We start from the raw sequence: 57,671 nt of genomic DNA, 5'->3' as shown, positions 1-57,671 counted from the left end.
CTCGGCACGGTACCAGTCTTCGAAGCAGCGCAGCGCCTTCTCCGCGGGCTCGGTCGCGGGGCTTGCCGTGCGGGACGCCTCTGCCGCGAGGGCTGTGAGAAAAGGCGTCAGCCGGTCGAGGACGTCCTCCTGCCGGGCGCTGGCTTCCTCCCAGCCGAGCATTTGCGCGATGACGAAGCGGGCGAGAAGAACGGCGCTCTCCGGCTCTTCGGCCTCGGCGATGGCTTTTGCGGCGCTGCGCACCAGATTGAGCCGCCGGAAGGCGGTCGACCGCACCTCCGCGAGCGCGGCGATCCGCATGGCCGCTTCCCTGCGGCAGATCTCCTCGGCCTCACGCGCGGCCTCGGCGGCCTCCTCGAAGTCGGCGATCAGAGCGAGGGAGGGCGAGATGCCGTCGGTCATTGCGCCTCAGGAAATTGGCGGAAGAGAATGGGAGTCGAACCCACCAGAGACCGTCTGACGGCCCCTCCCGGATTTGAAGTCCGGACGCCCCACCGGGGACGCTTCTCCTCCATTGGGCATCGCCGGGAGTGGGCCGAATAGCTCGAGCCGCTGCCGATTGACGCGCCGGAGATCGCCGCGGCGCATGGTGACGCCGTGGCGGTCGAAGAATTCGAGAATCTGGATAGCGACCTTTCGGCCATTGTCGAGCTTGTCACGGAATTGCGCCGCATTGAAGCCCGCCGGATGCGCCGCCGCGAGCGCGACTGCAATGCCGACCATCTCGACGAGCGTGGCGCGTCGGAAGAAGTGGTCGAGCGCGACTTCGAGCACCTCGCCGCTGCGCCCCACCAGCCGGAAGAGGCGGCGAATCTCCTCCTCGCGGCGGCCGAGAATCTGGCCGATATCGCGCACGCGCGGTGGCCGGAAGCGTTCGTTGCCATCGATCAGCGGCTGGACTCGCTGCCACAGCGCTTCGTCCTCCGCCGACAGCCGCACCTCGTGCCCCGGCCGCCTGATCCAGGACCCGGAAGCGGCGACCACGCCGTCGGCGCTGAGCTGCGCCAGCGCCTGGCGGAACAATGGGGCCGGCTGGCGCGGCGCGACGGCGAGCCGCAGTCGTTCCAGCCCCATGCCAGGGAGATCGGGATGCGCGGCGTGATAGGCGTCGAGCGTATCGGCCACGGTCCGGCCGAGTGCCTGCCAGCGCTCCGGCAGCATCGCAAGCGAGCCGATGCGGACGATGCCGAGACTGCCGGCCAATATCTCCGCTGCGCCGCTGCCCAGGGCACGGTCACGCGCGAAATCGTCGATCTCGGCATGATAGGGCGGCACGGCGAGCAGCGCGAGCAGAGCTTCGGCCGCATCGGCATGGCCGAGCGCGGAAAGCTGCGCCAGACGCTCCGGGCTGCGCCGCCGCCGCTCCGGCGCGCGCAGATCGAGGAAGCGACCGCCTCCGATCGTGCGTGTGGCCGAAACATCGCGCAGCACGAAGCGGTCGAGCGCTGCGGCGGCGAGCGGGCCGTCGAGGACGAGCTGGACCGGCGCGGTCGTGCCGGGCGCGATCGGCTCTCCGAGCAGCACGATGCGCGCCCCCACTTCCGCCGAGGCGTGATGCAGCCTCGCTGGTTGCCACATGGCGAGCGGCTTGGTTTCCGAGGCGAGCAGCGTGATTTCGGCGTCGATCCGGGTCGTTGGAGTGTGCAGGGCTGGCGCCAGCACCATGTCGCCATGCCGGATCGCTTCCTTCGTGATGCCCGGCCCCGCGAGGTTCAGCGCGCAGCGCTCGCCGGCGCGGCCAGTCTCGGCCGGGCGGTTCTGGGCGTGGATCGAACGGATGCGCGCCGGCAGGCCGGAGGGTGAGACGACGACGTGGTCACCGATGGCCGCGGCGCCGGACAGCACCGTGCCGGTGATCACGGTGCCGGTTCCCTGCAGGGTGAAGCTGCGATCGACCGCCATGCGGAAGGCGCCGTCCGCCCGCCGTCCGAGCGTCTGCCGGGCCTCTGCCGCAAGCACGGCGCCGAGCTCCGCAAGCCCTTGGCCCGTCAGGGTCGAGACCGGCAGCATCGGCGCATCGCCAAAGCGGGTGTCGGCGAGCAGGGCAGCGACCTCGTTCCGCGTTGCTGCGATGCGGTCCGCATCGACAAGATCGAGCTTGGTCAGGGCGACGACCGCCCGTTCGATGCCGAGCAGGCGGGCGATGGCGACATGTTCGCGCGTCTGCGGCATCACCCCGTCATCGGCGGCGACCACAAGCAGCATCAGGTCGATGCCGGAGGCGCCGGCCAGCATCGTGTGGACGAGCTTCTCATGGCCGGGCACGTCGATGAAGCCGATCACCGAGCCGTCGGCCTGCGGCCAATAGGCGAAGCCGAGCGCGATCGAGATGCCGCGCGCCTTCTCCTCCTTCAGCCGGTCGGTATCGACACCGGTCAGCCGCCTCACCAGCGAGGTCTTGCCGTGGTCGATATGGCCTGCCGTGCCGATGATCATGGCTCAGGCCTCCGCGGGCGAGACGGCGGCACGCGCAGCCTTGATGAAGGGGGCGGCGAGCTGGCTGCCCCGGCTCTCGGCGCCGAGCAGCAGCGCCAGCGCGCGTTCCGCGTCCGGCGGAACGCCCTGGCCGAGCAAGGTCGCGGCACCGAGCATCGCTTCCGAATCCGGGTCGCCGGCCGCCATGCCTTGCTGCCACCACCGCGCGGCGGCACCGGCGTCGCGATCCACGCCGAGCGCATCGTGATGCATCATGCCGAGCCGGGTCATGCTGGTGGCGATGCCGGCCTCCGCCGCGGCTTGCGCCCAGCGCAGGGCCTCGGCCCGGTCCGCAGGGTCGCCGCCTTCGAGCAGCATCCAGGACAGCATGTCTTGCGCCGGCGCGTCGCTCTGCTCGGCAGCGAGCCGATAGAGCCGCATCGCTTCGGCGTCGCTCTGCGCGACGCCTTCCCCCTTGAAATGCTGGGCCGCGAGGTTGCGCTGGCCGACAGGATCGCCGCTTTCGGCTGCCAGCGTCAGCCAGCGCAGCGCCAGTGCCGGATCGCGCTCGACGCCGAGCCCCTCGGCGAAGCAGGCGCCGATATTGTTCTGCGCCCGCCCGACGCCGGCATGGGCGAGCGGCCCCCAAAGCGCGAGCGCGGCCGCGTGATCGCCACGTGCGACCGCCGTCGCGGCCCGGGCCATCGTTGCCGCGACATCGCCGTCGGCTGTTTGGCTTCGTCCGAGAAGGCGCTCAAGCCAGCGCATTGGGCGCCTCGGGCTTCAACGCCTGGAGCTGTGCCGCGAACAGCGCCTCGTCCTCCAGGCAGCGCAGGTCGAAGATGAGCGCTCCCTGCGCGATCCGCCCGATCATCGGCACCGGCACGGCGCGGAAGGCCGCCGCCAGCTTCTCGACCGCTGAACCCGCCACTTTGCCGGCCGGTCGCAGCGCAAGCCCGGCGCTCGGCAAGGTCTCCAAGGGCAGCGCGCCCGAGCCGATCTGGCTCGCGCAATCGACGGCTTCCACCGCCCAGGCGGTGCCGACTGCCGCCGCCACCCTGGGCCGAAGACGCCCGGCCATGGCGCGCAGCTCTTCTGCCGTCCGCGTGAACAGCCTGAGAGTCGGCAGGCGCTCAGCCAATCGGTCGGGATCGCGATAGAGCCGGAGCGTCGCCTCCAGCGCCGCGAGCCGGAGCTTGTCGAGACGCAGCGCCCGCTTCAACGGGTTCCGGGCGAGTTTCGCGATCAGGTCCTGGCGCCCGGCGACGATGCCGGCCTGCGGCCCGCCGAGCAGCTTGTCGCCGGAGAAGGTCACGAGATCGGCGCCACCCTTGAGCGCATCCTGAACCGTCTTTTCATGGCGCAGACCCCAGCGGGCGAGGTCGATCAGCGTACCGGAACCGAGGTCGTCGACGAAGGGCAGGCCATGAGCTTGGGCGAGCTTTGCCAATTCTTCTGGCGCGACTTCGGCCGTGAAGCCTTGCACCACATAGTTCGAGGTATGCACCTTCAGCAGCAACCCGGTCTGCGGGCCGATGGCCTCGGCATAGTCCTTCAGATGCGTCCGGTTGGTGGTGCCGATCTCGCGCAGGATCGCACCGGCGCGCGCCATGATGTCGGGCATGCGAAAGGCCCCGCCGATCTCGATCAGCTCTCCGCGTGAGACGACCGCCTCGCGGTCCTTGGCGAAGGTGTTGAGTACCAGTAACACCGCCGAGGCATTGTTGTTGACCAGCAGAGCATCTTCGGCGCCGGTGAGCTCGCGGATCAGGCAGCGGACATGGGCGTCGCGCTCGCCGCGGCTTCCGGCCTCGATCTCGTATTCGAGGTTGGTCGGTGCGCGCATGGCGGTGACGACCGCCTCGATCGCCTCTTCCGCCAGCAGCGCCCGGCCGAGATTGGTGTGCAGCACCGTGCCGGTGAGATTGATGACGGGGCGCTGGGACGGCCGTGCGCGCTCTTCAAGCCGATCCAGCATGGCACGGCCGAGTTCTTCGATCGAGGCCGTGAAAGGCCGTCCGCCGTCGCGCAGCTGTTCGAGCAGATGCCGGATGGCCGCGGTGGTCGCCTGCCGGCCATGACGTTCGATCGCGACCATCGCGCCCGCACTGTGCAGGATTGCATCGACCGATGGCGGGCGGAAGCGTTCGGGTCTGTTCATCAGGCTCCCTCCGGGAGACGCGTGATCGTCAATAGCCGAGCAGGTACGGATTCACCCCGGCCCGCTTCCAGCCAGCCTCCGTCACCAGCAGATCGAGTCCCAGGCTGGCGACGTCGTCCGCCACCGGCTCAAGCTCCGGATCCTTGCGGCGGTTCAGGATCTTCACATAAGTGCGGCACTCGTCGCAGGTCTCGGCCTTGATCGTATCCGCAATGCCCTCGATCGCCTGATAGGCAATGCCCTTGGTCGAGCCGCAGGAGACGCATTTCACCCGCACGTGATTCCACTGCGCCGCGCAGAGCGAGCACTGGACATAGCGCACGCCCTCGACATTGACGTCCGCGACGACCGCGCTCGCCACCGGCGGCCCCCCGCAGCACGGGCAGACGCCATCCGCGACCGGCTGCGGCAGCAGCGGATCGAGACGGGCTGTGCGATGGGCCGCGATCACCTGCACCGCGGCTGCCGCGAATATGTGCTCGGCGATGGACTCGACCGGGATCGCATCGGCCAGAACGGCGCCGAGCATCGCGCGCTGCGTCGCCTCGTCCGCCGCTTTCACGCGCCCGAGCGCGCCGCGGGCGAGATCGGGCATGGCGACGTCGTCCAGCAATGTCGCGAGCCTGGTGATGGCCGCGCGCGAGGCCGGATCTGCCGCGAGTTCTTCGCGTGGCAACAGCGGCATGGCGTTTGCCGCGCGGGTCCTGAGCTCCGTGAGGGCAGGCAGGGCAGGGGGCGGCAATTCACGCGCGATCGCGTCCTGTGCCCGCGACAACGCGGCGAGGAAGCTCAGATACGCCTCGAGCTGGTGGCCGGGCGCCAGCGACGCAAAGCGCATGGCGCGCAGGCCGAACAGCGTCTCCGGCGAGGGCAGGCGCATGAAGGGCGGTTTGTCGCGCTCGGCGATGCCGACATCCTCGAAGGGCGCGAAACCTGGTGCGTCACTCATTCCAATCCTCTCGAACCGCACGGGTCACGGGAGGCGAGGCGTTGCATCCGCCTCGCGAGAGCCATCTATTCCGCCGGTCCTGGGTGGACGCGCCGCGGCGGTGTCTGCCTGTCGTCGATGACGCCCTCGCGGGCCTCGTGACGCAGCCAGAGCCGGTGGTGGCGGAAGGCCCAGCCCCCGGTAACCTTGCCTTCCGTCATCGCGCTGATCGTACCGCGCACGTAGAAGCCGGCATAGATATGGACGATGACCACCAGCAGCATGGCGACGGCGGCGAGCGCGTGGATGATGTGGGCGAAGCGCTGCTGCTCGATAGTGAAGCTCGCGCCGAAATATTCGTACCAGATCATGATGCCCGTCGCGAACAGGACGAGGATCAGCAGCGTCATCAGCCAGAAGACGATCTTCTGCGCGCCGTTGTATTTGCCGATTTCCGGCAGGTTTTCCTCATGGCCGGACATCACGTCGCCGATATGGCGCATCCAGACCGTGTCGACCTTTGCCCAGAAATTGTAGCGGACCATCTGGACGAAGAGAATGGCGAAGCTCGCCAGCAGCACGACGCCGATCCAGGGATGAATGGCACGCGTATTGGCGCCGCCGCCGAACAGCCCGGACAGGAAGAACAGCGCCGGGTGGAACAGCGCCGCCCCGCTCAGCGCGAGCAGGATCAGCGAGATCGCGGTGATCCAGTGGTTGACGCGCACGCGGCCGGGATAGCGGTCGACGGTCGTGCGCTCCTCCTCACGTCTGACGGCCACGAGCAGCCTCCTCGTCGATCAGATGCTCCGCCTCGCGGTCTTCTGCGCGGCTGACATCGTTGCGTCGGGCGATCGTCGCATGGACGAAGGCGAAGGCGGCGGCGAAGCCGACTGCCGCCATGCCGGCATATTTGGTCAATCCCTTCCACAGCTCGACGACCTGGCTGATCCGCGGATTGTTCGGCAGCCCGGCATAGAGCTGCGGCTGGTCCGCATGGTGCAGCACATACATCACATGCGTGCCGCCGACGCCGGGCGGGTCGTAGATGCCGGCATTCTGGAAGCCGCGTGACTTCAGGTCGGTGATGCGCGTCTGCGCATAGGTCAGCATCGCCTGCTTGGTGCCGAACACGATCGCGCCCGTCGGGCAGGCCTTGGCGCAGGCCGGAGCCTGGCCGACCGAGACCCGGTCCGAGCAGAGCGTGCACTTATAAGCCTTGTGGTCGGCCTGGCTGATGCGCGGGATGTTGAAGGGGCAGCCCTTCACGCAATAGCCGCAGCCGATGCAGTTTTCGGAGACGAAATCGACGATCCCGTTGTTGTACTGCACGATGGCGCCGGGGGAGGGGCAGGCCTTCAGGCAGCCCGGATCGGCGCAATGCATGCAGCCGTCCTTGCGGATCAGCCATTCGAGATTGCCGCTCTGCGGATTCTCCCATTCGGTGAACCGCATCAGCGTCCAGCTGTTCGGCGTCAGGTCGTGCGGGTTGGTATAGGACCCGGTATTGAAGCCGATCTCCTCGCGCAGGTTGTTCCATTCCAGGCAGGCCGACTGGCAGGCCTTGCAGCCGATACATTTCGAGACGTCGATGAGCTTCGCCACCTCGAAATCATGGCGGACATCCGGCGGCCGCATATTGGTCGCCGAGATGCGGGCGAAGTCCTGACTCTGCAGTCCCATGGTCGCCCCTCCCTAGCTCGCCGCCGGCCCGTTGGACGGCTCGACATTCACCAGCCACGCCTTGGTCTCGGGCGTCTGGATGTTGGCGTCGCCGACGAAGGGGGTGAGGCTGTTGGGGCCGAAACCCTTCCTTGCCGCACCGGTGAAGCCCCAGTGGAGCGGGATGCCGACGACATGGACGGTCTTGCCGTCACAGATCAGCGGCTTGATGCGCTTGGTCACCATCGCCTTGGCATGGACCGTGCCGCGATTCGACGAGACCTTCACCCAACCACCGTTCTGGATCGCCTTCTCCGCGGCGAGCTGCTCGCTGATCTCGACGAAGAACTCCGGCTGCAGCACCGAGTTCACCCAGACATGCTTTGTCCAGAAGTGGAAATGCTCGGTGAGGCGGTAGGAGGTCGCCGCATAGGGGAACTTGTCCGAGGTCCCGAGCGCGGCGAGGTCGTCCTTGAAGATACGCGCGGCAGGGTTGCCCCGGATCTTCGGGGCGAGCACGTTGGCGACCGGGCTCTCGAACGGCTCGTAATGGGCCGGGAACGGGCCATCGACCATCATGCCCCTCGTGAACAGCCGAGCCGTTCCTTCCGGATTCATGATGTAGGGGCCGACATCGCGCGGTTTCGCCGTCGGTGCGATGTCGGGCACGTCGTAGCCGGTCCACATCGCGCCGTTCCACTCGATCAGCTTGCGCTTCGGATCCCAGGCCTTGCCGTCGATGTCCGCCGAGGCGCGGTTGTAGAGGATGCGCCGGTTGGCCGGCCAGGAGAACGCCCAGCCGAGATAAGCGCCGGTATTGCCCGGGTCGCTGGTGTCGCGCCGGGCCATCATATTGCCCTTCTCGGTCCAGCAGCCGGAATAGATCCAGCAGCCGCAGGCGGTCGAGCCGTCGTCGCGCAACTGCCCGAACCCGTCGAGCTGCTTGCCCTTCTCGAGCACCACCTTGGACGGATCGACCGCGTCGGTGACGGTGGAGACGACATAGCCGTTCATCTCCCGCGCCATCTCGTCGGGCTGCGGGTCGTCCACGTCGCGGTAGGGCCAGTGGAGATTGACGATCGGATCGGGGAAGGTGCCGCCCTCCTTCTCGTAGAGAGCGCGCAGGCGCCGATGGAGCTGCGCCATGATCCAGGCGTCGGACTTCGCTTCGCCGGGAGGTTCGGCGCCCGGCCAGTGCCATTGCAGCCAGCGGCCGGAATTGACCAGCGAGCCCTCGTCCTCCGCGAAGCAGCTGGTCGGAAGCTCGAAGACCTCGGTCTTGATGTCGGCCGGCTTGACGTCATTGTAGACGCCCTCGTCCTTCCAGAACCGCGCCGTCTCCGTCTGGAGCGGGTCCATCACCACGAGGAACTTCAGCTTCGCCAGCGATTCGGCGACCTTGCCGCGATTGGCGAGCGATAGCAGCGGGTTGAAGCCTTGGCAGAAATAGCCGTTGACCTTGCCCTGATGCATCAGGTCGAAGATCTTCAGCATGTCGTAGCTCGGGATGTCGAGCTTCGGCAGCCACTGATAGGCGAAGTCGTTTTCCGCCGTCGCCGCCGGGCCCCACATCGACTTCAGGAAGCTCACCATGAACTTCCTGTAGTTCTGCCAGTAGCTCATCTGGTTCGGCCGGAGCGGCTTGAAGCCGCGCGTCGACATGTAGCTCGCGAAATCGACCTCCTTGTCGTTCGCCAGCGTCAGATAGCCCGGGATCAGGTTCGACATCAGGCCGATATCGGTGAGCCCCTGGATGTTGGAGTGGCCGCGCAACGCGTTCATGCCGCCGCCGCGCAGGCCGATATTGCCGAGCAGCAACTGCAGCATCGCCATCGAGCGGATGTTCTGCGAGCCCTTGGAATGCTGCGTCCAGCCGAGCGCGTACATCGAGGTCATGACCTTGTCGCGCGCCGAGGTCTCCGCGATCATCTTGCAGACCGTCAGATACTTGTCCTTCGGCGTACCGCAGATGCGCTCGACCATCTCCGGCGTGTAGACCGCGATGTGCTTCTTCAGCAGCTGGTAGACGCAGCGCGGATGCTGCAGCGTGTCATCGACCTGGACGTAGCCGTCAGGCCCGAGCTCATATTCCCAGCTCGACTTGTCATAGGCGCGCTTGGCCTCGTCGTAGCCGGTGAACAGGCCGTCCTGATAGCCGAAGCCCTCCTTCACGATATAGGGCGCATTGGTGAAGGCGCGCACATAGTCGTGCTGGATCTTGTCGTTGTCGATGCAGTACTTCATCACGCCGAGCAGGAAGGCGATGTCGGTGCCCTGCCGGATCGGCGCATAGTAGTCGGCGACCGAGGCCGAGCGCGTGAAGCGCGGATCGACGACGATCAGCTTGGCGCCGCGCTGGGCCTTGGCCTCAGTGACCCATTTGAAGCCGCACGGATGCGCCTCGGCGGCGTTGCCGCCCATGATGATGACGAGGTCGGTGTTCTTGATGTCCGTCCAGGAGTTGGTCATCGCACCGCGACCGAATGTTGGGGCCAGACTGGCCACCGTCGGTCCGTGTCAAACACGCGCCTGGTTGTCGAACGCCAATATCCCGGTGCTTCGGACCACCTTGTAGGTCAGAAAGGCGGTCTCGTTCGTCGTCGCCGAGGCGGCCAGGAAGCCCGTCGTCAGCCAGCGGTTGACCGTAACGCCGTCCTGGTTCGTCCTGACGAAGTTCTTGTCGCGATCGTCCTTCATCAGCCGGGCGATCCGGTCGAGCGCCTCGTTCCAGCTGATCTGCCGGAATTCCGTCTCGCCCGGCCCGCGATATTGCGGCACCTTGGTCCGTGTCTCGGAGTGGACGAAGTCGAGCAGGGCGGAACCCTTCGGGCAGAGCGTGCCGCGATTGGTCGGATGGTCCGGGTCGCCCTCGATATGGATGATCGCCGGATGGGCGTTCTTCGACTTGTCGCCGAGGCTGTACATGATCACGCCGCAGGCGACGGAGCAGTACGGACAGGTGTTTCGGGTTTCCGTCGTGCCCGTCAGCTTGAACGGCCGCACGGCCTGGGCGAGGGCTTCCTCCGCCCCACCGAACCCGAGCGCGGCGGCGGCAGATCCGCCTAGCCCCGCTCCTGCGGCTTTCATGAACTGGCGGCGCGAGAGCTCTTGCAGCATCTCAACCTCCCAGGCGAACAATCACGTATCGTTCAATTTGGAATAGTGAAACTCTGCAGGAGGCGCGTCAAGCTGGCTGCCCGCGAGGCAACTCGCCGCATTCCTAGACTTTTGTCGTAGTTCGCGCGGCGGTCGCGGCATTGGTCCAGAGTTCATCCGGTCGCCGCGACGGATTGCGCGGCGGTGCAGAGGGCGACGGCTGGGCTCCATAGGCTTCACGTCGTCGTCGCGAAGCGCGGCGGAGGCGATCAGGCTGTGGCTTCGGCCTGCGGCTTCGGCCCGCGCAGCCGGCGCACGAGGCGCACGACCGCGACATAGAGCAGCGGCACGAAGAACACGCCGACGGCCGTGGCGGCGATCATGCCGCCCATCACGCCGATGCCGATCGAGTTCTGGCTCCCCGATCCAGCGCCCGTGGCAACGGCCAAAGGCAGCACGCCGAGCACGAAGGCGAGCGAGGTCATCAGAATCGGCCGCAGGCGCTGGCGCGCCGCCTCCAGCGTCGCCTCGACGAGACCCTTGCCCTGCGCCTCCTGCTCGATCGCGAACTCCACGATCAGGATCGCGTTCTTGGCCGCGAGCCCGATCGTCGTCAGCAGGCCGACCTTGAAGTAGACGTCGTTGGTCTGGCCGAACAGCGTCGCCGCCAGCAGGGCGCCGAAGATGCCGATCGGCACGCAGAGCATCACCGCGAAGGGGATCGACCAGCTTTCGTAGAGCGCCGCCAGGCAGAGGAACACGACCAGCATCGAGATGGCGTAGAGCGCCACCGCCTGGCTGCCCGAGAGCTTTTCCTGGAAGGACAGCCCGGTCCATTCATGCCCGAAGCCGGCCGGCAGCTGCGACATCAGCCGGTCGACCTCGTCCATCGCCGCGCCGGAGCTGACGCCCTGCGCCGCACCGCCCTGGATCTCCACGGCCGCCGCTCCGTTGAAGCGCTCCAGCCGGGGCGAGCCATACGTCCAGCGCCCCGACGAGAAGGCCGAGAACGGAACCATCGCCCCGCCCTGATTGCGGACGAACCAGCGCCCGACGTCTTCCGGCTGCATGCGAGACGCGGCATCGGCCTGGACATAGACCGATTTCACCCGGCCGCGGTCGATGAAGTCGTTGACATAGGCCGAGCCCCAGGCGGTCGAGAGCGTGGCGTTGACGTCGGCGAGCGAGAGCGTCAGTGCGCTCGCCTTCTCCTGGTCGATCTCGACGGCGTATTGCGGCGTGTCCTCCTGCCCGTTCGGCCGGGTGCCGGCCAGAAGCTTGCTTTGGCCCGCGAGGCCGAGGAACTGGTTCCGGACCTGCATCAACCGCTCATGACCAGCCCCGGTGATGTCCTGCAGGAAGAAATCGAACCCTGCGGTATTGCCGAAGCCCTGGATCGCCGGCGGCGCGAGCGCATAGACCGTGCCGTCCTTGATCGCACGGAAGGCGCCCATGGCGCGGCGCGCTATGGCCTGCGCGGTCGCGTCCTTGCCGACACGCTGGTCGAAGGGCTTCAACCGCACGAAGGCGAGGCCGACATTCTGCCCCTGTCCGCCGAAGCCGAAGCCGGCGACGGTGAGCACGCCCTCGACGAGGTCTTTTTCCTTCTCGAGATAGTGCTTCTGCACCTGGTCGAGCACGCGCAGCGTCCGGTCCTGCGTCGCACCGACGGGCATCTGAACGCTGGTCAGCAGGATGCCCTGGTCCTCGTCGGGCAGGAAGGAGCTCGGCAGCCGGGCAAAGAGCCAGGCCATGCCACAGCCGATCAGCAGGAAGACCAGCATGAAGCGCAGCGGCCGCGCGATCATGCCGGCGACGCCGGAACGATAGCCGTTCGTCGTGCGCTCGAAATTGCGGTTGAACCAGCCGAAGAAGCCCTTGCGCTCGCCATGCTCCCCGACCGGCTTCAGGATGGTCGCGCACAGCGCCGGCGTCAGCACCATCGCGACGACGACCGAGAGGATCATCGCCGTGACGATGGTCACGGAGAACTGCCGGTAGATCACGCCGACGGAGCCGCCGAAGAAGGCCATCGGGACGAACACCGCCGACAGAACGGTCGCGATGCCGACGAGCGCTCCGGTGATCTCGCCCATCGACTTGATGGTCGCTTCCTTGGGGCCGAGCTTCTCCTCCTGCATCACGCGCTCGACGTTCTCGACCACCACGATGGCGTCGTCGACCAGCAGGCCGATGGCGAGGACCATCGCGAACATCGTCAGCGTGTTGATCGAATAGCCGGCGAGCGCCAGCACGCCGAAAGTGCCGAGCAGCACCACGGGCACCGCCAGCATCGGGATAAAGGTCGCACGGATGTTCTGCAGGAACACGAACATCACCACGAAGACGAGCAGGATCGCCTCGAACAGCGTGTGGACCACCTTCTCGATCGAGAGCGTCACGAAGGGAGTGGTGTCGTAGGGATAGGTGACCTCGACGCCTTCCGGCAGCGTCTGCTTGAAGCGATCGATCGTCGCTTGCACCGCCTTGGCGGTGTTGATCGCGTTGGCCCCCGTCGCCAGGCTGATGGCAAGGCCGGTGGTTGGCTTGCCGTTGTAGCGCGAGGAGGTGTCGTAGCTCTTGGCGCCGAGCTCGACGCGCGCGACGTCGTTTAGCCGGACGATCGAGCCGGATGAGCCGCTCTTCAGGATGATGTTCTCGAACTGGGCCGGCGTCTGCAGCCGGGAGGCGGCCGTCACGGTTGCGTTGAGCTGCTGGCCCTTGACCTGCGGCAGGCCGCCGAGCTGGCCCGCCGAGACCTGCGTGTTCTGCGCCTGGATGGCGTTGATCACGTCGCTCGGCATCAGCGCGTATTTGCGCAGGGAATCGGGGTTCAGCCAGATGCGCATGGCGTAGCCGGAGCCGAAGAGCTGGGTCGAGCCGACGCCTTCGACGCGCTTCAGCGTGTCGTTGAGGGTGGAATCGACATAGTCGGCGAGGTCCGTCGTGGTCATCCGCCCGTCGGTCGAGACGAAGGCGACGACCATCAGGAAGCCGGTCGAGGCCTTGGCGACCGTGATGCCGGTGCTCTGCACCACGCTGGGGAGCTGACGCGTGACCAGCTGCAGCTTGTTCTGCACCTGCATCTGGGCGACGTCGGCATTGGCCTGGCTGTTGAAGGTCAGCGTGATCTGGGCGTTGCCGGTCGCCGTCGAGGTCGCCGTCATGTACTGCAGGTTGTCGACGCCGGTCATGCCCTGCTCGATGACCTTGGTCACCGAGTTCTCGACCGTCTGCGCGTCGGCGCCTGGATAATTGGCGCTGATCTGCACGGTCGTCGGCGCGATCTGCGGATATTGCGAGATCGGCAGCGTCCACAGTGCGAGCAGGCCCGCCAGCATGATGACGATGGCGACGACCCAGGCGAAGATGGGCCGTTCGATGAAGAAGCGCGACAGCATGGGTCAGTTCTTCGCGCGGTTGCCGGGCTCGAGCTCGGCCCGCCGGTTGGCGGATTTGAGCTCGCCGGTCGCCTCGTCGACGCTGACCTCGGTCGGCGTCACGACCTGGCCCGGCCGGACGAGCTGGCCGCCCTCGACGATCAGGCGCTCGCCGTCCTTGACGCCGCCGTCCACCAGCCAGTTGTTGCCGATGTTGCGGCGCGTGGTCAGCACGCGCTCCTCGACCTTGCCGTCCGGACCGACGAACTTGGCCGTCGCCTCGCCCTTGGTGTTGCGGCCGACGCCACGCTGCGGCAGCAGGAAGCTGTTCTCGGCGATACCCTCCTGGATCAGGGCGCGCACGAACATCCCGGGCAGCAGGAGCTTGTCCGGATTGGGGAATTCGGCGCGGACGCGGAAGGTGCCGGTCGTCTCGTCGATATTGGCTTCGGCGAATTCGAGCTTGCCCGACTGGTTGTATTGCTGCCCGGTATCGAGCTTCAGCTTGACCGCGACGCCGAGGCCGGTGAAGCGCAGCCGGCCCGAAGCGATGTCGTCGCGGAAGCGGAGCAGGTTGGTGCTGGACTGGGTGACGTCGACATTGATCGGGTCGAGCTTGCGGATCGTCGTCAGCGCGGTGGCCTGGTTGGCGGTGACGAGCGCGCCCGGCGTCAGCGCCGATTTGTCGATGCGTCCGTCGATCGGCGCCGTGACCTTGGTATAGGCCAGGTTGATCCGTGCCGTCTCGACATTGGCCTTGGCGGCGGCGACATCCGCCTGCGCCTGAGCGAGGGTGGCGTTGGCGTCGTCCATGTCCTGCCGGCTGCCGGCATTGCGCTGGAACAGCTCCTGATAGCGGCTGGCCCTGACTTGAGCGTTGGTGACGGCGGCTTCGGCCTTGCGCTGCGCCGCGATCGCGCTGTCGAGCGCCGCCTGGTAGGGCGCCGGGTCGATCTCGTAGAGCACATCGCCGGCCTTGACGTCGCCGCCTTCCTCATAGAGCCGCGACTTGATGATGCCGTTCACCTGCGGCCGGACCTCCGCGACGAGATTGGCCGAGACGCGTCCCGGCAATTCGGCGGTGATCGCGACAGGCTGCGGATGCAGCACGACCACGCTGACCTGCGCCTGCGGCTGGACCGGCGGCTGCGCTGACCTGTCCTCGTTGCAGCCTGTCAGCACGGCCGTGCAGAGCAGCAGGACGGGGAGGGCCGCTCGCGACGACGACAGGGCACGCTCGGCCGACATGGAATGTCCTTCTAGCAGGCGGGCGGAACCCGCGTTCAATCTCTGATCGCGGCTATCGCGTCAATAAGGCGGAAAGCCGGTGATTGGCGCACCATCCCCAATCCGCCCTGAAACGGCAACGGTCGGGAAACCACTTGTCGCTAACGATTCCTTTCGGGGGAAGATCTCCCGCGGAGCCTGCAAGGGCTGCGCCATGCGTGGTGAAGCTTCGAGATGGATCGAAACATGATGAGCCTGACGATACGCCGCCGTATCCTGCTCAGCTTCGCCGTGGTGCTGGCGGTGATGTCCGGCATGGCGGCGCTGTCCTACGCCTGGTTCACCCAGGCGGAGCGTGAGGCGATCCGCGTCGAGACCGACACCGTGCCGGGCCTCTATCTCAGCGCCCAGCTCATGACGACCTGGGGCGAGGGCCGTGGTCTGGCGCGCGAATTCCTGCTGTCGGACACCTCGGCCGAGAAGGGAGACGCCGCAGCGGCGATCGCGGCCAATCGCGACCGCATGCACGAGATCCTGAAGTCCTATGATGCGACGATCATGAGCGAGGAGGACCGGCGCAACTACGCCCAGGCCGTTCGGCTCTTCGACGAGTTCGTTGCCGCTCAGCAGCCCATCTTGGCCGCGGGACGGGCGGGCGCGGAAGGCTGGACCCCGGAGCGGATCGCCGCGGCTCGCACCGAGCTGGCGCAGATCGCGACACGCGTCGACGCCGCGATCGCGACCATGCTGGAACTCAACAAGACCCGTGCCGACCAGTCCACCCGTACCATCGTGTCGATCGTGCGCGCGGCCGAGCTCGGGCTGCTGGTCAGCTTCGGCCTGGCGCTCGGCCTGGCCGTCCTGTTCGGCTACCTGCTGTTCAGGGCGGTGACGGTGCCGCTCGGCAAGCTGCTCGGCATCGTCGAGGTGATGCGCAGGGGCGATTTCAGCGAGCGGCTCTCGCTTGCGCGTCGCGACGAGTTCAGCACAGTCGCGGATGGCATCAACGCCATGGCGGACGATCTCGCCGGGTTGATCGGCCAGATCCAGAAATCGGGCATCCAGGTCAACACCTCGATCACCGAGGTCGCAGCGACCTCCAAGGAGCAGCAGGCGACCGCCAGCGAGATCGCCGCCACGACAACCGAGATCGGCGCGACCGCCAAGGAGATTTCCGCGACGTCCAACGAACTCGTGCGCACCATGGACGAGGTTTCCGAGGTCGCGGAGCAGACGGCGAAGCTCGCCGGCGGCGGCCAGGCCGGGCTTTCGCGGATGGAGAGCACCATGCAGCAGGTCATGGAGGCGGCAGGCGCCATCAATGCCAAGCTGGCAATCCTCAGCGAGAAGGCGGGCAACATCAATCAGGTCGTCACCACCATCACCAAGGTCGCCGACCAGACCAACCTGCTCTCGCTCAATGCTGCCATCGAGGCCGAGAAGGCCGGGCAGTACGGCCGCGGCTTCGCCGTGGTGGCGACCGAGATCCGCCGCCTCGCGGACCAGACGGCAGTCTCGACCTATGACATCGAGCAGATGGTCAAGGATATCCAGTCCGCCGTCGCGGCCGGGGTGATGGGCATGGACAAGTTCTCCGAGGAGGTCCGTCGCGGCATGCAGGACGTCCAGCAGGTCGGCGGCCAGCTCTCCGACATCATTGAGCAGGTCCAGGGGCTGGTGCCGCGCTTCGAGGTCGCGAACGAGGGCATGCAGGCCCAGGCTGCCGGTGCGGGCCAGATCAGCGAGGCTCTGGTCCAGCTCGGCGAGGCCGCTCAGCAGACGGTCGAGTCGCTGCAGCAGTCGACGCTCGCCATTGACGAGCTCAACCAGGTTTCGACCGGGCTGCGCAGCAGTATCGCGCGCTTCAAGCTGCGCGCCTGATCGGGGCGCCCGGAGCCGATGCTGTTCCTGACGTTCAGGCTGGGGCGAGACCGCTACGCCCTCGACGCGGGGCAGATCGAGGAAATTCTGCCGCTGCTCGCCGTCAAGCAATTGCCCGGCGCACCGGCTGGCGTGGCGGGCGCCATCGCCTATCGAGGCCGGCCCGTGCCGCTGATCGACCTCAGCCTGCTCGCGCTTGGCCGCTCGGCCGAGCCCCTGCTCAGCACGCGGATCGTCCTGTTGCGCTATCCCGTGGCTGCGGGGGAGCACCGTCTCCTCGGTCTTATGGCCGAGAAGGCCGTCGAAGCTGTCGAGCGGGATCCCGCCGACTTCGTGGCCTCCGGTGTCGAGGCCGGCAGCCCGCCTTATCTCGGCCCGGTCGCGCCCGATGACGACGGGCTGATCCAGTGGATCCGGGGCGAGGCACTGCTGCCGCCGGCGATTCGCGATATCCTGTTCGCGCGGCTGGCGGGTCTGCCATGACGGGCGGAACCGGATCGGCCCGTGATTTCGAAGGATTGCTGCAGGAGATGATCGGCCTGAGCAGCGCCAGCGTCGGAGCCTCGGTCATCCGTCACGCCCTGGCGAGGCGGATGGCTGCGTGCGCCTTGCCCGATCTCCATGCCTACTGGGCCCATCTGACCGAGCATCGGGACGAGCGGCAGGAGCTGATCGACTGCGTCGTCGTGCCGGAGACCTGGTTCTTCCGTGATCCCGAGGCGTTCGGTGCCGTGACGGAGCATCTGCGGATGCGCGGCCGCAGCCGGCCGTTCCGGCTCCTGAGCCTGCCCTGCTCGACGGGCGAGGAACCCTATTCGGTGGCCATGGCGCTGCTCGATGCCGGCTTCGCGAAGGAGGATTTCATCGTCGAGGCGGTCGACGTCAGCATCCGCAATCTCGCCTATGCGCAGCGGGCGATCTACGGCCGCAACTCGTTCCGAGGCGCGGACCTTGCCTTTCGCGATCGCCATTTCGAGGCATGCGACGGCGGGTTCAGGCCGCATGACCGGGTCCGGCATCAGGTTCGCTTCACCCACGGCAACCTGCTCGAACCGATCGGTTTTGCCGAGCGGCAACCCTTCGACGTCGTCTTCTGCCGCAATCTCCTGATCTATTTCGATCGCGAGACACAGGGGCGGGCCATGGAGCGTCTCGGCGCCTTGCTGGCACCCGACGGTCTTCTGCTGGTCGGCCCCGGCGAGTCCGGCCTGCCCTCGCTGCACGGCTATGCCTCGAGCCGGCGGCCGCGGGCATTTGCCTTCACCCGCGCCGCGGCTCCTGCCGCGGCGGCCGAGGCGAAACCGGGGACCGTGCGGGCCCGGCGCAGGCCGAGCGTTGTTCCGGCGCCAGGGCTGACGGCCACTCGCCCGCCGGCACCGCTCAAGCCCTTCGCGCGGCGCATGCCTCTTGGCGGGATCGCGGCGTCCGTGCCCGACGCTGCGGGTGATGATCTCGCCGCGGCACGGGATGCGGCCGATGCAGGCCGGTTCGGCGAGGCACGCCGGGCCGCCGAGCGGCACGCAACCCGGCATGGGCCTTCGCCGGAATCCTTTTACGTCATCGGGCTGACCCATGATGCCGAGGGCGATGCGACGCAGGCCGCCGGCTTCTACCGCAAGGCCCTTTATCTCGCGCCAGAGCATCGCGAGGCTCTCGCCCATCTGCGGCTGCTGCTCCAGCGGCAGGGCGACCATGGGGGTGCCAGTGCGCTGGCGCGGCGGCTGGCCCGCCTGGGCGGAAAGGGTGACGCCTGATGACCCGGGCCGAAGCGGCAGCGGAGCAGATGCAAACGGGCATCGACGAGTGCTGGCGGCAGATCGGCGTCCGCGGCGACACGTCCTGTCCTGCCTTGGCGGAGCACCTACATTGCCGCAACTGTCCGACCTTCGCGCGGACAGGGCGGCAACTGCTCGATCGCCCGCTGCCGCCCGGCTATCGTGAGGAGTGGACCAGATTCTTCGCCGCCGAAGCCGATGGGAGGGAAGGGCAGGGCGAGCGCGATACAATCCTGGTCTTTCGGATCGGCGACGAATGGCTCTCTCTTCCGGTCGCGGTCTGCGAGGAGATCGTCGAGCCGCGGCCCGTGCGAGCGTTGCCTCACCGCCGCAGCGCCGCGATGCGCGGCGTCGTCAACGTCCGCGGCGAATTGCTGGTCTGCCTGTCATTGGCCGAGTTGCTCGGCGTCGGCGCAGGGGGAGGGCCTGTCCGCAATGAAGGGCGTCTCGCCGCCTTTCGACGTCTCGTGGTGATCGGCGGGCCGAGCGGGCGCGCCGCCTTCGAGGCGGACGAAGTGCACGGGCTGCACAGCTATCTGCGCAGCGAGCTCGGACCCGTGCCCGCCACGGTCGCCAGGTCCGCGACCGCCGCGGTCATGTCCATGCTGCCCTGGGGCGAACGTTCCGTCGGTTGCCTGGATGCCGCGATCCTGCTCGATCTCGTCGACCGGAGCATCGCATGAGCGGCGACGATCTCGGTGAATTCTCGATGCTCGAGCTGTTCCGGGCAGAGCTGGCCTCGCAGTCGCAGGCGCTGACGGCGGGCCTCCTCGCGCTGGAGCGCGATCCGGTCGCGCCGGCGCATCTGGAAGCCTGCATGCGCGCCGCCCATTCCCTGAAGGGGGCCGCGCGGATCATCGAGCTGGCGCCCGCCGTGCGGGTGGCGCACGAGATGGAGGAATGTCTCGTCGCCGCACAGCACGGCAGGCTGCGGCTGACCCGGGCCCACGTCGACACGTTGCTGTCAGGGGTCGATCTCTTGGCCGGGATCGCCTCGGTCGAAGGCGAGGGCGACGAAGCGCTGCGCCTTCGTGTCGATGCCTTCATCGAGGCCGTGCGACAGTCATCGCGGTCGTCGTCCAGCGTTCCCGAAGAGCGGACGGCGCCGGCGCCTGCGACCGAGGGGCAGGGCGCGCCCGTCGAGCCCGGCGCGCCGCAGGCTGCGGATCTTCCTGCCGAAGCTCAGGGCGAGCGGATGGTCCGGGTCAATGCCGAAAGCCTGAACCGCCTGCTCGGTCTCGCCGGTGAATCGCTGATGGCGGCGCGGCGGCTGCGGCCCTTCAATGACGGTCTGCTGCGGCTGCACCGCCTTCAGGGTGAAATATCCAGACATCTCGACAGCCTTCGCGCCGCACTGCCTGCCGATGCCGGGGAGCGGGCGCAACAGGCCGTTTCTGCCCTCCAGATTCGGCTGACGGAGGGGCAGGCGATCCTGGCGGAACGCCTCGACGAGCTCGACATCGTCGATCGTGGGGCGAGCGATCTCGCCCATCGGCTTTATGAAGAGACGCTGGCGAGCCGCATGCGGCCCTTCGAGGATGGCGTGCGGCACTTCGCGCGCACGGTACGCGATCTCGGCCGCGCGCTCGGAAAGCCGGTACGGCTCGACATCGTCGGCGGTTCGACCAGCATCGACCGGGACATCCTGGACCAGCTCGACACCGCTCTCGGCCATCTGCTGCGCAACGCCGTCGATCACGGAATCGAGGCGCCGGAGCAGCGCCGCGCTGCCGGAAAGCCGGAGGAAGGCGTCGTGCGGATCGAGGCGCGGCACAGCGCCGGCCTGCTCCAGATCATCGTTTCCGACGACGGTTGCGGCATCGATCTCGAGGCCTTGCGCAGCGGCACTGTCGCCCGCGGCCTCGTCTCGGCCGAGAATGCCCAGCGCCTCAGCGAAGCCGAGCTGCTCGAATTCCTGTTCCTGCCCGGCTTCTCGATGAAGGCGGCGGTAACCGACATCTCTGGACGCGGGGTCGGGCTCGATGCCGTGCAGAACATGGTGCGGCAGGTGCGCGGGCAGGTCGGCATCGTCTCCGAGCCCGGCCGCGGCACCCGCTTCCAGCTGCAATTGCCGTTGACCTTGTCGGTGATCCGGGCGCTCCTCGTCGACATCGCGGGTGAGCCCTATGCGATTCCGCTCACGGCCATCACGCGTACCCTGCGCCTGCCGCGTGCGGAGATCGCCATGCTGGAGGGCCGTCCGCATTTCCGCTTCGAGGGCCGGCAGGTAGGCCTCGTCGCGGCGCACGAGATTCTCGGGCACGGTCAGCCGGCCCTCGAGCGCGGCGAACTGGCAGCGGTCGTCGTCGGCGCAGGCGACGCCACCTATGCGTTGGTCGTCGATGGCTTCCTCGGCGAGCGCGAGCTGGTCGTGCGTCCGCTCGACGCGCGCCTGTCCAAGGTGAAGGACGTCAGCGCGGCCGCGCTGCTCGAGGATGGCAGCCCCACTCTGATCCTCGACATAGCGGACCTGATCCGCTCGATGGAAAAGCTTGCCGGCGCCGGCAAGCTCAGGTCTCTGGAGCCCGCCGTCGCGCAGGCGGGCCGCGCGCGGCGCAAGCGCGTACTGGTGGTCGACGATTCGTTGACCGTCCGGGAGCTGGAGCGCAAGCTCCTCGACCATCGCGGCTTCGAGGTCGAGGTCGCGGTGGACGGCATGGACGGCTGGAACGCCGTCCGCTCAGGCAGCTTCGATCTCGTCGTCACGGATGTCGACATGCCGCGCATGGACGGGATCGAGCTCGTCACGCTGATCCGTCGCGACGGCAACCTGCGCAATCTGCCGGTGATGATCGTCTCCTACAAGGACCGGGAGGAAGACCGGCGCCGGGGGCTCGATGCCGGAGCAGACTACTATTTGACCAAGAGCAGCTTTCACGACGAGACTTTGCTGAATGCCGTCGAAGATCTCATCGGCGAGCCATGAGAGTAGCCTGCGCGGCCGGGGACGTGTCATGAGGGTCGGGATCGTCAACGATCTGCCGCTCGCTGTCGAGCTGCTGCGGCGGCTCGTCTCCTCCTCCGCCGAGCATAAGGTCGCTTGGATCGCGATGAACGGTCGCGAGGCGGTGGACGCCTGCCGGCGCGATCGACCGGACCTGGTGCTCATGGATCTCAACATGCCGGTGATGGACGGCGTCGAGGCCACGCGCCTGATCATGGCCGAGGCACCCTGTCCCATCCTGCTGGTGACCGCGAGCGTGGATGCCAACGTCTCCGGCGTCTACGATGCGATGGGCTATGGCGCGCTCGACGCAGTCGACATCCCGGCGGCTGGTCTCAACGGCGAGGCTTCCGTCCAGGGCCGGGCGTTGCTGGCGCGGATGGCCGCCATCGAGCGCCTGTCGCGGGACGAGACGCGCGGCGGGCAGCGCCCTGCGCCGCCGCCGGCGAAGTCGTCGGCCAGGCATCCGCTGATCGCGATCGGTGCCTCCGCCGGGGGCCCTGCCGCCGTGGCGGCACTGCTGGGAGCGCTACCGCCGGACTTCGGGGCGGCGATCGTGCTGGTGCAGCATCTCGACGCGCAATTCGTGCCGGGTTTCGCAACCTGGCTCGGGCAGCAATGCAGCCTGCCGGTTCGCCCGGCCGAGGCTGGCGACAGGCCGGTCGCCGGGGCGGTTCTGATCGCGGCGAGCGGTGATCATCTGGTGCTCGGCCCCAACGGCGAGCTCGGCTACAATGCCGATCCGCGAGACTACCCCTACCGTCCCTCCGTCGACGTCTTCTTCGAGAGCGCGGCGACGAACTGGCGCGGCGAGCTTGTCGGCGTCCTGTTGACCGGAATGGGGCGCGACGGCGCCCGCGGCCTGAAGCTCTTGCGCGAGCGCCACCATTTGACCATAGCACAGGACAAGGCGACGAGCGCGGTCTACGGCATGCCGAAGGCTGCCGCCGCCATCGGGGCCGCCGTCGAAATTCTGCCGCTGACCGCGATCGCTCCCCGTTTGGCCGGTGCGTGCGGCCGGCCGTTGCAATAAGGGTATGCCATGGCAGGCGAAGCGACCCGTCCCCTTCCCAACGTGCCCGCCCCGGCGGACAGCTATCTCTCGATGGTGTTGCTCGTCGACGACCAGGTGATGGTGTGCGAGGCGGTTCGTCGCGCGCTCGCGCACCATCCGGATCTCGACTTTCATTATTGCACCGACCCGCACGAGGCGATGGAAGTCGCCTTGCGGGTGAAGCCGACCGTGATCCTGCAGGATCTGGTGATGCCGGGCGTCGACGGGCTCGACCTCGTCCGGGCGTATCGCCGGGACCCCGCCCTGCACGCCGTTCCGGTCATCGTGCTCTCCACCAAGGAGGATCCGGCGACCAAGAGCGATGCCTTCCAGACCGGCGCCAATGACTATCTGGTGAAGCTTCCGGACAAGGTCGAGCTGATCGCGCGCATCCGTTATCACACGCGCGCCTATCTCGATCATCAGCAGCGCGACGAAGCCTATCGCGCCCTGCGCGAGAGCCAGCGCGAGCTCATGCGCGCCAATCTCGAGCTCGAACGCCTGACGCGTATCGATGGGCTGACCGGGCTGGGCAACCGGCGCTACTTCGACGAATATCTCGCGGCGGAGTGGCGGCGAAGCCTGCGCACCGGAGCGCCGCTTTCCGTGCTGATGATCGATGTCGATCACTTCAAGCAATACAACGACGCCTATGGCCACCTCGCTGGGGACGACGTGCTGAAACAGGTCGCCGGCGTCATTCAGGAGGGGGCCGCGCGCGCGACCGACCTCGCGGCACGTTTCGGCGGCGAGGAATTCGTGGTCGTCCTCACCGACGTGTCGCAGGCCGGCGCTGCCCATGTCGCCGAGCGTCTGGTGCAGAGCGTGCGCGAGCTGGACATCGCACATGGCAACGACAAGGTGACGATCAGCGTCGGCGCGGCCACGGCCTTTGCCCAGGCGGAGGGCGAGCCGGGGCTTCTGCTCAACGCTGCCGATACCGCGCTGTTCGAGGCCAAGAACACGGGGCGCAACCGCGCCGTTGCCGCCGCGGTGCCGATCGGCCATCCCGTATCGGGCCGGGCGGGCGGCGCCGGCTGAATCGTAGCGGAGGCCCGGCCCGCCGGCATGCCGGATGCCTGATCCGGCGGCCCTTAACCATAAATCACGAGCCTTCATCACCCTGTCGAATATTTAAAGTCTTGAGGTGTAAGGCTGGAGCACCGGTCGTCGAGGGCCCTGCCTCTCGGCAATCCGAGGTTTTGACGAAGCCCCGAACGGCATGCCCGCTTTCGGGGCGAGACTTGGTTCGTCGCTCGTTTGCGGATGGCTCGAGAGAATGATCGAATTCGTTGGCAAGGTCCTCGACAAGGTTTCGGCGGCGAGCCTGCTGACGACGGGCTTGCTGCTGCTGACGGCGCTGGTCAGCGCTCTCGTCGCCTATTGGCGCACCGCCGAGCAGAAGAGCTTCCGCGAATTCTTCGACTTCGTCTTCCCCAACGAAATCATCACCCACCCCTCGGCCAAGGCCGACCTGCTGTTCTGGGTGACGCGCAAGGCGATCATGCCGTTCCTGATGCTGCCGGCCGGGATCACTTTCGTCGTCGCAGTGGGCTACGCGACCAACAAGCTCCTGGCGACGATCTTCCAGATCGATCCGCCGCTGATTCCTGGTCCCGCCGGCCCGATCACCACCGTGATCTTCACCGTCACGATGCTGCTGGCCTACGACATCTCCTACTATCTCTACCACGTCGCGCAGCATCGCTATCCGATCCTGTGGGAGCTGCATAAGGTCCATCATTCCGCCGAGGTGATGGTGGGCATCACCAAGGATCGCGTGCATCCGCTGGACGAGCTGATGAACCGTGCCTGGGACGGCGTCATTCCCGGGATCTGCTTCGGCGTCTGGTCGCTGGTCTCGCTCAACCTGGTTGAGCTCACCGTCTTCGGCGTCAACGTCTACGTCATGCGCAACATCCTGATGATGGATTTTGTCAGGCATACGCATTTCAAGATCTCGTTCGGGCCGCTCAACAACCTGATCCTGTGCCCGCACTGGCATCAGCTGCACCACAGCGTCGATCCGCGCCACTACGACAAGAATTTCGGCCTGCTGTTCTCGTTCTGGGACCGCTTCTTCGGCACGCTTTGCGTGCCCAAGCCCGACGAGGACTTCAAGTTCGGCCTGATGGAGCGCGGCGTCCGGGACTACCAGTCGCTCTCGGGCCTCTATGTGATGCCGCTGAAGCGCATGTGGCGCCAGATCCGCCGCCGGATTGGCCTCACCCCGGCGCCGGCCAAGCGCGCGGAAGCCGAGGATGTGCCGCGATGAGCGTCGCGGCGCGACTCGCCACGGCTGACGGGCGGAGGCTCGAGATCGTCACCTCCGAGGAGAGGCTGGCCGCGATTGCGCCCGCCTGGAACGCCCTGTGGCGGGAGGCGGATGGCCTGGTCTTCCAGAGTCATGGCTGGATTTCGGCCTGGTGGCGGACCACCTCGGGCCGGGAGCGGCGCAACCTTCTGATCGGCCTGGTCTGGAATGGCGAGGTGCTCGAAACCGTCATGCCGTTTGCGGTCAACCGGCGCCGGGGGGTCCGCATTCTCGAATGGGCCGCCAAGGATCATAGCGACTATGGCGACCTGCTCGCCTTGCCCGGCTGGAAACGCGATGCTGCCGCAGCACTCTGGCGCGAGATCGCTCGCCAGGGCAGCTTCGACATGGCCTATCTGAACCGCCTTCTGCCGGACGCCGCGGCGCGCGAGCTTCTTGCGACGCCGGGCGCGGCGATCGGCTTGCGCCCCAACCATCGCAGCGAAATCAACTATCGCGTCGCCGGCCCCTGGAGCAGCGGTTCGCAATGGTTCGAGCAGCAGTCCAAGAAGACGCGGCAGAACTACCGGCGCGGCCGCAAGTTCATGGAGGAAACCGGGGAGCTTCGGTTTCGCCTGATGGAGCCGGACGAGCCGCTGCAGCCGGTCCTGGCGCGCGTTGCCGCACTCAAGCGCAAATGGCTGGAGCGCCATGGCCACGCCTCCGACCTCTTCGATGAGGGCTCGCATGCGCTGCCGGCGTTGGTGGAGGAGATGGCGCGCCTCGGCATTCTCCACGTCTTCGTGCTCGAATGTGCCGGTGACGTCGTGGCCGTCTCGATCAACCTCGTTCAGCGCGACAGGATGATGGCCTTCGTCACGACCTATGATCCGGAGTTCGAGCGTGGCTCCCCGGGCATGGTGCTGATGATGGACTATATCCAGTGGTCGATCGACCATGGGCTGCGAATGGTCGACTTCCTCTGTGGCGGCGAGGACTTCAAGCGGCGTTTCGCGACGCGCTCAGAGACGCTGGGATCCTTTGTCGGTGCGCGGACGCTGCTGGGTCGCCTGGCGCTGCTGGCTGACGGCGCCGGCCACGCGCTCAGGTCGCGGAACGCGCCTTCGCAGCCTCCGGCCGAGGAACTCGCAGAGGCCGTAGCGCCAGCGCGGAGCCATCGATGAATTCGAGCCCGCCGGCACTGTTGAGGCTATGCAGCCGGCGCCCGGGCCAGAGTTGCCCAGGCCCGAGGATCGTCTCGATCTCCTGAGAGAATCCCTCGTTGTCGAGACGGGTGACCCGCGCGATCCCGAGCGCCTTTCCATAACCGTTGCGACAGTCCTGAACCGGGCGCAGGAGCGAGCCCCCGCGCAGGACCATCCGCCCGGCGGGGCGGGCCGAAGCGATATCGATCAGGACCGGATTGGCGCGATGTGGCGTCCAGGGGCCGCGAAAATCCGGCGCCGACCAGAGATGCAGCGTGTCCGAATAGGAGCCGCCACGGTCCTGCACCGTCGCGAACAGCCACCAGAGACCGTCGTGCTCGATCAGCGTCGCGTCGCTGGCGACGATGTCGTCGACCAGCGTCGCCTCCCGAACCCATCCGCTCGGAAACGCGGTCGCCCGGAACAGGTCGATGCGACCGGCGCTGCAGCTCTCGGGAATCATCCAGACCTCGCCGTCCCGCTCGAAGACGAACGGGTAGGAGAGATGCCCCGGTTGTTCGAGCACGGGTTCGGGCGTCCCCAACGGACCGTCCGGTCCGAATTCCACTGCCGAGATGATGCCCTTGCCGGCGGCATGGACGAAGTCCTCGACGAAGAGGGTGACCCGGCCTCGACGCTCGACCGGGAAGGGATCGGCATAGAAGCGGCTGCCATCGTCGGGGAGGACGCGCCATCCCGAAGCGGGATGGCGCTGAAGTTCGAAAAGATCCGGTCCGTCGAGCCTGCGCCATCCGACCCGCCAGTGCGGAGCGTGGAACCAGCGGCGATAGAATCTGTCGGCCGCCGTCGACACCGCGGCCTTCAGCATCGACCGTGCCAGGCCTGCGGGCGGGGCAGGGGGCGGCGCTGCGGCAGGAGGCAGGGCCGGCACGCGCAGGCTGCTTCCCTGCACCGCCGCGACGATCAGGGTGATCATGCGGCTCAGGAGGTCGTCGAGCATCGCTTGTGGCGCGCGGTTGTTTTCGCTGCCCGGGCGCCCGGCGGCGACGAGGACGTCGCCGGCCATGATCTCGACCAGCGGCATCCTGCCCGCGGCGGCAGCCGCGAGGAGGGCGGCCTCGCCCGGCTGGCCGTCGAAGAGCAGGCGCCAGTTCCGCGAGGCTGTGCCCGATGGCGCGTCGTCGAGAGCCAGAACCAGGTCGGCGGGAGCGGACGACGCCTCGAGTTGCCGAACGCCGTTCGACACGGCGACGGTGGTGAACAAGTGGCTCTGAGCCGGATGGGAGCGCGCTTGGTCCGCGCCCGGCATATCGGAAAGGCGCTGCGGCTGTGTGCCCTGCCGGCCCGCTCCATCGATCGAAGGATCGAGCCCCGGTATCTTCCGGAGTCGGTCGATCAGGTCGAGATGCCATCGCCGAAGCGGGGAGGCACCGATAGTCAGCGTCAATTTCATGCCTGAAGCCCGGTCACGGTTCCAGCGCCGCGCGCAGGAGCTGTCGTTGTGATGTCATGCTCGCATTGCGATTTGGTTAGCCCGTCGGCGGAGCCGAACGCGGTGGGCCGCGAGTGCCTGAGCACTTGTTAAGAACTCCGTGGCATTGTGGCGTCGGTTTTGGCGGCTGACGAGCCCCGTATTTCAGTTGCGTCGTGTCGAGTAGGGGAATGGCGAGCCTGGCTGCGATCGCTCAAGGACCGGAGGAAACGGTACAGCCGCCTCCGCCGGAGACTTATCGCCGCCGCCCCGACGGCGCGGTCGAGATCTCCGAGCTATGGCGGATCCTCTGGCATCGGCGCGCCATGATCCTGGCGGTTGCCGGCCTGCTGACCGGGCTTGCGCTGGCCTACGGGCTGGCGACCTCGCCGCTGTACACTGCGTCCACCCAGATTCTGATCGACCCGCGTGATCGCAACGTCGTCAACAACGACGTCAATCCCAGCACCGTCTCGCCCGATGGCGGGCTGGCGCAGATCGAGAGCCAGACCAGCGTCATCCAGTCCGGCGGCGTCCTGATCCGCGCAATCCGCGCGACGAGGCTGGCGGAGGATTCCGAATTCAACGGCGCGGGACTGTTGTCGCGTCTGCTCGGCAGGGTCGTGGCCGATCCGCCGACGACGGACGGCTCGCTGACGCCGGCCGAGGCGCGGACCCTGGCCAATCTTCGTCGCAGGGTCTCGGTCAAGCGCGCCGACAAGGTCTTCGTGGTCGATGTTGCCGTGACGACGAAGGAGGCCGGAAAATCGGCGAAGCTCGCCAATGCGATCGCCGAGGCCTACCTGGCCGACCAGGCCGATTCGCGCAGCCGTGCCGCGACGGAGGCCTCCGAGGCTCTGACGGCCCGTCTCGACGAGCAGCGCAAGCGCGTCGAAGCGGCAGAGAACGCGGTCGAGCGCTACCGCGCCGAGCACAACCTCGTCGCCGCATCCGGTCGCTTGATCAGCGATCAGCAGCTCAGCGAGATCAGCAACCAGCTGTCCATCGCCCAGGCGCGCACCGCCGCGCTGAAATCGCAGGTCGAGCAGCTCGCGCAGCAGCGGGCTCGCGGCGGCCTCGCCGGCACCTCGTCGGAGGCCGTGCAATCCTCCGTCATCGGCCGGTTGCGCGAGCAGGAGGCGACGCTCATTCAGCGCGAGGCCGACCTGCAGAGCCAGTTCGGCCCGCGGCATCCTGCCATCGGCGCGGTCCAGAACCAGGTCGCCCATCTGCGCCGCATGATTGCGGTCGAGATCGAACGCGTCGCCCAGTCCGTCAGGACCGACTACGAGCGCGCGCTGGGCAACGAGAAGCTGCTCTCCGACAAGCTCGAGGCGCTGACGCGGCAGACGCAGGGTGCCGACAAGGCGTCCGTGCGCCTGCGCGAACTCCAGCGCGATCTCGACGCGGTCAAGGCCGTCTACGCGAACTTCCTGCTCCGCGCCCAGGAAACGCGCGAGCAGGCCAGTCTCGACACCACCAACGCCCGCATCATCAGCCTGGCGCAGCCGCCGCTGCAGCCGAGCTGGCCGCCGACCGGGCTGCTCGCTGCTGCTGCGGCGGCGCTCGGGCTCGGGCTCGGCATGGGGCTGGCGCTGCTGCGGGAATACGCAGTGCCTCGTCTTCTGTCGCCGGCACAAGCCGAGGCGATGATCGGCGCGCCGGTCATCGCCGTGCTGCCGTCGGGCAAGCCGACGCCGGCGCGCAGGCGCTGGAACCTCGGCGGATCCGGGGCCAGCGCCGGCAACGCCGAAGCCGACGCCGGCCTCGCGCTGCTCAGGCTCTTCAACAGCGGCCCGGCCTCGGCGACCGCCGCGCGCAGCCTGCTGGTCACCTCCGCCTCTTCGGGCGACAGCGAGCGCGAGCGCGTCACCGACCTGCTCGCCGCTGCGGCGATCCGGCAGGGCGAGCGCGTGCTGCTGATCGACGCCAATGTCGAACGGGGGCAACAGGACGCCGGGAGGGGACTGATGGACATCCTGCGCGGCGAAAGCAGCCTGGACGAAGCGATCCAGTTCGAGGGCGGGAAGGACGTCGCGCTGATGTCGGGAGGCCGCCGCAAGGCGCCGCCCCAGAAGGCGCTCGGGCGCTCCTTCGCCATGCGGATGCTGGCCGATGCCAGCCGGCATTTCGATGTCGTCATCGCCGATGCCGGAGCCCTGACGACGAACGTCACCATCGCACCGCTGGTCGGCATGGCCGAGGAGATCGTCCTGGTCGCGCAGCTTCACGAGACGCGCCTCGCGGATGTCGCCAAGGCGGTCGAGGCAGCCCGCATCATGGGACGGGCGGTTACGGCCACGATTCTCGTCGAGCCCGGCGGGCGCGGCTGATGCACGCCGCCGGCCTCGGCGACCGGACGCTGCGGCCGCGCCCGGCGCCGGCCTGGGCCCGTCTCGACGGCATCACGCGCTTCGGCCTCTTCGCCTGCATCCTCGTGCTGTTCTGCGTGTCGGGCGGCATGCTTTGGCTGGTCGGCTACAATTACGACGGGCTGGCGGGATCGGCCGCGACCAAGATCCATCCATCGACCTACATGCTGGTCCTGCTCTTCGGCTGGAGCCTGGTCGCCGGCGGTGACCCGGTCAGCCGCGGCATCCATCTCGCCAGCGCAAGGCCGGCGACGCTGCTGATGCTGGTGGTCACCATAGGCGTGATCCTGGTGACGATCCTGCGGGATGGCCCCGGCATCGGTGGCATGGTGGACACCTATGTCGCGGCGGGGCTGCTGATGCTGCTCATGGTCGATGCCGACGACGAGGCCATGGCGACGTTGACCCGCATCCTGCACGCCACCATGACGCTCAACGCCCTGCTGGCGCTTTTCGAATTCGTGACGCAGGTCAGGGTCTTTCCCTACCGCTTCGACGGCGTCGCCTTCGAGACCGATACGCGCTCCACGGCGCTCCACGGGCACCCGCTGGCCAATGCGATGATCACCGCCTGCTATCTGATGGCGCTGATCAGCGGCGCCCGCTCGATGGCGCCCGCGACAAGGGGCTGTCTCATCGCCCTGCAGGGCGCGGCGCTGGTGGTGTTCGGTGGACGCACCGCGCTGCTGACCTCCTTGCTTTTCGGTCTCGTCTATGGCGCCGGGGCCCTCCTCGGGCTGCTGCGCAGGAACCGGATATCGCTCATCGCCGCCGCGATCGGCTGCCTCATGATCGCCGCCGTGCCGGTGGCCATCGGCGGGCTGGCGGAGCTCGGCTTCTTCAACGACGTGATCGGCCGGTTCGTCTCGGACGGCGGCAGCGCCAATGCGCGCAAGGAGATGTTCGATCTTCTGGCGATGTTCTCGCTCGGCGATCTCGTCATTGGCCCCGACACCGAGCTCGTCGATACGCTGCGTCGCATCAACGGCCTGGAATGGGGCATCGAGAATCCCTTCATCCGCATGACCCTGTACCAGGGCGCGATCGTCACGGCGCTTGTCACGCTGGCCTTCGGCCTCTTCATGTATGAACTGGGCCGCGGGCGCCGCGGCGTGTGGTTGCCGATGCTCGTCTGGGTCATCCTCCTCAACGGCTCGGAAAGCATCGCGACCAAGACGACGCTGGTCGCCAAGTTCATCATGGTGGTGCTGTGTCTCTACCCGCTCGGGAGCCGGGCCGGTCGCGTCACGCGGGCATCTTCAACCCCAGCGCGGCGACCATGGCCGGGTCGAGCCGCCGGCTGAGATCGTCCATCAGGCCCATGCTGTCGAACAGGTTCCAGAAGGCCCATGAAAAGCCGAGCGCTTCGGCGCTCTCGCGGACGTCGCGGACATAGCGCGCGCGATCGGCCGCGCCGGCCGCGGCGACGCCCGCACCGGACCGCAAGGCGCCGAACTCGCCCATCAGGATGCGCCCCGGCGCGATGTCTTCCCGCCGCGCCCACTCCGCGACCTGCCGCAGATAGCCTTCGATGAACGGGCGCGCGGGCTGCGCCTCGAAATATTGCTTCAGGACGCGCTCCGCTTCCCGGTAGGTCGCGGCTCCGCTGCCTTGCGGCGGCTGGCCGAGCGCGCTCATCCGGGCGCGGACCGATGCCAGCGTCGTGGCGAGGTCGCCCTGCGCAGCCGGCCAGGGGACCGCGTTCAGCACCGGATAGAACGGCTCGCTCATCCAGCGCGCGCCCTGATGCGAGAAGACGTAGGGTTCGTAGAAGTGGAAGGTGAAGAGCAACGGTTCGAAGGCGGCAAGCGGGCGGGTCCGCAAGGACGGGAGACCGGCGATCATGCTGCCGCAGGCTCCGGTCGCCAGCAGCGTCAGCCCCGGTGCCACGCCGCGGGCCGCCGCCAGCAACTGCCGCTGGACGTCGGCCCATTCGGCGGCGCCGCAGGATTGCGGCGGTTCGTTGACCGGCTCGAAGGCGAGGTCTTGCGGTCCGAGCCGGTTGAGACGGCCGGAGACCTCCTCGACCAGGTCGCGATAGGCGGGAAAACCCGGCGCGCCCGTACCCCGGAACAGGCGTTCCGGGGTCCAGTGATGCGTGGCGGCGTTGGCGTGCAGGTTCACGACGACCGCGAGTCCCTGCCTCCGAGCGAGCGTCACTGCGGCGGTGAGCTGGTCGAGCAGCGCCGCCCGCAGCGACAAGGGCGCTGCCAGGAACGGGCCGGGATCGACCGGAAGCCGCACGAAATCGAAGCCTGCCCGGCGCAGCAGCGCCAGGTCGCGCGCCGAGGGAACCGGCCGGTCGAGCTGAAAGGGGGGCCAGTCGTAGTCAGTCCGCGGAGCCGGATGCTCTCGCGTCAACGAGAACCAGGGCCACAGGTTGATGCCGCGCCGCAGCAGGAGTGGCTGTGCCGCCATCGCCGCCGTCCCATGGCCGAGTGCGGCGCCGGTTGCGGCGATGAAGGCGCGGCGGCTGAGCCTCATCGCGGCTTGTTGCTGACCACCCCGGTGGGCTGCATGGCCGGCCTCGGAACGCGGTCCATCAGGGCGAGTGCCTCGCGCTCATAGGCCTCGAGCACCGTTTGCCAGGTGAAGGCCTTCTGCGCCCGGGCGAGGGCAGCCGCCTTCAGCCTGGCCGCGAGACCGTCGTCGCCGAGCAGGCTTTCGATCGCGGCCTCGCAGCTTGAATCGTCATTGAAGAACAGTCCGGCCGCGCCGGCGGTCCAGCGGTTGTAGGGGTTGTCATGGGCGATGACGGGATTGCCCGCCCAAAGTGCCTCGACGAGCGACGGGTTGGTGCCGCCCACGGTGTGGCCGTGCATGTATCCACGCGCGTGGAAGCGCAGCGCCTGGACGATCTCGGCGTCGTAGATGGCGCCGGGCATGATCACCTCGGGGCCGGCCGCGGACTTGACCTGGCGATGATAGGCGTTCGCCTCCGAGAACGTGCCGAGCACCACCAGCTTGCGGCCGCGAGGCTTGCGCGAAAACGATTCGACGAGGCTCAGGATCGAGTTGTCGGGCTCGATCCTGGCGATCGAGACCAGATAACGGCCGCTGTCCAGGCCGAGTGCCGCCAGCGGTGCCTCCGGCGCAGACTCGACCGGCTCGCCGCCATACGGAATTACAGCCGTAGCGCTGCGTGGGCGGCGCGTCGCCAGATGGTCGCCGATCACAGGATGATCCGCCACGAGGCGGTTCGAGGACCAGGCGGCGATCCACTCATTGGCCCAGAACCAGCCGCGGACCGGCAGCGACCATTTCGGCCTGCGCCACTCGATGCCGTCCATGTTGGTCAGGATCTTGCGGCCGGCCAGCCGGAGATAGGGCAGGAAGACGGCGCCGTTATAGCCGAGGACGAGGCTCACGGCCTGCCTGCGGGCCGCGTCGCGCACGCAGTGCCAGTCGAATTCGAGCGTCGCGCGCGGACCGGACGAGGCGACCTGGGTGTGGATGAGCTCGATTCCGCGCCACGTCTCGCTGCGGAAGCGCCGCGTGACGGCGGGCACCTCCTCCTGGCAATACACGCCGACCCGCCAGCCGCGTCCCGCCAGGAACAGGGCGAGCTTCTCGGCAAAGGTCTCGAATCCGCCATGCGCGGCTGGAATCCCTCGCGTTCCGAGAATCAGCAGCGACGGGGAGGAATGAGGCATGATCTTGTCCGGTCGAGGCGCGAATGCATGCTAGCTAGCGCCGATGCCTTTAATCTTGCCTTGAATTCCAGCGTTTTATTCTTCTTTTAGCGGGAATGGTTAGGGCGCTCTTTCCAGCATTGCAGACTCGGTCCGAGCTGCAGGGCGGCGCTTCCAGACGGGACCGATCGTGACGCCTCGCATCGCCTGCATCCACCAAGGATACGAACTCTACGGTTCGGATCGCAGTTTTGCTGAAAGCGTCGCGGCCCTGCGGCAGGCCTTTCCGGATGCCGAGATCGAGGTCGTTCTGCCGCGGCGAGGTCCGATTCTCAGCCTGCTGCAGGGCACGGCCAGCCGCGTCGTCATCGAGCCTCTCTGGGTGCTGCGCCGCAGGAATCTGCCGAAGCTGCTGGCGGCCGCACCGGTCGCGCTGCCTCTCGCCGTGCTGCGCGCGGCGCGGCGCCTGCGGCGTTCCGACCTCGTCTACATCAACACATCGGTGATCGTGGACCACACGCTGGCCGCCCGGTTCTTCCCCGGCAAGGCGATTCACCACATCCACGAGATCCCGGAAGGAGCGACCCGCGCCCTGCTGCGCCGCCTCGTCCTCTGGGGGCGCACGCGGCTGATCTTCAACTCCCAGGCGACGAAGCAGGCTTTCCCGCTGCCGCCCGGCTACGAATCCTCGGTCATCTACAACGGCGTCGCGGGTCCGTCGGACTGGTCGCCCGCGGATTATGACGGCAGCCGGCCGTTGCGGGTGCTAATGCTCGGCCGCATCAACCGCATCAAGGGGCAGGAGGTCCTGCTTGCGGCCGTCGCCGCGCTCGCCCCCGAGCTGCGCGAGCGCGTCGAGGTGCGGATCGTCGGCAGCGCCTTCGAAGATCCCGATCTCGAGCGCGCCCTGCACGATGCAGTCACCACCGCCGGCCTCGGCGACCGGGTCCGGGTCGAGCCCTTCGTCGACGACCCGTCGCCGCTCTACCGCTGGGCGGACATCGTCGTCGTGCCGTCGCGCCGGCCGGAATCGCTGGGACGTGTCGCGATTGAGGCGATGGCGTTCGGGCGACCGCCGCTGGCCTCGGCCATCGGCGGGTTGCAGGAGGTCGTGGAGGACGGGGTGACCGGCCGGCTTCTGCCACCAGGCGATGCCGAAGCCCTGTCCCGCGCGCTTTCCCGCGCCATCCTCGCGCCGGAGGAACTTCCCGCCATGGCGGCCGCCGGGCGGAAGCGCTTCGCGGCGCTGTTCAGCGGCGACGCCGTGGCGCGCGCCATCGGCAGCCTGGCCGGCGAGCAGCTTGCCCGCAATCGAGCCGCGCGCCGATGAACTTCTACGCCCTGCGGCGGCTGATCCTGCGCCTCACCGTGATGGTCGGTGGCGAGGCGATGCAGAGCGCCTTCCATCTCGCGCTCAACCTCGTCCTGCTTCACTCCGTTTCGGCCCGGGACTACGGCATCTTCGCGCTGGCCATGGTGGCCGGCGGCATCGGCCTGACCTATATCCGTGCGCTGACGGCCCTGCCCGCCAGCATCTGTATCGCGGGCAGCCGCAGGACCGGGGCGGCCAACGCCTACGAAGTGTCCTTCGGGACGGCGGCCGCACTGCTTTCGGCGCTCTTCGGCGTGGTTGTGGCGATCGTGCTCGAAGGCTGGCTCGACGAGGGCGCCGTGAGCGGGGGGGCGTTCGTCGCGCTCTGGGCCCTGCGTGCCCATATCCGGATGGTCTTCTTCGCCCGCAACCGGCAGATGCTGGTCAGCGCCAGCGATCTGCTCTTCACCTTGAGCGGCGCGGCCGGAACCGCCTGGGTCGTCTGGGACGATACCCACATCCTGCAGCACACCTTTCTCATCATGACGCTCGCCAACGCGCTCGGCATCGCGGCGATGCTGGTGCTCGGGCGCCGCCCCGTCCGGCTCGGTGCGGGGGCTCATCTCTGGCGCCGCTACAGGCGGCTCTGGCGCGATCTCAAATGGTCGCTGCTCAGCGTCACCATCACCAATCTGCAGGGCCAGGGCATGGCGCTGCTCGTCGCAGCGATCGCCGGCCCGGCGGCCTATGCCCCGATCGCCGCCGCGCTCGTGAACTTCGTTCCGCTGCGGATCGTTTCGACCGCCTTCGCCAACATGATGCACCCCGAAATGACGGCGCTGATGGCGCGGCGACAATTTGCCAGGATCGGGCGGCTGCTGCGCCACTGGCCGCCGCTTCTGGCGGTTCTCGGCGTCCTCTACGGTCTGGCGGTGATGATCGCACTTCCCTTCATCCGGCCGGACAGCCTCGGCGACACCGGCTTCTTCCATGTCTCGCTGATGGCCTGGGTGGTGGGGGGCCTGCCGATGCTTTACGTCATGCCACGCGTCTGGCTCGAGATCGCCCAGGATTATCGCTCGATCGCGATCCTGTCGGCCATTGCTGCCGTCCTCGGCATGCTGATGGTGCTCGCGCTGCTGCTGACCGTACCATCCTCATGGGCGCTGCTGGGCGGCGCGCTGTCGGAAGTCGTCGTGCTGATCGGCTCGTGGGCGATCGTCAGGCCGCGGCAGAAGGCCGCCGAGCGGGAGGAGCGCGGCGGCTGAACGGCAAGCTCGGCAGGAGCGTGCGATAAGGGAATGCGAACTCGACATCTCCCAACTCGCGACGCCAGGGACGCTGTCGGGCATGTCCTTCCGACAGGGCCAAGTTGAGCGGGGCGAGAAGGCCGCAGTCGCAGACGAAATCAGGCGACGACCTGCCGGTACTCCCTGTCCCCTTCAAGGCCTTGGCCCCGTAGCGCGACGATCGTCAGGCGAAGGCGAACCCAATGCACGCCCGAGATAGGGGCGTGAGCGACCTTGCTTCCCGACTGCGCGGAATGTCTGCTTCTTGGCGATGATCGAGCTTCCGCTCATTGCGCATCGAGGCGATGAGTGCTCCTCCGTCGTCGAGGCGCCTCGGACCGAACAAGCCGATCGTCTATTCGCTACCAGCTGACCCGGAGGCCGGCTCGCCCGGTGATGCTGTGGCTGTCGGCGAAATGGACCAGGCTGGTCTGGGCCTCGACCTCGCCATAGAGCGCATAGCGACCCGTTTCGAATTTCGCCCCGAGGCCGAGCCCGCCCCAGAGCCGCTCGCCGCGGCTGGTCAAAGGCGTGCCGGCGACCGTCGCCGTCGTCCCGTCGAGGAATTCATAGTACAGGTTGGCGATGCCGTAGAGAGAGGCATTGACCTGTCGTCCGGCATTGTCGCGCCAGCTCTGCCGGTAGTCCGCGGAGACGCCGAGCCGCCCGCGCAGGCTGTCGCCGTCGGTCAGCGCAACGCGGGCGCCGAAGGGATCGACGAAGCCCCCGGCGTCGACACGCGAGTAGGTCAGCTGGGCCTGCGGCGTCAGCGACCAGTCGCCGGAAAGCGCGATGCGCTGACCCAATTCGAGCCCCAACGCATAGCCGAAACCGCCCTTTCCCTTGGCGAGCTGGCGCCCGGCTGTCGTGGAGGACAGGTCGCTGTCGAACCAGCTCAGCCTGGTCTGCGCATCGGCGTAGAAGCCTGACGCGCCATACCATGTCAGGGCACCGCCGAACCCGCTGCCGGATGCCTTGATCCTTCCGCGTCCGAAGACTGAAGCGATATCGGCCAGCGCTTCGCCGTGATGCAGCATCAGACCTCCGACGAGGCTGCCGGCCTCGTTGGCGAAAACCTGCCCATCGGCTCCGGCTTGCAGACGCCAGCTATCGATCATGTAGGCCGTGCCTGTCGTCGAGAAGCCCGGTGAGACGCGGCGGTGGACGGCGTCGATGCGCGCCCAGGTCGCGCGGCCTGCCGCGTTGGCCCCCTCGTTGGCTGGGCCCTCGAAGCGTTCGCCGACCCGCTGACGCAGGGTCTGCAGCTCGTTCAGGCTCTGCAGCACCTGGCCATAGGCTTCATAGATGGGCGCTCCTGGCTGGTAGATCGGGCCCAGAACGATCGGCGGCGAGGCAGGGGAGCTTGGCGAGGCAGGGGAGGCCGGTACCATATAGGCAGAGCGCAGGTACCAGTCGCCATCGTTCGGCGTGCCGATACCGTTCTTCTGCAGGGTGTAGGCATAGGCACCGGCGACGACGGCGGGCTGCCCCTGAAAGACGGTTGTGCCCTGGAGCGTGAAGACGCCGTTCGAGGCTCCGCCGACATCGACGACCTTGATGCCCTCGATGGTCTGTGCTCCGGCGCCGCCCTGGTTCAACACCGTGACAAGGGTCGTGCCTGCCGTGCTGCCGGTGATGACGAGCCGGTCGGACGGCGAGGCGTCGCCGCCGAGCACGGTTTCGATCTCGAGTTGGCCGCCATTGCCGAGATAATTGCCATTGATCGTCAGCGTGCCGATCGAATTGCCCGGCGCGATGGTACCGCCCGGCTGGTTGATCGTAGCGCCCACCGCGCCGGTGCCTTGCAGGCGGCCGCCGATGACCTCCATCGTCCCGCCGAGGACGCCGTTCACAGCGAGCGTGCCGGCCAAGACGCTGCCGGCGCCGCTGTAGGTCGCGCCGCTGTTGCCGGTCAACTCCAGCTTGCCCAGACCATCTTTGATCAACGCGCCCGCGCCGGTGAAGGTGGGGGAGATGCCGATATCATGGCCGTCCGTGTCGATGACCAGGCCGTTCGCGCCGATGTTGATGGTGCGGCTGTCGAAATTGTTGAAGAAGGTGGAATTGCTTCGTGTCGCGCGTAGGAGGCCGCCATCGAAGGTGGCGCTTGCGGTGCCCGCGCCGCCCCGAATGCCGCCGGTTTCCAGGACGCCGCGATTGTTCATCGGGCCCTGCACGAGCAGCGTCCCGCTGACTCCCGCGTTAACGCCGAGCAGAACACCGCCTTCGGCGCGAACCAGCCCGCCGTTCTCGACCGTCAGCGAACCGGCTCCGAAATTGCCGATGGTGAGGTTGAATGGCGACATCACCCATTTCGAGCCCGCGCCGGTCACGGTAACGGTGCCGGTGCTGTTGGCGCCGACATAGCCCTGATTGCTGGTGACGGTTGCGCCGGCTTCGATGCGCAAGGTGCCCGTGTCGAAGCTGCCGACGGTGAACTGCCCGGCATTGGTCCAGGTCGTGCCCGCGCCGGTCAGCACGACATCGCCCTCAGCGCTGCTGCCGACGACGCCGTCCGCACTCGAAACCGTCGCGCCGTCCTCGACACGCAGGGTTCCGGCGCCGAACAGGCCGACGGTCAGACGTCCGCTGCTCTGCCAGGACGAGCCCTGTCCGCTGATCAGCGCATTGCCGCCGCCGCTGATGTTGCCGGAGACATTCGAGACCCGGCCGCCGGCGAGAACCTGCAATGTTCCGGCCCCGTCGTATCCGACGTAGAGATCGCCGGCATTGGTCCATGTCGAGGCGCTGCCGTTGCTGTTGACCCCAGAGACCGTGACCGTACCCTGACTGCCCACGTCGGCCGCGATGTAGCCGGTCTGGCTGCTCACCTTGCCGCCATCGAGAACGCTCAGCGAACCGGCACCGGACTGGCCGACAACCAGGTCACCCGCATTGGTCCATGTCGAGGCAATGCCGCCGCCAACGCCCGAAACGGTGACCGTGCCATTGCCGGCTGCACCGTTACCGATCGTGCCGAGATCATTGGTCACCGTTCCACCAGCGGTGATGTTGAGCTGACCAGTACCGACATCGCCGATGCGGAGATCGCTACCAACGGCCCAGTTCGGCGACTGAACCGGGCCTGGGTTCAGGTCACCGCTGCCTGTGACCACCTGGGCATTTGCTTGCGAGCCAGTGGCGCAGACCACCGCGACAAGCGCCGTCGATAGCGACAGGTTTCGGCGATAGCAGCGAGCCGCTGAGCCGCCCTTCACCATTCGTTTCGTCAATTGCCAGCCCCCCGGCCAACTGCGCCGCTGCCTCGAGCGGCACAATATCAACGATAGCGCGCCGATTCGCACCTTCGCCACGGCACGAATCGGCAGTGTCGTCAGATTTATGTCGCCATCAATCAATTAATTGAAAGTTAATCTGGAATATAAGTCAAAATAGTATCGTTTTATACATGTATACAGTCTCGCCAAGGCGAAGGGTATCATAGAGAATGGCACCAGCACTGCAGCACAAGGCGGCCGCGCGCCCCACTCGGCTACCTAACGTCAGCGCCAGTAATTGTTGTGCCGCCAAACATGGCTGTGAAATCGGCCAATCGGTCGCCGAGCCGGCGTGCACGCGGCGATGAGGAGATCGGCGACAGGGTCCGGGCAAGCTTCCTTGGTTCGGATCGGATCTATGGTGCCAGGCGTGTCTGGCGGGACGTGCTGGCGGAAGCCATCGATTGCGGCCTGCATCGCATCGAGCGGTCGATGCGCGCCCAGGCTTTGCGTAGCCTGACCGACCGTCCACGAGACCGGCGGCAGGCCACATCAACCTTTCGAGAGACATTAGGTTTGCGTCGGAAACCGCTTTCCAATTGGCCAACTTATGAAGGCCCGGTGTTGGGGAGCCGCCCCGTTCATCGGTCGACAGGCAATTGGCCGCGGCGACGGCCGACATTCGCCCGCCGCCTACGCAATATGCACAATGAGGCACGCTAGGGTTGCGTCATTAATGTCTCGTTAACCAAGCAGGCGTAGGTTTTCTTATCCAGAGAAAGACCTGAGACGTCACTCTCGGAGAAATATCTGATGGCAAGAAAATGGATCTTGTCTTGGCTTTTGCTCTGCATTTTCGTCTCTGACGAAGCGAAATCTGCGACAGCCGTCGGAAATTTCCAGGTTCAGATCAATATACAGGCCAACTGCCTCGTCGTTAGCGCTTCGGATCTGAACTTCGGCAACGCCGGCGTCCTGTCTGCCAACATTGATTCGACGAGTACTATCAGCGTGCAATGCACGACGTCGACTCCCTATACGATCGGCCTCAACCAGGGCGTGAATGGAGGTTCGGTCACGACCCGTCAGATGGCGGGCTCTGGCGGGCTGATCAATTACTCGCTTTTCCGCGACAGCGGTCGCACGCAGAACTGGGGCTCGACGGCAGGAACCGATACCGTCGCGGGCGTCGGGGACGGGGCGGCCCAGAACTACACCGTCTACGGCCGGGTCCCGGCCCAGACCACTCCGGCTCCGGCGCTGTACACCGACACCATCACGGTGACGGTCACCTACTGACGAACGACGGGCAGCGTCACTAGCCCGCCGATGATCGACTCAGATGCAACGGGGAGGCTCGACGGCGCTGCTTACACGGCGCCGACCGCTCCCGCTTTGTCGACAACGGGAGGAACGTGGCATGAGAAGCGCGGCAATCGGCATGGCCTTCCTGGGCTTGCTCGCGGGAACGGCGAATGCGGCGTCCCTGCAGGTGGCCCCCGTGTTGCTGGACCTTCCGGCGCCGGGAAACACGGCGACGATCACCTTGCGCAACACCGATGTCGAGCCGATCACGGCTCAGGTCCGTGTCTTTCGCTGGAGCCAGCGCGATGGAGCGGAGCGGCTGGAGCCGACGGACGAGGTCGTGGCCAGCCCGCCCGTCGTCCAGTTGCGTTCCCGCCAGGACTACACGGTGCGCGTGGTCCGGGTGGCCGGCGGCCCTGCCGGCGGAGAGACGGCCTACCGGCTGGTCGTCGACGAGTTGCCCAGGCCGAACCGAACGCAGGGAACGGTAGCGCTGGTCATGCGCCATGTCGTTCCCGTCTTTTTCACGGATCGTTCCGCATCGCCGGCAGCGGTGACGTGGTCGGCAAGCCGGCACGGAAAGAGCCTGGCAATCGGCGCGGCGAACAGCGGCGACCGCCGGGCCCGGTTTGCGGCCGTGACGGTTCGCGATGGTGCCGGAAAGGTCGTTGCCACCAACAAGGGCCTGCTCGGCTATTCCCTCGGACGCTCCGCGATGCAGTGGGTTCTCCCTGCACGGTGGGCATCGAAATCGGGAGCTCGCTTCACGATCTCCGGGATGACGGAGGCGGGTCCGTTCAATGCAACGCTGCCAATGTCGGCGGGCCGGTAGGCTCATGGCGCTGGCGCTGGCGCTCGGGTCGCCATGCTGGGCGGCTGCGCCTGCCCGGAGCGAAGATATTCCGGGGCGCAACTTGCATCTGGACGTTCTCCTCGACGGTCAGGCGATTGGCCTGATCGGCGCGTTCCGGCAGAACCAGCGTGGTGAGATCCTGGCGGTTCGCAAGGAGCTCGAGGAACTCGGAGTCAGGGTTCCCGCTCGCTTCGAGGTCGAGGACGAGGTCGCGCTCGGCGCAATCCCGGGCCTGAGCTTCAGCTACGACGAAGCCGCGCAACGGATCGACATCAAGCTGCCGCCGGGTGGCCGCCTGCCCAAGACCTACGATGCGCAGCCAGCCAGCGCACCTGCGCCGAGCCCGGACCGCAGCAGCACTGGCGCCGTGCTCAACTACACGCTCTTCGGGACGTCGGAGGACAAGCACCTGCGCAATTTCTGGCGCTACCCGACGCTTTCTGCAGCTGTCGACGCAAGACTGTTCAGCCCGGTCGGCGTGTTCTCGCAGACCGGCATCCTCAGCGATCAGTCGCTCGTTGGCGGTGGCACGGAGGCGCTGCGCCTCGAAACGACATGGACCTATTCGGACCCCGGCAGTCTGGTGACTTATCGTGCGGGGGATCTGATCTCGAGTGGTCTGGCCTGGACGCGGCCCGTTCGCCTGGGTGGCCTGCAATTCCAGCGCAACTTCGGATTGCGCCCCGACCTGATCACGCTGCCGCTTCCCAGCGTCACCGGCTCGGCAGCCGTTCCCTCGACGGTCGACGTCTTCGTCAATGGAACGAAGACGATCTCGCAGGACGTCGGCAGCGGACCGTTCCGCATCACCAACATCCCGGTCCTCTCCGGCAACGGCAATGCCAGTGTCGTCGTGCGCGACGCGTCGGGCCGCCGGAGCGAGACGAGTCTTCCCTTCGTGGTCTCCAGCAATCTGCTGCGGCCCGGCCTCTTCGACTTTTCGGCGGAGCTCGGCATGCCGCGCCTGCAATACGGACTGCGCTCCAGCATCTATGACGAGGGCCTCGCCGGGTCGGCGAGCGGGCGCTACGGCCTGACCGACACGATGACGGTCGTCGCCCATGCCGAGGGCGCACAACGGCTCGGCATGGGTAGCCTCGGCGGCATTTTCGGGCTCGGCCAATATGGCGTGCTCACCGCGGCCGGGGCGGGGAGCTGGCGGGATGGCCTGCTCGGCGGCCAGTCCTACGTCTCGTTCGAGACCCAGCTCTGGGGCGTCTCGTTCATGGCCGCATCCCAGCGCACGTTCGGATCGTACCGGGACCTCGCCTCCGTCTCGGGAGCCCCCTTCGCCGGCTTGGCCGGCGTCTCCGGCGGTTACGTCGCCTCGGTGGCTTCCGCAGCGCTGACCGGCAACGACTGGGAGCGGCTGCTCCTGCCCCCGCGTGCGCTCGACAGGGTTTCCGTCAGCCTGCCGATCCCCGCGCTCGGCGGGGCCGTCAGCCTCGGCTTCGCGCATGTGAAGCCGGTCCTCGGCCGCACAAACCGGATCGTCAATGCGAGCTATACGCGCCCGCTTTGGGGTGGAGGCTCCTTCTATGCGACCTTCTACACGGATCTGGCCGATCGCGGCTCCGCAGGCGTCTTCGCCGGCCTGTCGTTCCCGTTCGGGAGCAACATCACCTCGTCGGCAGGTGCCAATCGGACCGGATCGAGCTGGTCCCTCGCTGCCGACCTCAACAAGCCCGTCGATCAGGAGGTCGGCAGCGTGGGCTGGCGCATCCGCGATGTGGAGGGGCAGGCCGGGCAGAAGCGGCGCTCGGCTTCGATCGCTTATCGCGGGAGCGCCGGGCTGGTCGAGGCAGGTATCGCGCAAACCGAGTCGGGCTTCTCGGGTACGGTGCAACTCGACGGTTCGGTCGCCGTGGCCGGCGGCAGCGTCTTTGCCGCCAATCGGATCGACGATGCCTTCGCCGTGGCGAAAGTCGGCGCGCCCGACGTGGATGTGCTCTTCGAGAACCGGGTGGTCGCCCGCACGAACGCGTCCGGCAACGCCCTCATCCCGACGCTGCGGTCCTATCAACCGAACAAGATCTCGATCGACCCGCGCGGTCTCCCGGTCGACGCCATCTCGGAAACCACGGTCGAGGTGCGGGCGCCATCCGATCGTGCCGGCGTGGTCGTCGATTTCGGCGTCAGATCGACCGGCAACGCGGCGATCGTCATCCTTCACGACAAGGTTGGCCGGCCAATTCGCGTCGGGGCGACCGGGGCCCTTCAGGCAGGCCTAAGAGGTGCCAACGCGTCGGCACCGGAATTCATCGTCGGCTATGATGGCCGTTCGTTCATCGAGAACCTCGCCGCCGACAATGAGGTCGTCGTCAAGCTGGAGACAGGGAACTGCACGGCGCGTTTCCCATTCGCGCCGCAGGCCAATACGCAAGTCTCGATCGGGCCGGTGACATGCCGGTAGGTTTCCGCATTCTGGCGCTTTGTCTATGGGCCGTCCTGGCCGTCGCGGGAAGCCTGCTGGCAAGCGCACCGGCGACCGCTCAATCCTGCTCGCTGAGCATCACCCCGCTGGTTTTCGGCGATGTCGATGTCACCGCCAACGCCCAGGTGAATGGAGCGGCCACTGCGACAGTCTCCTGCTCGGGCCTGGCGCTCCTGCCGGTCGGAGTCTGCATCGAGCTCGGGCCCGGGGCCGGAGGTGGGACCAGTGCGGCGAACCGGACTTTGACGAACGGCACCAACCAGTTGCGCTATGGCCTGTTCTCCGACGCCGCGGCGAGCGTACCCTGGGGATCGGGAGCCTGGCCTGCGGGCGGGGCCTCGGCGGTCGGTTTCAACCTGACCTTGTCCGCATCCGGCACCGGCAGCCGGAGCGTCACGATCTATGGCCGCGTCTATGGCGGCCAGGCCACCGCCGCGCCCGTTCCCTACGCCAGCAGTTTCTCCGGCGCCGATGCCCGGATCCGCTACGGACTCCTGTCCTTTCTTCTCGGATGCGATCTCCTCACCGTGGTCCAGTCGACGAGCTTCACGGTCAGCGCGAATGTGCCGGCGACCTGCCGGGTCACCACGAGCGATCTCAATTTCGGGTCCGTCGGCGTGCTGAACGCGCCGCAGGATGCCTTCACGACCCTGGCGCCGACCTGCACCAACGGAACCGCCTACCAGATCGGTCTGAACGGCGGTTTGTCCGGCGCGACGAATCCGACGCTGAGGCGCATGACGAAGGGGGCGGAGGCGATCACCTACGGGCTCTACCGGGATAACGCGCGAAGCCAGCCCTTCGGCAGCACGCTGGGGCTCGATACGGTGACGGGCATAGGCTCCGGTCTGGCACAGACGAGCTATGTCTACGGGCGCGTCCCGGCCCAGGCCACGCCGTCGCCGGGGCCATATGCCGACACCATTCAGGCGACGGTTACGTACTGAAGATTGCCCCCTTGCGTTGCTGCCGAGGCTGCCGCAGGAAAACATTTGCAGCAATCCGCAGCGCATATCCATCGAGATGGGCCACCTGCGTCGCGGATTTTCGTTCCAGCCGGTGGGCGAACAATGTTGCTTGTTTCAGCTTGCAACCTCGTACCCTGCTCTTCAACCAGTTCGATTGGCCCCCACTCAATGGCGCCCTTGTCGTCGTCGATCGCAGCCAGCTGCGCTGAAATGACTTATGTCCTCTCGACGAGAGCAAAATAGGAAAATAGGGCGCGCGCGAGCCAAGGTCGCGAATCCGTTGCATGCACAGCGGCGGGAGAGGGGTGTGCGGAGCTACACAAAAACGCTCACGTTTTTGCGACACAGTCGCCTGCAACTTCAAAGTCAAGTTATTGGAGAATAACAGGAAAAATAGTGGCGGAGACGGAGGGATTCGAACCCTCGATACCCTTGTGGGGTATGCTCATTTAGCAAACGAGTGCCTTCAGCCTCTCGGCCACGTCTCCGGCGAAAGGCTCTATGCCCGATCGTGAAGCCGTTTGACAAGCCTCGCCGGACACTTTGCCTGACGATAATTCCGCCGGATGCCGGACTGGGTGGACGCTCGAGTGGCAAGGCGCCGCGACCGGCTTAGCCGAGCCACCCGGTCGTCTTTTCTGCAGGGCCGCGCGCACAAGGGTTCGTTCGGGACGGACGGCAGGCCCCGCTCGCCTTGCCCTGCGGCGCGCGGGCCACTAGATTGGCGGGGTCCGTTGGGGTGCCGTAAGGCTGAGAGGCGAAGTTTGCGCCAACCCATCGTACCTGATCCGGGTAATGCCGGCGAAGGGAACGGTCCTTGGCTCGCAGCTTTCTGCCTGGCGCCTCCGGCCGCAGCCTTCCCGGCGATGTGGGAAACGCATGGCGCAGCCATCGCCTCGGCGACATGAATCCGTCGCGATCGTCGGCGCCGGCGTCGCGGGCCTCGCCTGCGCCGTCGAACTGCTCGATCGCGGCGTCGCGATTGCGCTCTACGAGCGCGGTACGCATGTCGGAGCGGAAGCCTGCTCCTGGTATGCCGGAGGCATGCTGGCGCCGTGGTGCGAAGGCGAGAGCGCCGAGGAGCCGGTCGTGCGGCTCGGGCAGGCGGCTGCCGACTGGTGGGAGCGTCACACCCGCGCGGTCGTGCGGCAGGGCACGCTGGTCGTCGCGCCGAGCCGGGACCGGGCGGAACTGCGCCGTTTCGGCCAACGCACCAGCCAGTACCGGGAGATCGATGGCGAGGCCATCGCACGTCTCGAGCCCGATCTGGCGGGGCGCTTCTCGCGCGGGCTCTTCTTCGACGGCGAAGCGCATATCGACCCGCGCAAGGCCATCGCGGCGCTGGCCGACGAGGTGGCCGCCAAGGGCGGAACGATCCGGTTCGGCAGTGACGTCGAGCCGGCGGATCTCGATGCCGGCCTCGTGCTCGACTGCCGCGGCCTGGCGGCGCGGGACGTTCTGCCCGAGCTGCGCGGCGTCAAGGGCGAGATGCTGATCCTGAGGAGTGACGAGATCGCGCTGGCGCGGCCGGTCCGGCTGCTGCATCCGCGCATCCCGCTCTACATCGTGCCGCGCGCCGACGGGCACTTCATGGTCGGCGCGACGATGATCGAGAGCAGCGCGCGCCGGCGCGTCTCGGCGCGCTCCGTGCTCGAGCTGCTCGGAGCGGCCTATGCGCTGCATCCGGCCTTCGCCGAGGCCGAGATCGTCGAGATCGGCACCGACGCCCGCCCGGCCTTTCCCGACAACCTGCCGCGGCTGGTGCGACGCGGCCGGGTGATGCACGTCAACGGCCTCTACCGGCATGGCTTCCTGCTCGGCCCCGCCCTCGCGCGGATGGCGGCGGATGCCGTGCTCCATCCTGAAACCAGACCGGAGTTGCTGCATGACCTTGCTGCTTAACGGCGCATCCCGGGACGTTGCCGCCAGGACCCTGGCCGAGGCGCTGGACGAACTGGGCTATGCCGGAAAGATCGTCGCGACGGCCGTCAACGGCGCGTTCGTGCCGGCGCGCCGGCGCGCCGAATGCAATCTGAGCGACGGCGACCGCATCGAGGTGGTCGCACCGATGCAGGGAGGCTGAGATGGCATCCTTCTACGGCTTCGAGCCGCAAAATCCGCTTTTCCTCGGCACGGCGCAATATCCCTCGCCGGCGATCCTGGGCGAGGCGGTGAAGCGTTCCGGGGCGGAGGTTGTCACCGTCTCCCTGCGCCGCGAGGCGGCCGCGGGCGGGGCGGGCCAGGCCTTCTGGAGCTTGATTCGTGAACTCGGCGTCAGGGTGCTGCCGAACACCGCCGGTTGCCACACCGTCAAGGAAGCCGTCACCACCGCCCAGATGGCGCGTGAGGTCTTCGGCACCGACTGGGTCAAGCTCGAGGTCATCGGCGAGGACGACACGCTCCAGCCTGACGTGGTCGCCCTGATCGAGGCTGCGCGCCTCCTCTGCGACGACGGGTTCAAGGTCTTTCCGTACACGACCGAGGATATCGTCGTGGGCGGACGCCTTCTCGACGCGGGCTGCGAGGTACTGATGCCCTGGGGAGCGCCGATCGGGTCGGGCAGGGGGCTGAACAATCCTTATGGCCTGCGCACCATGCGCCAGCATTTCCCGGACATCCCGCTCGTGGTCGATGCCGGGATTGGCCTGCCGTCGCATGCCGCGCAGGCGATGGAGCTGGGCTATGACGGCATCCTGCTCAACACCGCTGTCGCCAAGGCCGGCGATCCGGCTGCGATGGCGGAGGCCTTCGCGCTCGCCATCCGCGCCGGCCGTATCGCCTTCGAAGCGCAGCCGATCGAGGCGCGCGACATGGCTGCTCCCTCCACCCCCGTCATGGGCAAGGCGTTCCTGGCATGAAGCTCGATCCATTCTATCCGATCTTCGACAGTGCCGATTGGATCGCGCGCATGCTGCCGCTCGGCATCAAGCTGGTGCAATTGCGGATGAAGGATCAGCCGGAGACCGAGATTGCCGGCGAGATCGTGCGCGCGAAAAGGCTTTGCGCCGAGGCCGGCTGCGTGCTCGTCGTCAACGACTATTGGAAGCTCGCGATCGAAGAGGGCTGCGACTGGCTGCATCTCGGTCAGGAGGATCTGGATACCGCCGATCTCGGCGCGATCCGCAAGGCGGGCCTGAAGCTCGGCGTCAGCAGCCATGACGAGGCCGAGCTGGAGCGCGCTTTGGCGACGCAGCCGGACTATGTCGCGCTCGGGCCTGTCTATCCGACCATCCTGAAACAGATGCGCTTCGGCCCGCAAGGTCTGGAGCGGTTGACGGACTGGAAGCGCCGCATCGGCGCCCTGCCGCTGGTCGGCATCGGCGGGATTTCGCTGGAGCGGGCCGAAGGCGTCTTCGAGTCCGGCGCGGATATCGTCGCCGCGGTCACCGACATCACGCTGAACGCCGACCCCGAGGGCAGGCTGAAGGCCTGGGTCGCGGCGACACGCAAGCACGCTGCCTGACCGGCTTCGTTCTCGGGCGACGCCTTGCGTCGATCCGGGGCCCTCCTGGCGAGAAGCCACGGTGTCCGGGATGTCGGTTCGAGCCCGACGCTGACGGCAGGTCTCTCCCTCAGCTCTCGGCCTCCGCCGACATCGCATGCCCGTCGACATGGCCGAGGCTGCGCTCGGGGTCGAGCCGGTCGCGCACGCGCTGCTTCAGCACCTTGGAATCCGGGAAGCCGCCGTCGGCCTTGCGGTCCCAGATCAGCTCGCCGTCGTAATGGATCTGGAAGATGCCTCCGGTGCGCGGGATCAGGGCGATCTCGCCGAGATCCTGCCCGAAGGTCGAGAGCAGTTCCTGCCCGAGCCAGGCGGAGCGCAGCATCCAGTTGCACATCGCGCAATAGGTGATGGCGATGCGGGGGGCAGGCTTGGTCTCGGTCATGGTCATGGTCGGTCACCTTGGCTGGAATGTCGATCCCGACATCAGGCCATCCGCGCCAGGATGCAAGCTGGAAAGCGACATGGCTGCCCGGCACGAAGCGACAATCTAAGTCTTTGTTTTGAATAAGTTTAAACGTGTCCGGTCAAGCCTCTTCCAGATAGCGGCGGCGCAGATGGGCCTTGAACACCGCGGCGTCGAGCGGGCGGCCGGTCGCCTCCGTCAGCAGGTCGTCTGTCGAGAGCAGCGAGCCCTTGCCGTGGATGTTGGCGCGCAGCCAGCCGACCAGCGGAGCGAAATCGCCCCGGCCGATACCTGGCAGGATGCCGGGTTCGGCCCGGCACGCCGCGTCGAAGATCTGCGCCGCGGTCATCGCGCCCAGCGTGTAGGTCGGAAAATAGCCCCAGCCGCCCGAGGACCAGTGGATGTCCTGCAGGCAGCCGCGCCGGTCGTCGGGAACGGCGACGCCGAGCAGCGCCTTCATGCCGTCGTTCCATGCGGAAGGCAGATCGGCGAGCGTCATCTCCCCTGCGATCAGCGCTTTCTCGAGGCGGTATCGCAGGATGACATGGGCCGGATAGGTGACCTCGTCCGCATCGACGCGAATGAAGCCGGGCTCGACGCGGGTATAGCGCCGCCACATGGCTTCGGCCTCCCAGGCCGGGCCGGAACCGCCGAAGGCCTCGCGCATCAAGGGCGCGGCATAGGCGAGGAACTGCCGCGAGCGGCAGGCCTGCATCTCCATCAGCAGCGACTGGCTTTCATGCACGCTCATGCCGCGCGCCGCGCCCACCGGCTGGTTGAGGTAGCCCTGCGGCCGGCCCTGCTCGTAGAGCGCATGGCCGGTCTCGTGGAGCACGCCCATCAGCGCCTTGGTGAAGTCGGCCTCGTCGTAGCGTGTGGTGATGCGCACGTCGTTGTCGGCGCCGCCACAGAACGGATGCGTCGAGATATCGAGCCGTCCGCGTTCGAAATCATAGCCCAGCGCCGCCATCAGCCTGAGGCCGAGCGCCCGCTGCGCCTCCGTGGCGAAGGGCCCCTCCAAGGGCTCCAGGGCCGGCCGGTGCGCCTGCACCGCCATCGCCTCCTGGGTGAAGCCGGGCAGGAAGGCGGCGAGATCGTCGAACAGCGCGTCGATCCGGGCCGAGTGGCCGCCCGGCTCGTAGTCGTTGAGCAGGGCGTCATAGGGCGAGAGCCCGAGCTTCTCGCCCTTCGCCCGGCCGATCTGGCGCTGCAGGTTCAGAACCTCGGTGAGATAGGGCAGCAGCCCGGCGAAGTCGGCATCCGCGCGCGCTTGCCGCCAACGCATCTCGCAAGCCGAAATGGCCTTGCTCGACGCCTCGACGAGATCGGCAGGGAGCGCCGTCTCGACCGTCCACACACGCCGGATCTCGCGCAGATTGGCCTGTTCCCAGGTGCCCAGCGACGCATCGCCCTCTGCTCCGGCGAGCCAGTCGCCGATGCGCGGGTCGGTCACCAGGCCATGGCGCAGCACATGCAGCAGCGCCATGCTGTCGGCCCGGGTTTCCGCAGCGCCTTTCGGCATCATCACGTCGGAATCCCATTGCAGGATGCCGACGGCATTGGACAGGGCGGCGATGCGGCCGAAATGGCCCGAAAGCTCGGAGTAGGCTGTCATGATGGATCTCGGGGGCGGGACGGCGGGCTCAGGCGAACAGCTTGGAATATTGCCGCGGCTGCGAGCGCAGATATTGGTTCGGGGCCTTGACGCTGGCGCCCAGCGCCGCCGCGGCATGCCACGGCCAGCGCGGGTCGTAGAGGATGCCCCGCGCCAGCCCGACGAGATCGGCCTCGCCGGTACCGATGATCGCTTCTGCTTGCTCGGGCTCGGTGATCAGGCCGACCGCGATGGTGGGGACGCCCGTCGCCTGCTTGATCGCCCGCGCGAGCGGCACCTGGTAGCTCGGCCCCAGCGGGATCTTCTGCGCGGTCGAGAGGCCTCCGCTCGAGACGTGGATGAAGTCGGCCCCGCGTGCCTGCGCCGCCCTGGTGAAAGCGATGCTCTGCTCGACGTCCCAGCCGCCTTCGATCCAGTCCGTTCCGGAAATGCGGAAGCCGACGGGATAGCCGGCCGGCACGACGGTGCGCACGGCGTCGAAGGCTTCGAGCGGAAAGCGCATCCGGTTCTCGAGGGAGCCGCCATAGTCGTCCTCGCGCTTGTTGGAGAGCGGCGAGAGGAACTGGTGCATCAGATAGCCATGGGCGCCGTGGAGCTCGATCATGGCGAGGCCGAGCCGTACGGAGCGTCGCGCTGCGGCGGCGAAAGCCTCGACCAGGCGGGCGATGTCGTCGCGGGTCAGCGCGCGTGGCGGCCGCGGGTAGGTCTCGAAGCCGATCGCGGAGGGGGCATGAACCGTCCAGCCGCCTTCGTCGAGGCCAAGCTGGCCGCCTCCCTTCCACGGCTGGGCGACCGAGGCCTTGCGGCCGGCATGGGCGAGCTGGATGCCGATCGGCATGTCGGACCAGCGCCGAGCGGCTTCCAGGGAGCGCGACAGGGCGGCTTCGTTCTCGTCCGACCAGAGGCCGACATCGAAGGGGCTGATGCGCCCGTCCGGTTCGACCGCCGTCGCCTCGATGATCAGCAACGCCGCCCCCGAGAGGGCCAACTGGCCGAGGTGGATCGTGTGCCAGTCGCTGGCATTGCCGTTCTCGGCTGAATACTGGCACATCGGCGCGATCACGATGCGATTGGCAAGCGTGAGGTTGCCGAGCTGATAGGGGCTGAAAAGCTGGCTCATCGGGAGGGAGGCTCTGGGTGGGGCGGCGTTGCCGGCACTTTAGGGGCGCGGCCACGCCGGGTGCTAGAGCCATTCACGCAAACGCGCTTCCCGGACGGCGCAGGAACGCCCCCTCGCCATCACGCGGCCAGATGATAGCCTGTGATCCGCCCCCCCTTGTCGTCACGGAGCCCATTCATCATGTCGGAGCGCACTGAATCGGTTCTGCTCGAACAGGTCGGAAGCGTCGCCGTTCTGACGCTGAACCGGCCCGCCGTCCTGAACGCATTCGACGCGCCGATGGCGGATCTCTTTCTGTCACGCGTCAAGGCGGTTGCGGAGCGGGACGGTATCCGCGCGATCTTGCTCCGGGGGGCCGGCAAGGGCTTCTGCGCGGGCGGCGACGTTTCGCAGTTTCTTGCCGGCGCAGACATCGCCGCGACGATCACGGCCATCATGGACCCCTTGCACGAGGCCTTGCGCATCCTCGACGGCCTGCCGCAGCCGACGGTCGCCTGCCTTCACGGCGCCGTTGCGGGCGGCGGCTTCAGTCTCGCGCTCGGCTGCGACCTGGCGGTGGCCGCGGAGAACACCCGCTTCTCGATGGCCTATGCGCGCATCGGTGCGACTCCCGACCTTGCCGGCTCCTTTCACCTGCCGCGCCTGGTCGGGCTGCGCAAGGCGAAGGAGATAGCCATGCTCGGCGAGACTTTCGACGCGGCTGAGGCGCTTCGGCTCGGCCTGGTCAACCGCGTCTTGGCCAACGAGCAGGTCGAAATCGAAGCGCTGGCCCTGGCGCAGCGCCTCTCCGAAGGGCCGACGCAGGCATATGGCCGCATCCGCCGGCTCCTGACCGGCGCGATCGATCACGACCTCGCAACCCATCTCGATGAGGAGGGCAGGAGCTTCGGCGAATCCACCCGCTCCGCCGATTTCCGCGAGGGCGTGACGGCCTTTCTGGAAAAGCGGCCGCCTCGCTTTGCCGGGAGGTGAGCCTGAACAAGGAGGCTTCGATGCAGGACAGCCACCGCGCGCTTTTCCTCAGCCCGGCCGAATTCGTCGACAGCGATGACGAGGTCGTCATCGCCCAGGCGCGACGGCTGACGGCGGGCTGCACCGATCCGGCGCATCGGGCTCGCATCCTCTACGAACGTGTGCGCGACGATATTCGCTATGATCCCTATCGTGATTTCCACGACGCCGATACCTATCGGGCCAGCGCGGTGCTCCGGGCCGGGATCGGCTATTGCGTCGGCAAGGCGGCGCTCTACGCGGCGCTGTGCCGGGCCGCGGGCATCCCGGCGCGCATCGGTCTCGCCGATGTCCGCAATCATCTGGCGACGCCGCGCCTGCTCGAGGCCGTGGGAACCGACGTCTTCGCCTATCACGGCTATGCCGAGATCCATCTCGGCGGCGGCTGGCTGAAGGCGTCGCCGACCTTCAATGCCACGCTCTGCGACCGGCTCGGCGTCGCCGTGCTGCCCTTCGACGCGGAAAGCGATGCGCTGCTGCAGCCCTATGACCAGCAGGGGCGCAGCTTCATGAGCTATATCGTCGATCACGGCAGCTTCTTCGATGTCCCGGCGAAATTCCTGATGCGCGAGATGTCGCGGCTCTATCCGCGCCTTTGCGTGCCGGGCGGGCTGCGCGGGAGCAGCATGGAGCAGGAGGCGCGAGCCTAGCGGCGGGAGCGCCTCACGGTTGCGCCTCGTCCCCGCATGCACGCTCGAAAATAGCTTTCGCAGTCGCGAAATGGCCACTGTAAAAGCGCCGCAATCTGACTTACTATAAGCAGGCTTACGATTGGAGATTTGTGGATGAAGCGCCCCCTGCGGCGGGAGCTGATGTTTCAGCTCGTCGAAACCTCGCGCCTGATGCGGACCTATGTCGATCAGCGTGCCCGCGAGCACGGCACCACGCGTGCTCAATGGGGCGTGCTTTCGCGGCTGCGCCGCCAGGAAGGGCTGAACCAGGCGGCGCTGGCCGAGCAGATGGACCTGCAGCCGATTTCGCTCGCGCGCCTTCTCGATCGACTGCAGAGCCAGGACCTGATCGAGCGGCGCGAGAACCCGGCCGATCGGCGCGCCTATCTGCTTTATCTGACGACGGGCGGCCGGCGACTGGTCGATGATCTCGACGATGTCCGTGGCGCTATCGCCGGCGAGCTTCTCGGCGACGTCGGGGACGACGCCGTTCTGTCGGCGCTGGAGACGCTCGGCATGATCCGGGAACGGGTCCGGTCCCGGCGCGCCGACGACAGGAACCAGCAGCCGCTTTCGGCTGATCGCATGGCTTGAGCAGGTGGGCCCACTATGAAGCGTTCGGGATTGCTTGTCGGCGTTGTGATCGTCGCTGCGGCGGCGGGTATCTGGTACTGGCGTTCGCACGGCGCGGGCGAGCCGCAGGCGGCGCGTGCGGCACGGGCCAGCGGAGCGGTCTCCGTCGTCTCGGCGGCGGCGGTGCAGGCGGACTTCCCGGTCCGCAAACATGCGATCGGTTTCGTCGAGACGCCGGCGAGCGTGATCATCAAGTCGCGGATCGACAGCCAGATCGTGGCGCAGCACGTCAGCGATGGCCAGTTCGTCAAGGCCGGCGATCCGCTCTTCAGCCTCGATGATCGCGACATCAAGGCCCAGATCGCCAAGGACCAGGCGATGCTGGCCAAGGACGAGGCGACGCATACGCGCAATCTCGCCGATCTGGATCGCTACAGGCAGCTCTTTTCGCGGAATGCCGGGACGCAGGCGCAGGTCGATCAGGCGACCGCCGACGAGAAGAGCTCCGCCGCCAGCATTCAGGCCGATCACGCCACGCTCGACGCCGACAGGCTGAAGCTGAGCTACACCCGCATCCTGGCGCCGATCGACGGGCGTGTCGGAGCAGTGACGGTCACTCCCGGCAACCTCGTCAGCTCCAACAGCAACAACAGCAGCACCGGCCTTCTGACGATCACGCAGATGAAGCCGCTGCGCGTGACATTCGCCATGCCGGAGAGCGACCTGCCGACGCTGCAGGCGGCGCTCGCCGCCGCGACACCGGTCCCGGTCTCGGCCCATGTGGCGGGCAGCGATCGCGGCCCTGCCACAGGCAAGCTCAACTTCGTCGATTCCGCGGTCGACATCGCCTCGGGCACGATCACGGCCAAGGCGGCTTTCGCCAATGACGATCTGAGCCTCTGGCCCGGCCAGTACGTCGATGTCGAGATCGTCCCGCATGTGCTGCAGGGCGTGACGGTGATCCCGACCGTCGCGGTGCAGACGGGGCAGAAGGGTCCTTATGTCTTTGTCGTCAAGAAGGACTCGAGCGTCGATCTGCGCCAGATCAAGCTCGCTCTGACCGATGGCGAGAAGACGGCGGTCACGGAGGGCGTGGCGCCGGGCGAGCGCGTCGTGATCGACGGCCAGATGCGGCTGAAGCAGGGGACGCGGGTGCGCGAGCGCGCGGCGACGACCGAGAAGCCGCCCGAGAGCACCCCCGTCGCGCAGGAGGGCCGCTCGTGAACGTCTCCTCCTTCTGCATCAAGCACCCGGTCGCCACCATCCTGATGTCGGTCTCGCTGGTGCTGGCGGGGATGTTCGCCTATCGCTTCCTGCCGGTGGCGGCGCTGCCGCGCGCCGAATTTCCCGTCGTGAACGTTTCGGCGCAGCTGCCGGGCGCCTCGCCCGACACGATGGCGACCTCCGTCGCCACGCCGCTGATCAAGCAGTTCGCCACCATCGCCGGCATCGACTCGATCTCGACCTCGAACGCGCTCGGAACCACCTCGATCGCGATCCAGTTCGTGCTGAACCGCGATATCGATGCCGCGGCCGCCGACGTGCAGGCGGCGATCACGCGCACCCAGCGCCAGCTCCCGCTGGAGATGACGACCCCGCCGAGCTATCGCAAGGTCAATCCGGCCGATGCGCCGATCATCCTGATGGCGCTGAAGAGCGACGTCGTACCGCTTTCGCAGCTCGACGCCTTCGCCCAGCAGGTCATCTCGCCGGCTCTCTCGACGGTTGACGGTGTCGCGCAGGTGCTGATCTGGGGCAGCCAGAAATATGCCGTGCGCATCCAGATCGACCCGACCGCGCTGGCCGCACGCGGCATCGGCGTCGACGAATTGCAGGCCGCCATCACGGCGACCAATGCCAACACCCCGGTCGGCACCATCCAGAACAACGCCCAGCAGCTCACCATCCAGGCCAAGACACAGCTCGCCAACGCCGCGCAGTTCGCCAACACCATCGTCACCACCCGCTCCGGCAAGCCGGTGCGCCTTGGCGACGTCGCGAAAGTGATCGATTCGGTCGAGAACACGCAGACGCGCAGCCAGTACGACGGCATCCCGGCGATCGTGCTCGCGGTACAGCGCCAGCCCGACGCCAACACCGTCGAGGTGGTCGACAAGGTCAAGGCGATGATCCCGGCCTTCGAGGAGCAACTGCCGGCCGCCGCCTCGCTGTCGCTGCTGAACGACCGCTCGACCTCGATCCGCCAGGCCGTCGAGGACGTGCAGTTCACCCTGCTGCTGACGATCGCGCTCGTCGTGATGGTGATCTTCGTCTTCCTGCGCCGCGTTGCGGCGACCTTCATCCCCGCCGTGGCCGTCCCGATCTCGATCATCGCCACGCTGGCGGTGATGTATCTGCTCAGCTTCTCGATCGACAACATCTCGCTGCTCGGCCTGACCCTCTCCGTTGGCCTCGTCGTCGACGATGCCATCGTCATGCTCGAGAACATCGTCCGGCATATGGAGGAGGACGGGCTCTCGGCCTATGACGCCGCGCTGAAGGGCGCCGGCGAGATCGGCTTCACCATCATCTCGATCTCGCTCTCGCTGGTCGCCGTCTTCATCCCGGTTCTGCTGATGGGCGGCGTGATCGGCCGCATCTTCAACGAGTTCGCCGTGGTGGTGACGGTCTCGATCCTCGCCTCCGCCTTCGTCTCGCTGACGCTGACGCCGATGCTGTGCTCGCGCCTGCTCTCGGGTTATGGTGAGCATCATCAGGAGAATCTGTTCGGGCGGGTGCTGGAACGCGGCTTCGATGCCATCCTGCGCGGCTACGACCGCGGTCTCGCTTTCTGCCTGCGCTTTCAGCCGCTGATGCTGATCGCCTTCTTCGCCACGATGGCCGGCACCGTCTGGCTGATGCAGACGACGCCCAAGGGCTTCTTCCCGCAGGAGGATATCGGCCAGCTCCAGGTCTCGACCGAGGCGCGGCAGGACATTTCGTTCCCGGCCATGCTCAAGCTGCAGAACGAGGTCGCAGACGTCTTCCGCAAGTCGCCCTATGTTGCCCACGTCGCGTCTTCCGTCGGCGGCAACGGCAATTCCGGCGCGCTCAACGCCGGCCGGCTCTTCGTCGAGCTGAAGCCGCTCGACCGGCGTCCGAAGCTGCAGGTCGTGCTCGCCTCGCTCCGCCGCGACCTGGCGGAGGTCGCCGGCATCACCACCTACATGACGCCCGTCCAGAACCTGCGCATCGGCGCGCGCTCCTCGAAGAGCGAATACCAGCTCGTCGTCCAGGGACTCGACCAGGAACAGATGAACGACTGGGCGACGCGTCTCGCGGACGCGATGCGGCAGGACCGGGCTGCGTTCCTCGATGTCAACACCGACCTGCAGAACAACGCCCTGCAGGCGACGGTGGTCATCGACAAGGACAAGGCCGATCAGCTCGGCATCGGCTCCGACGTGCTGCGTTCGACGCTGTATTCAGGCTTCGGCGTGCGGCAGGTCTCGACCATCTATTCGACGGGTGACAGCTACCAGGTCGTCGTCGAGTTCAATCCCCGGGAGCAGTGGACGCCGGAGCGCCTGAACGCCATCCGCATCCGCACCCGCAGCGGCACACTCGTCCCGCTGGGGGCGGTTGCGCGCATCCAGCGCACCGCGGGGCAGCTCACGGTCAACCAGCTCGGCCAGCTCCCCGCCGTGACGATCTCCTACAACCTGCCGCCCGGCGTGGCGCTCGGCGACAGCGTCAACCATATCGAGGCGATCAAGGAGCGGATCGGCCTGCCGAAATCGGTGACCACCACGCTCGCCGGCACGGCCAAGACCTTCCAGGATTCGCTGGCCAACCAGGGTCTGCTGATCGCGGGCGCGATCCTGACGATCTACATCGTGCTCGGCATTCTCTACGAGAGCTTCATCCACCCGCTGACGATCCTCACCGGCCTGCCGTCGGCGGCGATCGGCGCGCTCGGGGCGCTGCGCCTGTTCAACCTCGAGCTGTCTGTCATCGCGATCATCGGGCTGTTGTG

General features: G+C 67.3%; 41 protein-coding genes, 2 tRNA genes, 3 pseudogenes and 1 riboswitch (1 of these 47 only partly in view). Of the genes and pseudogenes, 27 read left to right on the top strand and 19 right to left on the bottom strand.

The window, feature by feature from the left end; genetic code table 11:
* The 11 genes and pseudogenes from BGO20_RS07310 to BGO20_RS07260 all read right to left on the bottom strand — a co-directional run.
* On the bottom strand, positions 1–402 hold the 5' portion of the coding sequence (locus BGO20_RS07310) for a hypothetical protein (protein WP_291661125.1). 66 nt of this gene lie to the left of the window's left edge; only the first 402 of its 468 coding nucleotides appear in the window; it begins with the start codon at positions 400–402; its stop codon lies beyond the left edge, outside the window.
* Between the two features lie 15 nt (positions 403–417).
* Positions 418–513, bottom strand: a tRNA-Sec gene (locus tag BGO20_RS07305).
* 108 nt (positions 514–621) lie between these two features.
* Positions 622–2,436 (bottom strand): annotated as a pseudogene (gene selB, locus BGO20_RS07300) (selenocysteine-specific translation elongation factor); the annotation flags it as partial.
* A 3-nt stretch (positions 2,437–2,439) separates the two neighbouring features.
* Positions 2,440–3,183, bottom strand: a complete 744-nt coding sequence (locus BGO20_RS07295) for a tetratricopeptide repeat protein (protein ID WP_291661124.1) — start codon at positions 3,181–3,183, stop codon at positions 2,440–2,442.
* Positions 3,170–4,576: an L-seryl-tRNA(Sec) selenium transferase gene (gene selA / locus BGO20_RS07290; protein WP_291661123.1), complete on the bottom strand. Its 1,407-nt coding sequence runs from the start codon at positions 4,574–4,576 to the stop codon at positions 3,170–3,172. Before selA ends, BGO20_RS07295 begins: the two co-directional genes overlap by 14 nt.
* Positions 4,577–4,604: 28 nt before the next feature.
* The gene (gene fdhE, locus BGO20_RS07285) at positions 4,605–5,525 is read right to left on the bottom strand and encodes a formate dehydrogenase accessory protein FdhE (protein WP_291661121.1); all 921 of its coding nucleotides are present in this window, start codon (positions 5,523–5,525) and stop codon (positions 4,605–4,607) included.
* Positions 5,526–5,590: 65 nt separating this feature from the next.
* Positions 5,591–6,286: a formate dehydrogenase subunit gamma gene (locus tag BGO20_RS07280; RefSeq protein ID WP_291661119.1), complete on the bottom strand. Its 696-nt coding sequence runs from the start codon at positions 6,284–6,286 to the stop codon at positions 5,591–5,593.
* The gene (fdxH, locus tag BGO20_RS07275; protein WP_291661117.1) at positions 6,270–7,187 is read right to left on the bottom strand and encodes a formate dehydrogenase subunit beta; all 918 of its coding nucleotides are present in this window, start codon (positions 7,185–7,187) and stop codon (positions 6,270–6,272) included. The genes BGO20_RS07280 and fdxH overlap by 17 nt, the downstream gene beginning before the upstream one ends.
* A gap of 12 nt (positions 7,188–7,199) precedes the next feature.
* The gene (fdnG, locus tag BGO20_RS07270) at positions 7,200–10,283 is read right to left on the bottom strand and encodes a formate dehydrogenase-N subunit alpha (protein ID WP_291661116.1); all 3,084 of its coding nucleotides are present in this window, start codon (positions 10,281–10,283) and stop codon (positions 7,200–7,202) included.
* Positions 10,284–10,531: 248 nt separating this feature from the next.
* Positions 10,532–13,660 carry an efflux RND transporter permease subunit gene (locus tag BGO20_RS07265; RefSeq protein ID WP_291661708.1) on the bottom strand — a complete coding sequence of 1,043 codons (3,129 nt, stop codon included), beginning with the start codon at positions 13,658–13,660 and terminating at the stop codon, positions 10,532–10,534.
* 6 nt (positions 13,661–13,666) lie between these two features.
* Complete coding sequence (locus BGO20_RS07260) at positions 13,667–14,890, bottom strand: efflux RND transporter periplasmic adaptor subunit (protein WP_291661114.1); 1,224 nt, start codon at positions 14,888–14,890, stop codon at positions 13,667–13,669.
* A 225-nt stretch (positions 14,891–15,115) separates the two neighbouring features.
* Here BGO20_RS07260 and BGO20_RS07255 point away from each other — a divergent pair, with 225 nt between their 5' ends.
* From BGO20_RS07255 to BGO20_RS07215, 9 genes are all read left to right on the top strand, one after another.
* Positions 15,116–16,750: a methyl-accepting chemotaxis protein gene (locus BGO20_RS07255; protein ID WP_291661113.1), complete on the top strand. Its 1,635-nt coding sequence runs from the start codon at positions 15,116–15,118 to the stop codon at positions 16,748–16,750.
* Positions 16,751–16,768: 18 nt separating this feature from the next.
* A complete protein-coding gene (locus BGO20_RS07250; RefSeq protein WP_291661112.1) occupies positions 16,769–17,233 on the top strand; it encodes a chemotaxis protein CheW in 465 nt (154 codons plus the stop codon).
* A complete protein-coding gene (locus BGO20_RS07245) occupies positions 17,230–18,504 on the top strand; it encodes a CheR family methyltransferase (protein WP_291661111.1) in 1,275 nt (424 codons plus the stop codon). Before BGO20_RS07250 ends, BGO20_RS07245 begins: the two co-directional genes overlap by 4 nt.
* Positions 18,504–19,208 (top strand): chemotaxis protein CheW, encoded by a 705-nt coding sequence (locus tag BGO20_RS07240; RefSeq protein ID WP_291661110.1) that lies wholly within the window; start codon positions 18,504–18,506, stop codon positions 19,206–19,208. The genes BGO20_RS07245 and BGO20_RS07240 overlap by 1 nt, the downstream gene beginning before the upstream one ends.
* Complete coding sequence (locus tag BGO20_RS07235) at positions 19,205–21,451, top strand: hybrid sensor histidine kinase/response regulator (RefSeq protein WP_291661109.1); 2,247 nt, start codon at positions 19,205–19,207, stop codon at positions 21,449–21,451. The genes BGO20_RS07240 and BGO20_RS07235 overlap by 4 nt, the downstream gene beginning before the upstream one ends.
* A gap of 28 nt (positions 21,452–21,479) precedes the next feature.
* Positions 21,480–22,502, top strand: coding sequence for a chemotaxis response regulator protein-glutamate methylesterase (gene cheB / locus BGO20_RS07230; RefSeq protein ID WP_291661108.1), 1,023 nt, complete (start codon positions 21,480–21,482; stop codon positions 22,500–22,502).
* 9 nt (positions 22,503–22,511) lie between these two features.
* Complete coding sequence (locus BGO20_RS07225; protein ID WP_291661106.1) at positions 22,512–23,564, top strand: diguanylate cyclase; 1,053 nt, start codon at positions 22,512–22,514, stop codon at positions 23,562–23,564.
* 238 nt (positions 23,565–23,802) lie between these two features.
* Positions 23,803–24,798, top strand: a complete 996-nt coding sequence (locus BGO20_RS07220) for a sterol desaturase family protein (protein WP_291661104.1) — start codon at positions 23,803–23,805, stop codon at positions 24,796–24,798.
* Positions 24,795–25,961 (top strand): GNAT family N-acetyltransferase, encoded by a 1,167-nt coding sequence (locus BGO20_RS07215; protein ID WP_291661103.1) that lies wholly within the window; start codon positions 24,795–24,797, stop codon positions 25,959–25,961. The genes BGO20_RS07220 and BGO20_RS07215 overlap by 4 nt, the downstream gene beginning before the upstream one ends.
* Here BGO20_RS07215 and BGO20_RS07210 read toward each other — a convergent pair.
* Complete coding sequence (locus BGO20_RS07210; protein WP_362889215.1) at positions 25,882–27,207, bottom strand: glucosamine inositolphosphorylceramide transferase family protein; 1,326 nt, start codon at positions 27,205–27,207, stop codon at positions 25,882–25,884. The genes BGO20_RS07215 and BGO20_RS07210 overlap by 80 nt on opposite strands.
* Before the next feature lie 398 nt (positions 27,208–27,605).
* On the opposite strand from BGO20_RS07210, the gene BGO20_RS07205 reads away from it, so the two are divergent.
* A complete protein-coding gene (locus tag BGO20_RS07205) occupies positions 27,606–29,747 on the top strand; it encodes a GumC family protein (protein WP_291661099.1) in 2,142 nt (713 codons plus the stop codon).
* Positions 29,747–31,090 (top strand): VpsF family polysaccharide biosynthesis protein, encoded by a 1,344-nt coding sequence (locus tag BGO20_RS07200; protein ID WP_291661097.1) that lies wholly within the window; start codon positions 29,747–29,749, stop codon positions 31,088–31,090. Before BGO20_RS07205 ends, BGO20_RS07200 begins: the two co-directional genes overlap by 1 nt.
* On the opposite strand, the gene BGO20_RS07195 is transcribed toward BGO20_RS07200, so the two are convergent.
* Both BGO20_RS07195 and BGO20_RS07190 read right to left on the bottom strand, forming a co-directional pair.
* Positions 31,032–32,270: a glycoside hydrolase family 5 protein gene (locus BGO20_RS07195; protein ID WP_291661096.1), complete on the bottom strand. Its 1,239-nt coding sequence runs from the start codon at positions 32,268–32,270 to the stop codon at positions 31,032–31,034. The two genes, BGO20_RS07200 and BGO20_RS07195, sit on opposite strands and share 59 nt — an antisense overlap.
* On the bottom strand, positions 32,267–33,439 hold the full coding sequence (locus tag BGO20_RS07190; RefSeq protein WP_291661094.1) for a DUF1972 domain-containing protein: 1,173 nt from the start codon (positions 33,437–33,439) through the stop codon (positions 32,267–32,269). Before BGO20_RS07190 ends, BGO20_RS07195 begins: the two co-directional genes overlap by 4 nt.
* Positions 33,440–33,608: 169 nt before the next feature.
* On the opposite strand from BGO20_RS07190, the gene BGO20_RS07185 reads away from it, so the two are divergent.
* Complete coding sequence (locus BGO20_RS07185; RefSeq protein WP_291661093.1) at positions 33,609–34,748, top strand: glycosyltransferase family 4 protein; 1,140 nt, start codon at positions 33,609–33,611, stop codon at positions 34,746–34,748.
* Positions 34,745–35,998: an MATE family efflux transporter gene (locus BGO20_RS07180; RefSeq protein ID WP_291661092.1), complete on the top strand. Its 1,254-nt coding sequence runs from the start codon at positions 34,745–34,747 to the stop codon at positions 35,996–35,998. The genes BGO20_RS07185 and BGO20_RS07180 overlap by 4 nt, the downstream gene beginning before the upstream one ends.
* Before the next feature lie 383 nt (positions 35,999–36,381).
* Here the strand turns inward: BGO20_RS07180 and BGO20_RS07175 are convergent, their stop codons facing one another.
* Positions 36,382–39,135, bottom strand: coding sequence for an autotransporter family protein (locus BGO20_RS07175; RefSeq protein ID WP_291661090.1), 2,754 nt, complete (start codon positions 39,133–39,135; stop codon positions 36,382–36,384).
* A gap of 435 nt (positions 39,136–39,570) precedes the next feature.
* Here BGO20_RS07175 and BGO20_RS07170 point away from each other — a divergent pair.
* The 5 genes and pseudogenes from BGO20_RS07170 to BGO20_RS07150 form a co-directional block, all read left to right on the top strand.
* Positions 39,571–39,777: pseudogene (locus BGO20_RS07170) on the top strand (IS3 family transposase); the annotation flags it as partial.
* Between the two features lie 273 nt (positions 39,778–40,050).
* On the top strand, positions 40,051–40,536 hold the full coding sequence (locus tag BGO20_RS07165; protein ID WP_291661088.1) for a Csu type fimbrial protein: 486 nt from the start codon (positions 40,051–40,053) through the stop codon (positions 40,534–40,536).
* Between the two features lie 142 nt (positions 40,537–40,678).
* Entirely contained in the window at positions 40,679–41,374 is a 696-nt protein-coding gene (locus BGO20_RS07160; RefSeq protein ID WP_291661086.1) for a fimbrial biogenesis chaperone, read from the top strand.
* Between the two features lie 82 nt (positions 41,375–41,456).
* A complete protein-coding gene (locus BGO20_RS07155; RefSeq protein WP_291661084.1) occupies positions 41,457–43,808 on the top strand; it encodes a fimbria/pilus outer membrane usher protein in 2,352 nt (783 codons plus the stop codon).
* Positions 43,799–44,776 (top strand): Csu type fimbrial protein, encoded by a 978-nt coding sequence (locus tag BGO20_RS07150; RefSeq protein ID WP_291661083.1) that lies wholly within the window; start codon positions 43,799–43,801, stop codon positions 44,774–44,776. The genes BGO20_RS07155 and BGO20_RS07150 overlap by 10 nt, the downstream gene beginning before the upstream one ends.
* A 418-nt stretch (positions 44,777–45,194) precedes the next feature.
* Here the strand turns inward: BGO20_RS07150 and BGO20_RS07145 are convergent.
* A tRNA-Ser gene (locus tag BGO20_RS07145) sits at positions 45,195–45,285 on the bottom strand.
* 237 nt (positions 45,286–45,522) lie between these two features.
* Positions 45,523–45,624, top strand: a riboswitch (TPP riboswitch).
* A 52-nt stretch (positions 45,625–45,676) separates the two neighbouring features.
* Between BGO20_RS07145 and thiO the strand changes: the two genes are divergently transcribed.
* The 4 genes from thiO to BGO20_RS07125 are packed head-to-tail and all read left to right on the top strand — an operon-like array spanning position 45,677 to position 48,260.
* The gene (gene thiO / locus BGO20_RS07140; RefSeq protein WP_291661082.1) at positions 45,677–46,699 is read left to right on the top strand and encodes a glycine oxidase ThiO; all 1,023 of its coding nucleotides are present in this window, start codon (positions 45,677–45,679) and stop codon (positions 46,697–46,699) included.
* The gene (thiS, locus tag BGO20_RS07135; protein ID WP_291661081.1) at positions 46,683–46,880 is read left to right on the top strand and encodes a sulfur carrier protein ThiS; all 198 of its coding nucleotides are present in this window, start codon (positions 46,683–46,685) and stop codon (positions 46,878–46,880) included. The genes thiO and thiS overlap by 17 nt, the downstream gene beginning before the upstream one ends.
* A gap of 1 nt (position 46,881) precedes the next feature.
* Positions 46,882–47,655 carry a thiazole synthase gene (locus BGO20_RS07130; RefSeq protein WP_291661080.1) on the top strand — a complete coding sequence of 258 codons (774 nt, stop codon included), beginning with the start codon at positions 46,882–46,884 and terminating at the stop codon, positions 47,653–47,655.
* Positions 47,652–48,260 carry a thiamine phosphate synthase gene (locus BGO20_RS07125; protein WP_291661079.1) on the top strand — a complete coding sequence of 203 codons (609 nt, stop codon included), beginning with the start codon at positions 47,652–47,654 and terminating at the stop codon, positions 48,258–48,260. The genes BGO20_RS07130 and BGO20_RS07125 overlap by 4 nt, the downstream gene beginning before the upstream one ends.
* A 109-nt stretch (positions 48,261–48,369) precedes the next feature.
* On the opposite strand, the gene BGO20_RS07120 is transcribed toward BGO20_RS07125, so the two are convergent.
* The 3 genes from BGO20_RS07120 to BGO20_RS07110 all read right to left on the bottom strand — a co-directional run bounded on the left by BGO20_RS07120 (position 48,370) and on the right by BGO20_RS07110 (position 51,440).
* Positions 48,370–48,684 carry an Rdx family protein gene (locus BGO20_RS07120; RefSeq protein ID WP_291661706.1) on the bottom strand — a complete coding sequence of 105 codons (315 nt, stop codon included), beginning with the start codon at positions 48,682–48,684 and terminating at the stop codon, positions 48,370–48,372.
* A gap of 142 nt (positions 48,685–48,826) precedes the next feature.
* A complete protein-coding gene (locus tag BGO20_RS07115) occupies positions 48,827–50,320 on the bottom strand; it encodes a carboxypeptidase M32 (RefSeq protein WP_291661078.1) in 1,494 nt (497 codons plus the stop codon).
* 28 nt (positions 50,321–50,348) lie between these two features.
* A complete protein-coding gene (locus BGO20_RS07110; protein ID WP_291661076.1) occupies positions 50,349–51,440 on the bottom strand; it encodes an NADH:flavin oxidoreductase/NADH oxidase in 1,092 nt (363 codons plus the stop codon).
* A 180-nt stretch (positions 51,441–51,620) separates the two neighbouring features.
* Here BGO20_RS07110 and BGO20_RS07105 point away from each other — a divergent pair, with 180 nt between their 5' ends.
* From BGO20_RS07105 to BGO20_RS07085, 5 genes and pseudogenes are all read left to right on the top strand, one after another.
* On the top strand, positions 51,621–52,412 hold the full coding sequence (locus BGO20_RS07105) for an enoyl-CoA hydratase/isomerase family protein (protein WP_291661075.1): 792 nt from the start codon (positions 51,621–51,623) through the stop codon (positions 52,410–52,412).
* Between the two features lie 20 nt (positions 52,413–52,432).
* Positions 52,433–53,101: a transglutaminase-like domain-containing protein gene (locus BGO20_RS07100; protein ID WP_291661073.1), complete on the top strand. Its 669-nt coding sequence runs from the start codon at positions 52,433–52,435 to the stop codon at positions 53,099–53,101.
* A 135-nt stretch (positions 53,102–53,236) separates the two neighbouring features.
* Positions 53,237–53,716 carry a MarR family winged helix-turn-helix transcriptional regulator gene (locus BGO20_RS07095; protein WP_291661071.1) on the top strand — a complete coding sequence of 160 codons (480 nt, stop codon included), beginning with the start codon at positions 53,237–53,239 and terminating at the stop codon, positions 53,714–53,716.
* A 15-nt stretch (positions 53,717–53,731) separates the two neighbouring features.
* Positions 53,732–54,919: an efflux RND transporter periplasmic adaptor subunit gene (locus tag BGO20_RS07090; RefSeq protein ID WP_291661069.1), complete on the top strand. Its 1,188-nt coding sequence runs from the start codon at positions 53,732–53,734 to the stop codon at positions 54,917–54,919.
* Positions 54,920–54,963: 44 nt separating this feature from the next.
* Positions 54,964–57,671: pseudogene (locus BGO20_RS07085) on the top strand (efflux RND transporter permease subunit); the annotation flags it as partial.

It is taken from the genome of Allobosea sp. 67-29, assembly GCF_001898115.1.
GTDB lineage: Bacteria > Pseudomonadota > Alphaproteobacteria > Rhizobiales > Beijerinckiaceae > Allobosea.
The sequence above is the reverse complement of the archived record's forward strand: the minus strand, read 5'-3'. Positions and strand labels throughout refer to the sequence as shown.

Bases quoted from the DNA above. Each gene is read 5' to 3' on its own strand.
- BGO20_RS07240 (WP_291661110.1), top strand. From the start codon at position 18,504: ATGACCCGGGCCGAAGCGGCAGCGGAGCAGATGCAAACGGGCATCGAC.
- BGO20_RS07190 (WP_291661094.1), bottom strand. From the start codon at position 33,439: ATGCCTCATTCCTCCCCGTCGCTGCTGATTCTCGGAACGCGAGGGATT.
- BGO20_RS07195 (WP_291661096.1), bottom strand. From the start codon at position 32,270: ATGAGGCTCAGCCGCCGCGCCTTCATCGCCGCAACCGGCGCCGCACTC.
- BGO20_RS07180 (WP_291661092.1), top strand. From the start codon at position 34,745: ATGAACTTCTACGCCCTGCGGCGGCTGATCCTGCGCCTCACCGTGATG.
- selA (WP_291661123.1), bottom strand. From the start codon at position 4,576: ATGAACAGACCCGAACGCTTCCGCCCGCCATCGGTCGATGCAATCCTG.
- BGO20_RS07090 (WP_291661069.1), top strand. From the start codon at position 53,732: ATGAAGCGTTCGGGATTGCTTGTCGGCGTTGTGATCGTCGCTGCGGCG.
- BGO20_RS07115 (WP_291661078.1), bottom strand. From the start codon at position 50,320: ATGACAGCCTACTCCGAGCTTTCGGGCCATTTCGGCCGCATCGCCGCC.
- BGO20_RS07150 (WP_291661083.1), top strand. From the start codon at position 43,799: ATGCCGGTAGGTTTCCGCATTCTGGCGCTTTGTCTATGGGCCGTCCTG.
- BGO20_RS07110 (WP_291661076.1), bottom strand. From the start codon at position 51,440: ATGAGCCAGCTTTTCAGCCCCTATCAGCTCGGCAACCTCACGCTTGCC.
- BGO20_RS07220 (WP_291661104.1), top strand. From the start codon at position 23,803: ATGATCGAATTCGTTGGCAAGGTCCTCGACAAGGTTTCGGCGGCGAGC.
- fdhE (WP_291661121.1), bottom strand. From the start codon at position 5,525: ATGAGTGACGCACCAGGTTTCGCGCCCTTCGAGGATGTCGGCATCGCC.
- BGO20_RS07130 (WP_291661080.1), top strand. From the start codon at position 46,882: ATGGCATCCTTCTACGGCTTCGAGCCGCAAAATCCGCTTTTCCTCGGC.
- thiO (WP_291661082.1), top strand. From the start codon at position 45,677: ATGGCGCAGCCATCGCCTCGGCGACATGAATCCGTCGCGATCGTCGGC.
- BGO20_RS07120 (WP_291661706.1), bottom strand. From the start codon at position 48,684: ATGACCGAGACCAAGCCTGCCCCCCGCATCGCCATCACCTATTGCGCG.
- BGO20_RS07235 (WP_291661109.1), top strand. From the start codon at position 19,205: ATGAGCGGCGACGATCTCGGTGAATTCTCGATGCTCGAGCTGTTCCGG.
- BGO20_RS07095 (WP_291661071.1), top strand. From the start codon at position 53,237: ATGAAGCGCCCCCTGCGGCGGGAGCTGATGTTTCAGCTCGTCGAAACC.
- cheB (WP_291661108.1), top strand. From the start codon at position 21,480: ATGAGGGTCGGGATCGTCAACGATCTGCCGCTCGCTGTCGAGCTGCTG.
- BGO20_RS07165 (WP_291661088.1), top strand. From the start codon at position 40,051: ATGGCAAGAAAATGGATCTTGTCTTGGCTTTTGCTCTGCATTTTCGTC.
- BGO20_RS07250 (WP_291661112.1), top strand. From the start codon at position 16,769: ATGCTGTTCCTGACGTTCAGGCTGGGGCGAGACCGCTACGCCCTCGAC.
- thiS (WP_291661081.1), top strand. From the start codon at position 46,683: ATGACCTTGCTGCTTAACGGCGCATCCCGGGACGTTGCCGCCAGGACC.
- BGO20_RS07125 (WP_291661079.1), top strand. From the start codon at position 47,652: ATGAAGCTCGATCCATTCTATCCGATCTTCGACAGTGCCGATTGGATC.
- BGO20_RS07295 (WP_291661124.1), bottom strand. From the start codon at position 3,183: ATGCGCTGGCTTGAGCGCCTTCTCGGACGAAGCCAAACAGCCGACGGC.
- BGO20_RS07215 (WP_291661103.1), top strand. From the start codon at position 24,795: ATGAGCGTCGCGGCGCGACTCGCCACGGCTGACGGGCGGAGGCTCGAG.
- BGO20_RS07225 (WP_291661106.1), top strand. From the start codon at position 22,512: ATGGCAGGCGAAGCGACCCGTCCCCTTCCCAACGTGCCCGCCCCGGCG.
- fdxH (WP_291661117.1), bottom strand. From the start codon at position 7,187: ATGGGACTGCAGAGTCAGGACTTCGCCCGCATCTCGGCGACCAATATG.
- BGO20_RS07100 (WP_291661073.1), top strand. From the start codon at position 52,433: ATGCAGGACAGCCACCGCGCGCTTTTCCTCAGCCCGGCCGAATTCGTC.
- BGO20_RS07245 (WP_291661111.1), top strand. From the start codon at position 17,230: ATGACGGGCGGAACCGGATCGGCCCGTGATTTCGAAGGATTGCTGCAG.
- BGO20_RS07105 (WP_291661075.1), top strand. From the start codon at position 51,621: ATGTCGGAGCGCACTGAATCGGTTCTGCTCGAACAGGTCGGAAGCGTC.
- BGO20_RS07200 (WP_291661097.1), top strand. From the start codon at position 29,747: ATGCACGCCGCCGGCCTCGGCGACCGGACGCTGCGGCCGCGCCCGGCG.
- BGO20_RS07260 (WP_291661114.1), bottom strand. From the start codon at position 14,890: ATGTCGGCCGAGCGTGCCCTGTCGTCGTCGCGAGCGGCCCTCCCCGTC.
- BGO20_RS07160 (WP_291661086.1), top strand. From the start codon at position 40,679: ATGGCCTTCCTGGGCTTGCTCGCGGGAACGGCGAATGCGGCGTCCCTG.
- BGO20_RS07255 (WP_291661113.1), top strand. From the start codon at position 15,116: ATGATGAGCCTGACGATACGCCGCCGTATCCTGCTCAGCTTCGCCGTG.
- BGO20_RS07205 (WP_291661099.1), top strand. From the start codon at position 27,606: ATGGCGAGCCTGGCTGCGATCGCTCAAGGACCGGAGGAAACGGTACAG.